Origin of the sequence: Mycolicibacterium houstonense (assembly GCF_900078665.2) — a bacterium.
GTDB lineage: Bacteria > Actinomycetota > Actinomycetes > Mycobacteriales > Mycobacteriaceae > Mycobacterium > Mycobacterium houstonense.
On sequence record NZ_LT546207.1, the window covers coordinates 1263630 to 1310546 of the forward strand.

General features: G+C 68.1%; 50 protein-coding genes, 1 tRNA gene and 5 pseudogenes. 19 read left to right on the forward strand and 37 right to left on the reverse strand.

From position 1 onward, the window contains the following. Both BN4332_RS34155 and BN4332_RS06315 read left to right on the forward strand, forming a co-directional pair. Positions 1-129, forward strand: a pseudogene (locus BN4332_RS34155) (SDR family oxidoreductase); the annotation flags it as partial. 35 nt (positions 130-164) lie between these two features. Then, a complete protein-coding gene (locus BN4332_RS06315; protein WP_066897721.1) occupies positions 165-1454 on the forward strand; it encodes a spinster family MFS transporter in 1290 nt (429 codons plus the stop codon). Here BN4332_RS06315 and BN4332_RS06320 read toward each other — a convergent pair. Further along, positions 1451-1846 (reverse strand): DUF4267 domain-containing protein, encoded by a 396-nt coding sequence (locus BN4332_RS06320; protein ID WP_066897681.1) that lies wholly within the window; start codon positions 1844-1846, stop codon positions 1451-1453. The two genes, BN4332_RS06315 and BN4332_RS06320, sit on opposite strands and share 4 nt — an antisense overlap. A 120-nt stretch (positions 1847-1966) precedes the next feature. On the opposite strand from BN4332_RS06320, the gene aceA reads away from it, so the two are divergent. After that, positions 1967-4249: an isocitrate lyase ICL2 gene (gene aceA, locus BN4332_RS06325; RefSeq protein ID WP_066897682.1), complete on the forward strand. Its 2283-nt coding sequence runs from the start codon at positions 1967-1969 to the stop codon at positions 4247-4249. 3 nt (positions 4250-4252) lie between these two features. Here aceA and BN4332_RS06330 read toward each other — a convergent pair whose 3' ends face one another. Next, positions 4253-5560, reverse strand: coding sequence for an acyltransferase family protein (locus tag BN4332_RS06330; protein ID WP_066897683.1), 1308 nt, complete (start codon positions 5558-5560; stop codon positions 4253-4255). Positions 5561-5621: 61 nt separating this feature from the next. Next, a complete protein-coding gene (locus BN4332_RS06335) occupies positions 5622-5831 on the reverse strand; it encodes a three-helix bundle dimerization domain-containing protein (protein WP_066897684.1) in 210 nt (69 codons plus the stop codon). A gap of 84 nt (positions 5832-5915) precedes the next feature. On the opposite strand from BN4332_RS06335, the gene BN4332_RS06340 reads away from it, so the two are divergent. The 3 genes from BN4332_RS06340 (at position 5916) to BN4332_RS06350 (ending at position 7459) form a co-directional block, all read left to right on the forward strand. Next, positions 5916-6170 carry a hypothetical protein gene (locus tag BN4332_RS06340; protein ID WP_066897685.1) on the forward strand — a complete coding sequence of 85 codons (255 nt, stop codon included), beginning with the start codon at positions 5916-5918 and terminating at the stop codon, positions 6168-6170. A gap of 85 nt (positions 6171-6255) precedes the next feature. After that, positions 6256-6903, forward strand: a complete 648-nt coding sequence (locus BN4332_RS06345; protein ID WP_235654245.1) for a VldE C-terminal domain-containing protein — start codon at positions 6256-6258, stop codon at positions 6901-6903. A gap of 157 nt (positions 6904-7060) precedes the next feature. Then, positions 7061-7459, forward strand: coding sequence for a hypothetical protein (locus BN4332_RS06350; RefSeq protein WP_066897687.1), 399 nt, complete (start codon positions 7061-7063; stop codon positions 7457-7459). 18 nt (positions 7460-7477) lie between these two features. On the opposite strand, the gene BN4332_RS06355 is transcribed toward BN4332_RS06350, so the two are convergent. Further along, positions 7478-8692: an oxygenase MpaB family protein gene (locus BN4332_RS06355; protein WP_066897688.1), complete on the reverse strand. Its 1215-nt coding sequence runs from the start codon at positions 8690-8692 to the stop codon at positions 7478-7480. Positions 8693-8762: 70 nt separating this feature from the next. Between BN4332_RS06355 and BN4332_RS06360 the strand changes: the two genes are divergently transcribed. Together BN4332_RS06360 and BN4332_RS33655 are read left to right on the forward strand one after the other, a co-directional pair. Further along, positions 8763-9401 carry a TetR/AcrR family transcriptional regulator gene (locus BN4332_RS06360; RefSeq protein WP_066897689.1) on the forward strand — a complete coding sequence of 213 codons (639 nt, stop codon included), beginning with the start codon at positions 8763-8765 and terminating at the stop codon, positions 9399-9401. 81 nt (positions 9402-9482) lie between these two features. Continuing rightward, the gene (locus BN4332_RS33655; protein WP_096866841.1) at positions 9483-9653 is read left to right on the forward strand and encodes a hypothetical protein; all 171 of its coding nucleotides are present in this window, start codon (positions 9483-9485) and stop codon (positions 9651-9653) included. Between the two features lie 10 nt (positions 9654-9663). Here the strand turns inward: BN4332_RS33655 and BN4332_RS06370 are convergent, their stop codons facing one another. From BN4332_RS06370 to BN4332_RS06385, 4 genes are all read right to left on the reverse strand, one after another. Further along, complete coding sequence (locus BN4332_RS06370) at positions 9664-11028, reverse strand: flavin monoamine oxidase family protein (RefSeq protein WP_066897690.1); 1365 nt, start codon at positions 11026-11028, stop codon at positions 9664-9666. 113 nt (positions 11029-11141) lie between these two features. Further along, positions 11142-13133 carry a serine/threonine-protein kinase gene (locus BN4332_RS06375; protein ID WP_066897691.1) on the reverse strand — a complete coding sequence of 664 codons (1992 nt, stop codon included), beginning with the start codon at positions 13131-13133 and terminating at the stop codon, positions 11142-11144. Between the two features lies 1 nt (position 13134). Continuing rightward, positions 13135-14076, reverse strand: a complete 942-nt coding sequence (locus BN4332_RS06380; RefSeq protein WP_066897692.1) for a glutamate ABC transporter substrate-binding protein — start codon at positions 14074-14076, stop codon at positions 13135-13137. Next, a complete protein-coding gene (locus BN4332_RS06385) occupies positions 14076-15383 on the reverse strand; it encodes a GlnX family signal transduction membrane protein (RefSeq protein ID WP_066897693.1) in 1308 nt (435 codons plus the stop codon). The genes BN4332_RS06380 and BN4332_RS06385 overlap by 1 nt, the downstream gene beginning before the upstream one ends. A 460-nt stretch (positions 15384-15843) precedes the next feature. On the opposite strand from BN4332_RS06385, the gene BN4332_RS06390 reads away from it, so the two are divergent. From BN4332_RS06390 to BN4332_RS06400, 3 genes are all read left to right on the forward strand, one after another. Then, positions 15844-16254: a VldE C-terminal domain-containing protein gene (locus tag BN4332_RS06390; RefSeq protein WP_200820267.1), complete on the forward strand. Its 411-nt coding sequence runs from the start codon at positions 15844-15846 to the stop codon at positions 16252-16254. Positions 16255-16536: 282 nt separating this feature from the next. Continuing rightward, entirely contained in the window at positions 16537-17166 is a 630-nt protein-coding gene (locus BN4332_RS06395) for a hypothetical protein (protein WP_235654033.1), read from the forward strand. Continuing rightward, entirely contained in the window at positions 17163-17525 is a 363-nt protein-coding gene (locus tag BN4332_RS06400; protein WP_066897695.1) for a hypothetical protein, read from the forward strand. Before BN4332_RS06395 ends, BN4332_RS06400 begins: the two co-directional genes overlap by 4 nt. Here the strand turns inward: BN4332_RS06400 and BN4332_RS06405 are convergent. Then, positions 17522-17881, reverse strand: coding sequence for a putative quinol monooxygenase (locus tag BN4332_RS06405; protein ID WP_200820268.1), 360 nt, complete (start codon positions 17879-17881; stop codon positions 17522-17524). The two genes, BN4332_RS06400 and BN4332_RS06405, sit on opposite strands and share 4 nt — an antisense overlap. A 263-nt stretch (positions 17882-18144) precedes the next feature. Between BN4332_RS06405 and BN4332_RS06415 the strand changes: the two genes are divergently transcribed. The 3 genes from BN4332_RS06415 (at position 18145) to BN4332_RS06425 (ending at position 20727) form a co-directional block, all read left to right on the forward strand. Continuing rightward, positions 18145-19311: a hypothetical protein gene (locus tag BN4332_RS06415; RefSeq protein WP_160110814.1), complete on the forward strand. Its 1167-nt coding sequence runs from the start codon at positions 18145-18147 to the stop codon at positions 19309-19311. Beyond that, complete coding sequence (locus BN4332_RS06420; RefSeq protein WP_066897698.1) at positions 19304-19774, forward strand: hypothetical protein; 471 nt, start codon at positions 19304-19306, stop codon at positions 19772-19774. Before BN4332_RS06415 ends, BN4332_RS06420 begins: the two co-directional genes overlap by 8 nt. 665 nt (positions 19775-20439) lie before the next feature. Continuing rightward, positions 20440-20727, forward strand: a complete 288-nt coding sequence (locus BN4332_RS06425; RefSeq protein ID WP_066897699.1) for a hypothetical protein — start codon at positions 20440-20442, stop codon at positions 20725-20727. 88 nt (positions 20728-20815) lie between these two features. Here the strand turns inward: BN4332_RS06425 and BN4332_RS33660 are convergent, their stop codons facing one another. The 3 genes from BN4332_RS33660 to BN4332_RS06435 form a co-directional block, all read right to left on the reverse strand. Further along, positions 20816-20971 (reverse strand): hypothetical protein, encoded by a 156-nt coding sequence (locus BN4332_RS33660; RefSeq protein WP_200820269.1) that lies wholly within the window; start codon positions 20969-20971, stop codon positions 20816-20818. 40 nt (positions 20972-21011) lie between these two features. Further along, the gene (locus BN4332_RS06430) at positions 21012-21623 is read right to left on the reverse strand and encodes a hypothetical protein (RefSeq protein ID WP_066897700.1); all 612 of its coding nucleotides are present in this window, start codon (positions 21621-21623) and stop codon (positions 21012-21014) included. Between the two features lie 75 nt (positions 21624-21698). Next, complete coding sequence (locus tag BN4332_RS06435; RefSeq protein WP_160110815.1) at positions 21699-22190, reverse strand: hypothetical protein; 492 nt, start codon at positions 22188-22190, stop codon at positions 21699-21701. Positions 22191-22243: 53 nt separating this feature from the next. On the opposite strand from BN4332_RS06435, the gene BN4332_RS06440 reads away from it, so the two are divergent. Beyond that, on the forward strand, positions 22244-22591 hold the full coding sequence (locus BN4332_RS06440) for a DUF2200 domain-containing protein (protein WP_066897702.1): 348 nt from the start codon (positions 22244-22246) through the stop codon (positions 22589-22591). 99 nt (positions 22592-22690) lie between these two features. Here the strand turns inward: BN4332_RS06440 and BN4332_RS06445 are convergent. The 3 genes from BN4332_RS06445 to BN4332_RS06455 form a co-directional block, all read right to left on the reverse strand. Then, positions 22691-22767 (reverse strand) — tRNA-Pro (locus BN4332_RS06445). Positions 22768-22858: 91 nt separating this feature from the next. Then, complete coding sequence (locus BN4332_RS06450; protein WP_066897703.1) at positions 22859-24235, reverse strand: APC family permease; 1377 nt, start codon at positions 24233-24235, stop codon at positions 22859-22861. Positions 24236-24246: 11 nt separating this feature from the next. Beyond that, entirely contained in the window at positions 24247-25137 is an 891-nt protein-coding gene (locus tag BN4332_RS06455) for a carbon-nitrogen hydrolase family protein (protein ID WP_074132993.1), read from the reverse strand. A gap of 97 nt (positions 25138-25234) precedes the next feature. Here BN4332_RS06455 and BN4332_RS06460 point away from each other — a divergent pair, with 97 nt between their 5' ends. Then, a complete protein-coding gene (locus BN4332_RS06460) occupies positions 25235-25996 on the forward strand; it encodes a FadR/GntR family transcriptional regulator (RefSeq protein WP_066897704.1) in 762 nt (253 codons plus the stop codon). Here BN4332_RS06460 and BN4332_RS06465 read toward each other — a convergent pair. The 8 genes from BN4332_RS06465 to BN4332_RS06505 form a co-directional block, all read right to left on the reverse strand. Next, positions 25993-26910 (reverse strand): sulfite exporter TauE/SafE family protein, encoded by a 918-nt coding sequence (locus tag BN4332_RS06465; RefSeq protein ID WP_066897705.1) that lies wholly within the window; start codon positions 26908-26910, stop codon positions 25993-25995. The genes BN4332_RS06460 and BN4332_RS06465 overlap by 4 nt on opposite strands. A gap of 240 nt (positions 26911-27150) precedes the next feature. Further along, the gene (locus BN4332_RS06475; RefSeq protein ID WP_074132995.1) at positions 27151-27918 is read right to left on the reverse strand and encodes a sulfite exporter TauE/SafE family protein; all 768 of its coding nucleotides are present in this window, start codon (positions 27916-27918) and stop codon (positions 27151-27153) included. Positions 27919-28007: 89 nt separating this feature from the next. Further along, a complete protein-coding gene (der, locus tag BN4332_RS06480) occupies positions 28008-29426 on the reverse strand; it encodes a ribosome biogenesis GTPase Der (protein ID WP_066897707.1) in 1419 nt (472 codons plus the stop codon). Then, the gene (gene cmk / locus BN4332_RS06485) at positions 29423-30109 is read right to left on the reverse strand and encodes a (d)CMP kinase (RefSeq protein ID WP_066897708.1); all 687 of its coding nucleotides are present in this window, start codon (positions 30107-30109) and stop codon (positions 29423-29425) included. The genes der and cmk overlap by 4 nt, the downstream gene beginning before the upstream one ends. After that, positions 30106-30873 carry a pseudouridine synthase gene (locus tag BN4332_RS06490; RefSeq protein WP_066897709.1) on the reverse strand — a complete coding sequence of 256 codons (768 nt, stop codon included), beginning with the start codon at positions 30871-30873 and terminating at the stop codon, positions 30106-30108. Before BN4332_RS06490 ends, cmk begins: the two co-directional genes overlap by 4 nt. A 1-nt stretch (position 30874) precedes the next feature. After that, positions 30875-31612, reverse strand: coding sequence for an SMC-Scp complex subunit ScpB (scpB, locus tag BN4332_RS06495; protein ID WP_066897710.1), 738 nt, complete (start codon positions 31610-31612; stop codon positions 30875-30877). Between the two features lie 8 nt (positions 31613-31620). Then, positions 31621-32484 carry a segregation/condensation protein A gene (locus BN4332_RS06500; RefSeq protein WP_066897711.1) on the reverse strand — a complete coding sequence of 288 codons (864 nt, stop codon included), beginning with the start codon at positions 32482-32484 and terminating at the stop codon, positions 31621-31623. Further along, on the reverse strand, positions 32481-33365 hold the full coding sequence (locus BN4332_RS06505) for a ParA family protein (RefSeq protein ID WP_066897712.1): 885 nt from the start codon (positions 33363-33365) through the stop codon (positions 32481-32483). The genes BN4332_RS06500 and BN4332_RS06505 overlap by 4 nt, the downstream gene beginning before the upstream one ends. 147 nt (positions 33366-33512) lie before the next feature. On the opposite strand from BN4332_RS06505, the gene BN4332_RS06510 reads away from it, so the two are divergent. Then, the gene (locus BN4332_RS06510; RefSeq protein ID WP_066897724.1) at positions 33513-34265 is read left to right on the forward strand and encodes an O-methyltransferase; all 753 of its coding nucleotides are present in this window, start codon (positions 33513-33515) and stop codon (positions 34263-34265) included. Here BN4332_RS06510 and xerD read toward each other — a convergent pair. The 6 genes and pseudogenes from xerD to BN4332_RS06540 all read right to left on the reverse strand — a co-directional run bounded on the left by xerD (position 34262) and on the right by BN4332_RS06540 (position 40390). Beyond that, the gene (xerD, locus tag BN4332_RS06515; RefSeq protein WP_066897713.1) at positions 34262-35218 is read right to left on the reverse strand and encodes a site-specific tyrosine recombinase XerD; all 957 of its coding nucleotides are present in this window, start codon (positions 35216-35218) and stop codon (positions 34262-34264) included. The two genes, BN4332_RS06510 and xerD, sit on opposite strands and share 4 nt — an antisense overlap. Next, the gene (locus BN4332_RS06520; protein ID WP_066897714.1) at positions 35215-35835 is read right to left on the reverse strand and encodes an NUDIX domain-containing protein; all 621 of its coding nucleotides are present in this window, start codon (positions 35833-35835) and stop codon (positions 35215-35217) included. Before BN4332_RS06520 ends, xerD begins: the two co-directional genes overlap by 4 nt. Beyond that, positions 35828-37597: a CTP synthase gene (gene pyrG, locus BN4332_RS06525; RefSeq protein ID WP_066897725.1), complete on the reverse strand. Its 1770-nt coding sequence runs from the start codon at positions 37595-37597 to the stop codon at positions 35828-35830. The genes BN4332_RS06520 and pyrG overlap by 8 nt, the downstream gene beginning before the upstream one ends. 142 nt (positions 37598-37739) lie before the next feature. Further along, positions 37740-38569: pseudogene (locus BN4332_RS06530) on the reverse strand (copper transporter). A gap of 14 nt (positions 38570-38583) precedes the next feature. Continuing rightward, positions 38584-39768, reverse strand: a complete 1185-nt coding sequence (gene steA, locus BN4332_RS06535) for a putative cytokinetic ring protein SteA (protein WP_066897715.1) — start codon at positions 39766-39768, stop codon at positions 38584-38586. A 100-nt stretch (positions 39769-39868) separates the two neighbouring features. Beyond that, positions 39869-40390 (reverse strand): CGNR zinc finger domain-containing protein, encoded by a 522-nt coding sequence (locus tag BN4332_RS06540; protein ID WP_066897716.1) that lies wholly within the window; start codon positions 40388-40390, stop codon positions 39869-39871. A gap of 142 nt (positions 40391-40532) precedes the next feature. Here BN4332_RS06540 and BN4332_RS06545 point away from each other — a divergent pair, with 142 nt between their 5' ends. Together BN4332_RS06545 and BN4332_RS06550 are read left to right on the forward strand one after the other, a co-directional pair. Beyond that, entirely contained in the window at positions 40533-40994 is a 462-nt protein-coding gene (locus tag BN4332_RS06545) for a VOC family protein (RefSeq protein WP_066897717.1), read from the forward strand. Positions 40995-41009: 15 nt separating this feature from the next. Further along, complete coding sequence (locus tag BN4332_RS06550; protein ID WP_066897726.1) at positions 41010-41906, forward strand: pyridoxamine 5'-phosphate oxidase family protein; 897 nt, start codon at positions 41010-41012, stop codon at positions 41904-41906. Between the two features lie 6 nt (positions 41907-41912). Here the strand turns inward: BN4332_RS06550 and BN4332_RS34855 are convergent, their stop codons facing one another. From BN4332_RS34855 to BN4332_RS06585, 8 genes and pseudogenes are all read right to left on the reverse strand, one after another. Then, entirely contained in the window at positions 41913-42047 is a 135-nt protein-coding gene (locus BN4332_RS34855) for a hypothetical protein (RefSeq protein ID WP_268811507.1), read from the reverse strand. A gap of 8 nt (positions 42048-42055) precedes the next feature. Continuing rightward, positions 42056-42592 (reverse strand): annotated as a pseudogene (locus BN4332_RS06555) (AAA family ATPase); the annotation flags it as partial. Between the two features lie 6 nt (positions 42593-42598). After that, complete coding sequence (locus BN4332_RS06560) at positions 42599-43522, reverse strand: NAD kinase (protein ID WP_066897718.1); 924 nt, start codon at positions 43520-43522, stop codon at positions 42599-42601. Continuing rightward, the gene (locus tag BN4332_RS06565; RefSeq protein ID WP_066897719.1) at positions 43519-44328 is read right to left on the reverse strand and encodes a TlyA family RNA methyltransferase; all 810 of its coding nucleotides are present in this window, start codon (positions 44326-44328) and stop codon (positions 43519-43521) included. Before BN4332_RS06565 ends, BN4332_RS06560 begins: the two co-directional genes overlap by 4 nt. 6 nt (positions 44329-44334) lie before the next feature. Beyond that, positions 44335-44541, reverse strand: coding sequence for a hypothetical protein (locus tag BN4332_RS06570; RefSeq protein WP_066897720.1), 207 nt, complete (start codon positions 44539-44541; stop codon positions 44335-44337). 13 nt (positions 44542-44554) lie between these two features. Then, positions 44555-45568, reverse strand: a complete 1014-nt coding sequence (locus BN4332_RS06575) for an HAD-IIA family hydrolase (protein WP_066897727.1) — start codon at positions 45566-45568, stop codon at positions 44555-44557. Position 45569: 1 nt separating this feature from the next. Next, positions 45570-45818, reverse strand: a pseudogene (locus tag BN4332_RS34160) (hypothetical protein); the annotation flags it as partial. Between the two features lie 5 nt (positions 45819-45823). Beyond that, a pseudogene (locus tag BN4332_RS06585) lies at positions 45824-46917 on the reverse strand (DNA repair protein RecN); the annotation flags it as partial.

Below are 46917 nucleotides of genomic sequence, written 5' to 3' on the forward strand. Positions count from 1 at the left end.
TGCGGCAGTGTCGTTTTCGTCGACGGTGGATCCGACGCCTTCTTCCGGCCCAAGGATTGGCCGAGAACACCACCGTCGCACGGTCTTCCCCGATACCTGTGGCGGTTCGCCCGCGGCGTACGACACTGATCCCAGACCGGACCGCTTCGCGCCAGGAGATGCCGATGCCGCCACCGCTGACCACTGTGTCGTCGGAACCCACCGACGTTCACGGGCCCGGGCGCGCATGGGCCGCGGTGGCGTTGCTGACGCTGGTCGGCATGCTCAACTACGTCGACAGATTCCTGCCGTCGGTGTTGGCCGAACCCATCAAACACGAACTCGCCCTTTCGGACACCGCGATCGGGGTGATCAACGGGTTCGGGTTTCTGATCGTGTACGCGGTGCTCGGCATCGTGGTGGCCCGCGTCAGCGATCGCGGGGCATACGGCGCGGTGATCTCAGCCTGCCTGGCGCTGTGGGGCGCCATGACCATGCTGGGCGGCGCCGTGCAGTCCGGTTTGCAGCTCGCGCTCACCCGGGTGGGTGTCGCGGTGGGCGAGGCCGGCAGCACACCCGCCGCGCACGCCTACGTGGCCCGCAATTTCGCGCCGCAGCGCCGGGCGGCGCCGTTGGCGGTCATCACCTTCGCCATCCCACTGGCCAGCACCGCCAGCTTGATCGGCGGTGGGCTGTTGGCCGAGAACCTCGGCTGGCGAACGGCATTCGTGGTGATGGGCGCGATCAGCGTGCTCGTCGCGCCATTGGTCCTCATGGTCGTCGGGAGCCGGCAGTCACTGCCGGTGGCGGCGTCCGCCGAGCCGGGCGCGGCGATCAAGTGGTGGGCGCTGTTGCGCAAACCCAGCTTCCTGGCCGTGGTCGGCGGCACCGCGTGTATCGCGGCAGCGGGCTACTCGCTGACCACCTTCTCCCCCGCATTCCTCATGCGGACCCGCTCCATGTCCCTCAGCGAGGTGGGATGGGAGTACGGCCTGGCCACCGGTGTGAGCGGAGTGCTCGGGCTGCTGATCGTGGGCCGGCTGGCCGATCGGCTGGCGGTGCGCGACCCGCGCTGGCTGCTGTGGATCGTGGTGGCCACCACGGCACTGCTGCTGCCGACCTCCGTGCTGGCGTTCACCGTGGAAAGCCGGCTGGCGTGCGTGTGGTTCCTGGCGCTCAGCTACGTGATCGGCACCGCCTACATGGCCCCGTCGATCGCGGCCATCCACCGTCTGGTGTTGCCCGAGCAGCGCGCCACCGCATCGGCTATCTTCTTGTTCTTCAATGCCACCCTCGGGGCGGTCGGCCCGTTCGTCACCGGCCTGCTCAGTGATTGGCTGACCGCCGACCTCGGCGCTCATGCGCTCGGCCGGGCGCTGCTGATCCTGGTCCCGGCGCTGCAGCTGCTGGCCATGTGCTGCTATCTGGCGGCCGCCCGCTGGTACCGCCAGGACATCGTCGAGGTGGACGTCTAACCCGTCGCGGGCTCGGTTGCCCGGCCCCGGCGCCGGGTGGCGCCCCACAGCCCGACCGCGATACCGACCACCGCGCCTCCGAGGCCGATGACCTGCTGTGAACGCGGCATCTGATCGTGTACCGACAGTCCACCGAGCAGATCGGCGGCGTCGGCCCCGCCGGAGGCGAGGAACCAGCCACGGCTGTCCGTGCCGCGCAATCCCGATGCCAGCAGCAGCCCACCGATCAACGCGTCGCGGTATCCCATCGACCGCAACAACAACCGGGCCGTGGTGTCGGGTTCACCGCGGGCACCCCACAGCCGGTTGGCCCGCAGCGGGTCGATGAGAAACGAGACGCCCGATGCGAATCGAATGGCACCGGTGGCCAGTGCGGCCGGGTCGATCGACATGCCGTGCAGCCTAGGGGTTGTCCCCCGCATCACGCGGAACTCCTGAGAAAACTCCCAACCGGCTCCGGTGTCACGACTTGCCAGCAATGATTGGGGTACTGAGAGTTCAGGAGCGCAGCCATGGCAACCATCGAAGCCAACGCACAAACCAACTCGTCGTTCGAGCAGGATGTCGAGGCCACGCAGGCCTATATCGACAGCTCTCGATTCGAGGGCATCACCCGGCTGTATTCGGCGCGGCAGGTCGCCGAGCAGCGCGGCACCATCCCGTCGGACTATCCGGTGGCCCGTGAGGCTGCCACGGCCTTCTACCCCTACCTTCGGAAGCTGTTCGCCGAGAAGAAGAGCATCACGACATTCGGGCCGTACTCGCCGGGCCAGGCCGTGGTGATGAAAAGGATGGGCATCGGCGGGATCTACCTGGGCGGGTGGGCCACCTCGGCCAAAGGGTCGATCAGTGAGGATCCGGGACCCGACCTGGCCAGCTATCCGCTCAGCCAGGTGCCCGACGAGGCCGCCGGGCTGGTCCGGGCGCTACTGACCGCCGACCGCAACCAGCAATACCTGAGGCTGCGGATGACCCCGGAACAGCGGGCGGCGACGCCGGCCGTGGACTACCGGCCGTTCATCATCGCCGACGCCGACACCGGCCACGGTGGCGATCCGCATGTGCGCAACCTGATCCGCCGCTTCGTCGAGTCCGGGGTGCCGGGCTATCACATCGAGGATCAGCGTCCCGGCACCAAGAAGTGCGGGCACCAGGGCGGCAAGGTGCTGGTGCCCTCGGACGAACAGATCAAGCGGCTCAACACCGCCCGGTTCCAGCTGGACATCATGCGAGTGCCGGGCATCATCGTCGCGCGCACCGATGCCGAGGCGGCCAACCTGATCGACAGCCGCGCCGACGAGCGTGACCAACCGTTCCTGCTCGGGGCGACCAACCTGTCGGTGCCGACCTACAAGTCGTGTTTCCTGGCCATGGTGCGCCGGTTCTACGACCTGGGTGTCACCGAGCTCAACGGCCACCTGCTCTACGCACTGCCCGACGGTGAGTACGCGACCGCCGAGACCTGGCTGGAACGCCAAGGCCTGCTGGACACGATCGCCGAGGCCGCCAAGAGCCACCGGGCCGGCGACTCCGTGGATGCCCTGTTCGACAAGGTGGAGTCGGCGTTCGTGCAAGCCTGGCAGGACGATGCCGGCCTGAACACGTACGGCGAGGCGGTCGCCGAACTGCTGGAGTACCGGGAACGCGAGGGTGAACCGGTCGCGATGAGCGCGGCCGAGTGGCGCACGCTCGCGGCCCGGGCCTCGTTGTACACCGCACAGCAGAAGGCCCACGAGCTGGGCGCCGACGTGGCCTGGGACTGCGAGCGGGTCAAGACGCCCGAGGGCTATTACCAGGTCCGCGGCGGCATCCCCTATGCCATCGCGAAGTCGTTGGCGGCCGCGCCGTTTGCCGACATCCTGTGGATGGAGACCAAGACCGCCGATCTGGCCGACGCCAAACAGTTCGCCGATGCGATCCATGCCGAGTATCCCGACCAGATGCTGGCCTACAACCTCTCCCCGTCGTTCAACTGGGATACCACCGGGATGACCGACGACGAGATGCGGGCGTTCCCTGAGGAACTCGGCAAGATGGGCTTCGTCTTCAACTTCATCACCTACGGCGGCCATCAGGTCGACGGCGTGGCCTGCGAAGAGTTCGCCACGTCGCTGCAGCAAGAGGGCATGCTGGCACTGGCCCGGCTGCAACGCAAGATGCGGCTCGTCGAATCTCCTTACCGCACACCGCAAACCCTCGTCGGCGGACCACGCAGCGACGCGGCGCTGGCCGCATCGTCGGGCCGCACCGCCACCACCAAGGCGATGGGCGCCGGGTCCACGCAGCATCAGCATCTGGTGCAGACCGAGGTGCCCAAGAAGCTGCTCGAGGAGTGGCTGGCGATGTGGGCCGATCACTATCAGATCGGCGAGAAGCTGCACGTGCAGCTGCGGCCCCGCCGTGCCGGGTCCGATGTGCTCGACCTCGGCATCTACGGGGACGGTGAGGACCCGCTGGCCAATGTCGTCGTCGACCCGATCAAGGACCGGCACGGCCGCAACATCCTCACCGTGCGCGACCAGAACACCTTCGCCGAGCGGCTCCGCAAGAAGCGGCTGATGGATCTGATCCACGTCTGGCTGATCCACCGGTTCAAGCCGGAGATCGTCTACTACGTGACACCGACCGAGGACAACGTCTATCAGACCGAGAAGATGAAGGCACACGGTCTGTTCAGCGACGTGTACCAGGAGGTCGGCGAGATCATCGTCGCCGACGTGAACCAGCCCCGCATCGACGAGCTGCTGGCGCCCGATCGTGAGGCGCTGGGACGGTTGATCCGCAAGGAGGACTGAGGATTAGGCGCGGCAGCTACCGATAGCGCCCGCGCTGGCCCGGGCGGCCACGGCCGCGACGACGAATCCACCGAGCGCCGACCAGCCGAGCACACCGTCCAGTCCGTTCTTGGCCATCAGCGTCAGTGCCGCACCGGCGACGCAGAGCAGCACACCGGTCAAGACCGATCGAGGCCCGGTCACCGCGACCAGTCCGTCCCACCACGGCAGCGGCCGATGCTCCAGTGGTGACAGCAGCCGGAAGGCCACGGCCATCAGCACGGCGAAAACCGCTGCACGCAAAGTCAAGTGGGCCCAGAAGCCGGGAGCATGCGGGTCGAACGCGTCCAGCCCGACCGCATGCAGGCCAAAAGCGGCGACGGCGATCACCGGGATGTGCCACAGGTACAAGGTCATGGCTCCCCCGTTGCCGGTCGCGACCACGTGCCAGACCCGCGGGCGCGCGGCCCAGCGGCGGATCGGGTTGGCGGCAGCGACGAACAGGCATGACATCCAGGTGCAGTGCAGGGCCAGCAGCAGCGTCGGCGGCGACACGTTGGACACCCGTTCCGTGCCGGTGACCACCAGCGAGACGTCGTAGATGCCGGTGCGGGCGAGGATCACCTGCAGCGCGAAGGCGACGATCGCCGCTCCCAGCGCTGCCCGCGCGCAGATCAGCTGCCGCGCATAGCCCACCCCGATCACCACCGGGATCAGCCAGACGATGATCAGGTTCGCGGTACCGGCCTCGGGTGTGCCGACGGCGAAGCGGATCGCATCCACCGCCGCTGATGCCGCGATCAATCCGGCGACCACCAGGGCCACCAGCGGGCCGGTGCGCATGCGCATCAGCGCCGGGACGAACGCGAGGGCGATCAGATAGACGCCCAGGAACCACAACAGCGCCACGCACTCGCGCCCGAGCGCCGCCGCGGACTCGGCCCCCATCGTCGCGTGCACGCCGACGAGGACTACCGCCCACACGGCCAGATACCAGAACACCGGCCGGCACAACCGCTGGGCGCGGGTGAGCAGCCAGGCACCCCACGTTCTCCCCTCGTGCCAGCTGTAGGCACCCGCGGCCCCACCGGCCAGGAAGAACAGCGGCATGACCTGCAACACCCAGGTGATCGGGGCCAGGGCAGGCAGAGCGCCGAGAATGTTGCCGACCCGTACGCCGCCGGAATCGATGGTGGCCAGCAGTAGGGCACAGTGCCCGAACATGACCACGAGCAGTGCGCCCAACCGGGCCACGTCGACGGCGCGGTCACGATCCGGTTTGGTGGCGTTGGCGACGGTGTCGGCAGACGGCACAGCCTCATCGATTGGCATGGGATCAGTCTGCCGGGCCGCAAGCTATTCGCGGATGGGTAGTTCTACTCCGCTGTGAAAGCTAAACCGGGACGGCGACCGGCCCGGAGAGCTCAGCCCGCGCGCGCCGTTCCACGAGCAGCGGCACGAACTCGCGAATAGGACTGGATTCGAAGCGCTCCTGGGCGCGGCGGACGCATCCCGCGACGGCGTCGGCGGAGGTCTCCGGATAGGCCGCACTCAACCGGGCCAGCACTTCGTCCATCATCACTTCTTCGCTGATCCCGACCATGCGATAAGAATCCGCTGTACCCGACAGGCAGTCAAGGCCGCATAAAGTAAGCGGAAACAACACACAACTGGCACGATCCGTAAGGTGGCTCACTCCGCCGACATCGCGCAAGCTCAACTCCTCCTCACCGAGCTGTGGCGGCACGTCGAAGACGTATCGGCCGGCTTGGAGAAGGCGGAACGGCGAAAGCGTCGTTCGTCGGCCTGCGACCGACGCGAGATGAGCCGCTTGCGCGCCGATCTGTACGAGACGCACCGCCTGATCGACGCGATTCACCGCCGGTTTCCCGAGACCCGTCCACAGCGCGCACCGTCCGAGTCCGCGCTGGCCGAGCCCTGACCCGAAGCCTTTGTTCGTAGAACAAACGATCCGTTGCGTATCGATGGCGACGGTTCCCTGCCTACCGCCCTGGCGTTGGCAGTAGATTGCTGCCGTGGGTAAAAGGCTGTTAGCCGGCGGCAGGGGGCGGTTGCTGGCGCTGGCCGCCTCGGTCACGTTGGCGGCAGGGATGGTGTACGCGCAGAACACCGACTCGGACTGTTGCGCGGAAAGCCCGGCCACGAGCCCGCCCACCGGCGTGCAACCGGCGCCCGTACCCGCACAAGCCGAGTTGGTGGCGGCCAGCGCACCCGTGGTGGCACGGGACTTCCAGTTCTCTCTGCCCCAGGGCCCGGCCCCCGAAGGCGGGCTACAGGTCAAGACCATCTGGGTGGCCCGCGCGATCGCCGTGATGTTCCCCGAGATCACCACCATCGGCGGCTACCGCCAAGATCCGCTGAAGTGGCATCCCAACGGTCTGGCGATCGATGTGATGATCCCGAACTATCACTCCGAGGAAGGCATCGCCCTCGGCAACCAGATCGCCGGTTTCGCACTGGCCAATGCCGAACGATGGGGCGTTCTGCACGTGATCTGGCGGCAGGGCTTCTACCCCGGCATCGGCGCACCGAGCTGGACGGCGGACTACGGAAACGAGACCGCCAATCACTTCGACCACCTTCACATCGCCACCGACGGCGGCGGGTATCCGACCGGCGACGAGACGTACTTCCTGGGCTCGATGTCGTCATAGCGCGCGCTCCGGCGCCGCATCCCTGCCTCGCAACTCCGCCGAGAGTTTGGCTGCCCGACGAGCGGGTACGCACCCAAAACCGGGGGGTCGCGAGGTTTCCGGCGCAGCACCACCACGCCAGGGTTCCTTGATTGACGCCAAGGCAAGGAGTTTTCCGATGACGCTCAAGAACGCCGCAGCCGTCGCGGCGGCCGCATTGACGCTGGGCGGGGCCGGACTGGGCATGGGACCGGCACAGGCTGACCCGCCGGGGCCGTTTCCGCCGCCGCTGCCACCGATTCCCGGACCTGGCGTGAACGCCGGTGTGCCCGGCAACCCGCTGCCGCCCGGGCAGGGGTTCCTGCCGCCACCCGGGCACGGCGGCCCGATGCCGCAGGACCGGATCTCGTTCGCAGCCCCGCCGCCGTGGGTGCTGATGCCGGTGATGCCCCCGATGGGCACCCCGCCGGCGCCACCGTTGCCGGACTGGGCAGACGGATTACCGGTGTTCTGGAATCCCGACATCGGCGCCTGGGGCGTGTGGGACGCACAAGCCGGCGTGTTCGTCCGCATCTAGCTCACACGGACAGCTCAGTCAGGCGACGCGGCTCACAGGTACGGCTGACTCGCCGATGCTCGCGCCACCGTCACCGATGATGGTGTGCAGCAAGGCTTGTTGTTCCCGTGCGCCGCGGGCCACCGCGCGATCCATACCGCCCGGCACCGTCATCGCCGCGACACTGCGGACCAGATTCACGGGCATCCGCAGCACCGGATACCACGGGGGCATGTAGGCCGGAAGCCCGAGGACCCGCATCGCGCTGGGTCCGAGGAACGCGCTCGTGATCGACAGGTGCTGGGCCCATGACAACCGGCGGCGCAGTCCCCGAAGGCCGCGGTAGTGCCACGCCAGTGGATCCCGCGCCATCGGAATCGACAACTGCTGGGTGGTCTCGTCGGGCTTCGCCAGCGCCGTCGAGGTGTGGTACAGCACGCGGATGGTGTCCCGGAAGTTGCGGGGCAACCATTCGTCTTCGACGCCGATCAGCCAACCGACGTACCGGGTCAGGTGCGCGATGGCATCGAGTTCTCCTGGGGCAGGGACGATTCCCATCCCGAGCGACCCGACCGGTGGCGCGACGAGCGCTCCGACCAACGTCGCCGCCATGTCGGTCTGATTGACCGGCACCCCCCATTCGTCGGCTCGCCAGTCCGGCATGGCCGCCACGTGCCGGCGCACGAACGCGTGGATCAACCGAACGTGCAGGGTCGATCGGTAGCCGACGCCGAGCGGCTCCAGTCCGCCTTCGGAGATGACGTCGATCGCCCACTGCATCGTCTCGGCGAACCGCTTGTTCGAGCCCTTTTCCAGCGCGCCGGTGCGCAGCAGGGTCTTGTTGAATCCGGAGAACTGGTAGCCGCCGAGCAGAGACACGTCGCGGGCGATCGACATCCCGTCGGCGCCGCCCCGCCGCAACGCCCGCTGCCCCTTGCGTAGCTTGTCCCGGTCCACCCACCCCGGGAGCGCCTCCACACCGACGAAGAACTCGCGCAACGGTTCTGGCGCCTCGGGCACGTTGGCGATGCCCTCGAGCAGGGCACGCTCGAACAGAAGCTTCATCTCGGCCAGCCCGGCGGTCACCATCCAGTCGACAAGGCGATCCATCGGCTCGTCGCCGACGGTCAGCCGCTCGCCGAGCCGGCGCCACTGGTCGGCGTCCGGTTCACGGATGCCCATCATGGTGGCGAAGGTCCGGACCGCGACCGGGACCGGCAGCGGCCGCTCGGGATGGCGAGCCGGAATGTCCATCGGTGCAGCCTCCTGAACACAACTGACTACGTACGTAGTCAAAATCTAGGCTCCGGGTAGGCTGCTGTCAATGAAGGGCGCACAGGTGGTGCGCGGATACGGCGGCATGAGCGCGGCCGATCGCCGCACCGAACGACGAGGCAAGTTGCTCGCCGCGGGCCGCCACATCTGGGGCGAATCCGGCATCACCGAGGTGACAGTGCGTGCCGTGTGCACCGCGGCCGGGCTCACCTCCCGCTACTTCTACGAGCAGTTCCCGAGCCGGGATGCCTTGCTGTTCGCCATCTCCGACGACGTACGCGACCAGTTGCTGACCGCGCTCGTCAACGCCGGCGTCGGCGACCCCGGCACGCTCACCGACAAGCTCCGGTCGGCTCTGACGGCCTTCCTGGAGACCATCGCGGCCGATCCACACATCCACCGCATCGCCACCGGCGATGTCAGCAGCGTCCCCGGCCTGACCGAGCACCGCACCCACATTCTCGAAATGATCACCGCGCTGATCGTCGAGCACGCGCCGTCGGTCCTGCACGGCGAAACCCCGGATCCGGTCCAATTGCGGCGTGGCTCGCGGTTCATGGTCGGCGGCGTCAATCAGATGATCGAAGCGTGGCTCGAAGATCCGGCCGAAACCCCACAGGAGCTTGCGGCCGAATGCGCCGATCTCTGTGTGGCCGTGGTCCGCGGGGTCGCGCGCACCGGTGACTAGCCCCGCCGTCATCGGCGTTTGAGACCGAGCGTGCCGGCAACCCTGGGATCGTTGCGCACCACGAGCCAGGGAGGTCAGCAGATGAGCGAGCAGAAGTCGGACAAGGGCGAATCCGATGTGGAGCGGGACACCCATGTAGCCGCGTCCCGCGCCGGACGCGACACCGACGGCAGCTATGTGGGACGGGCGTCGTCCGAGGACGATTTCCACAGCGGCGAGAGTGGCGCCGAGGCCCGCGGTTCCGAGAAATGAGCGCGCCGAACTAGGCGGCCGCCACGCTGTCGGCGGCCAGTACCTCGGCCGCGGCGCGTTCACCGGACCGCACGGCGCCATCGATCCAGCCGCACATGACGGCCGAACTCTCCGAGCCGGCCCAGTGGATTCGGCCGCACGGCGCCCGCAGCGCGGGCCCGAATTCGGTCAGCACGCCGGGCGGGGCGTGACTGATCATCCCGCCGCCCGAATACCGGTCCACCGTCCAGTTCTGCTCGTGATAGCTCATCGGGGTTGCCGCCTTCGCGCCGAAACGGTCGATCAACTCGCCGATCACGACGGCCCGACGCTGGTCGGCATCGAGGAGCCCGAGCCGGCGGGCCACGGGGCCCTCGGCGATGACGCACATGATTCCCGGGTCGCCGGTGTCGGTGCAGGCGTCGATGGTCAACGTGGCTGGGCTGCCGGGGGCCGCAGACTGTCCGCTCAGCCCGTCCGCGCGCCAGAACGCGGTGTCGTACACCACGGAGATCTTGATGACGGCTCCGCTCGGCATCCGCTGATGAAGAAACGCTCGGTCCACCGGAAGCATTGGCTGATAGGCGATCTGACTCGCGACGGCCAGTGGCACCGCGACGATCACTTGCCGCGCCCGTACGGCCATGCCATCGGCGTGGACCGTCGCGCCGCAGTCGTCATGCGTGATGAGACGCACCGGCTGCGAAAGATGCAGTGCCGCACCCAGTTCGGCGGCCATCGGCCCGTAGATCGCTCCCATGCCGCCGCAGACGCGCGCGTCCTGGGCACCGCCCTTGTTGGAGATCACGAATACCGGCCCGCCGCCGGACCCCATCTGATGCAGTGCCCACAGCAGCGACACCTCCGAGGCGGCCGAGGTGTAGATGCCGGCGAACGCCATGTCGAACATCTCACGCGCCTGCCTGGATCGCAGATGACGATTGATCCACTCCCCCAAGCTGATCCGGTCCCAGTCGATCGCCTTCTTCGCCTCCCACGGAGCGTCGAACGGAATGGACCTGCACATGAGCTCTACTTCGAGTAGACCGGCGCCGAGATTGGCGATCGCCCACGGACTCATCGCCCAGGGCATCGTGCCCGAATAACGGTGCTGCTTGCCGTCGATGACCATCATGGCGTCGCCGTCGACGTACTCCTTGTATTCGGCCACACCGAATTCGGACATCAGCGCCTTGATGCGGTCCTGGCCCGGCCCGATCCAGGCTCCGCCACGATCGATCCAGGTCCCGTCATCGAGCACCTCGGTGAAGGTGCGCCCGCCGACCCGGTCACGTGCCTCGAGCAGGGCCACGGAGCAGCCCGCCTGCTTCAGGCGCAGCGCAGCGGTCAAGCCGGCGAATCCCGCACCCACCACGCAGCAATCAACGTCTGTCATGGGTCGCCCTCCCCACTCAATGGGCTCGCTTCGCTCAACCTACGCCGAACCGCGCCGTCAGAATCGCGATCAGCAAATAATGACGAGGGAGTCAGTCCAGAACGCTGACCACGTCAGAGCCAGCTCGGCGGTCTGATCGAATTGGCGACGTCGACGAGCGTGTACCGATGGCGGCGCCGTGGTGAATGCCGCGCCAGTTCACGAAGCGCCTCCTCGATGCCCAGGCGCAGACCGCGGTAGTCGAAGGGACGGTCGAAAATGGGATCACCGGTGCTCGGCACACCGCCTGCGCGGAGCCAATCGAGCGCGATACCGAGCACCAGTGCGCGGATCTGCAGAGCCCGCGGCTCGGTCTCGCTCAGGCGGCCGACCCGCTGCGCCGCGTCGCGCAGGTCCGCCTCGGTGATCTCGGCACTCGGGCGGCCGGCGAGCAGCATCACCACCGCGGTCAGGTGCGCCTCGCCGCAGTGCCGCGACGTCAGCGGAACCTGATCGAGCACGGCGATCGCGCCCGATCGATCGCCGCGGCCGGCCAGCAGACGCGCCAACCCGAACGCCGCACTGACCATGGCCGGGTCGGTGCGCCACAACGTTCGGTAGTACCGCTCGGCCAACGACCGGAGGCGTTCCGCGTCCGGCGGATCGTCGGCGTCGAGCAGGAGCTCAGCCGTCGCCGCAGCAGCGAGCTTCGGCGCAGCTTCACCGGGCAACATCGCGACCACCCGCTCGAAACTCGCCAGGGCCGCGGTGAGATCCCCGGTTTCCAGACCGGAGGTGCCGTCGTCCCAGTCCTCCCGCCAGTCCTCGCCGGATTCTCCGCCACTCAGCGGCGTCGGCAGGCAACGGGCGACATCTCGCGGGTCCAACCGGATGTCGCGTCGGCGGCCGTCGACGAATACATCGGTACGTCGCAACGCCAGATCGGCTCCGCACGTGGAACGGGGCGGGCTGAACAGCGTGGACGTCCTCGGGCTCGGCGAGCCGGTCTGCTCGGCGAGGACCTCGTGCAGCACCCCGCGACACTGGTCGGCCATCTCGTCGATCGACGAGAACCGTTGGGCTGGAAACGGGTTGGTGGCCCGGACCAGGAGCCGATAGAAGGACTCGTACCGCTCGAACAGCGCCGCTTCGCCCGGGCCGGGTAACGACTCGGCGTAGCGGTCGTCGGACAGGTCGACGGTCAGTTTGGCCAGCGTACGGCCGACGGTGTAGACGTCCGTGGCAACCGTCGGCCCGGTCCGCACGATCTCGGGGGCCTGAAAACCCTTGGTGCCGTATATGTATCCGAAGTCCCCGATGCCCGATACCGCACCCATGTCGATCAGCTCGATGTTGTCCTCGGTGAGCATGATGTTCTCGGGCTTGAGATCGTTGTAGACCAGTCCCAGCGAGTGCAGATAGGCCAGCGCCGGCATCACGTCGAGCAGGTAGCCGAGCGCTTGCTCGACCGGCATCATCTCCTTGGGTTCGCCGGCCGGCGCCTGCTGCTTGGCAAGAATGGCTTCCAGCGTGGTGCCGCCGATGTACTCCATCACGATGTAGCCGACCGGGCGCCCGTCGAAGCCGGGGTGTTCGACGAAGTTGTAGATCTTGACGATGCCGGGGTGGTTCACCATTGCCAGGAACTGACGTTCGGCGACGACGATCGCCTGGGCCTGCTGTCCGCCGGGCTGCAGTAGCCCCTTGAGCACCACCCATCGGTCGCTGACGTTGCGGTCGATCGCCAGATAGATCCAGCCGACACCACCGTGGGCGATGCAGCCCTGTACCTCGTACTGACCGGCCACCAGTTCGCCGGTCTCCAGTTGCGGTGAGAACGAGAACAGCGTGCCGCACTGCGGGCATACGCCTTCGCTGGGCGCAGGCCGGCCGGCGCTCCCCCGCCCGACCGGGTGGCCGCAGTTGCCGCATTCCCGTTTCGACTCGGCGACAACAGGATTGGTCAGAATGGCACTGGCCGGCTCGATGTCCTCCCGAACCGGGATCTCGACCAGGCCGTCGCCGATGCGCCGCCGCCCGGTGCGCAGCCGCGGACGGGTGCCCTCCACCTTGACCGGTGCGGATTCGGTCAACAGGACGGCTCGTGTTCCCTCGTCGCGCGTCATCTCAGTCCCGGTATTTCGGTTGCGGCGGTTGTGGCGGCGGGCCGAGAACGGTCAGCCACTTCCGGTACAGCGAGGACCAGGTGCCGTCGGCGCGGATCCGGTCCAGACTGGCATTGACCGCCCTGACCAGATCCTCGCGGGACCTGTTCACGCCGATGCCGTAGGGCTCGGCCTCCAGGCTGGGGCCGACCAGATGCAGGTTGGCGTCCTGCACCGCCATGCCGGCCAGGATCGAGTCGTCGGTGCTGACGGCATCCGCCTGCCCCTGCTGCAGCGCCACCAGGCAGTCGTCCCAGTTCTGCACGGCCAGTAGGGTTGCCGCCGGCGCCACCCGTGCGACGGTGGCCAACGACGTGGTGGCCACCTGCGAGCACACCCGCTTGCCCGCCAGGTCCGATGGACCACGAATCGGCGAGTCCTTCGGCACCAGCAGCCGCTGCCGGGCGTCGAAATACACGGTGGAGAAGGCGATCTGCTCCGCACGGGCGCAGGTGATCGTCATCGCCTTGACGACGATGTCGACGGTGCCGTCCTGTAGCGCGCTGATGCGTTCAGGCGAGGTCAGCAGGCGGAACTCCACCTTTGCCGGGTCGCCGAGGAGGTCGCGGGCCACCTCGCGGGCGATGTCGACGTCGAAACCCTGCAGTTCGCCCGATGCGGGATCCCGGAAACTGAAGAGGTTGGTGCTCTGGTCGATCCCCACGATCAGCCTGCCGTGTCGCCGGATCGCCTGGACGTTCGGGCCGTCGTCCGGCGTTGGACGCAAACTTGCTGTCGCATCACAACTTTCGACTGCCGCGCCGGGCACCTGCGATGCCACGGCGGCGCCGCTTGGTAGCGGCCGCGTGGTGAGGGATGCGGGCACCGAAACCAGCGGTTGCGCCGGCGAACACCCCGCCATCACGACCGCTGCCAGGCCCACGAGTGCGGTGACGGCACGCATCAGTGGTACTCGTTCAGTCTCGGCGCGGCACCCGCGGCGACGGCCAGTGCCGCCAGCACACTGATGGCCGCCGCGCCGGCCGGAAGCGCACTCAGCGCCACGTACGCGCGGGTGATCCCGTCGCGCTGCCGATCGCGGAGCACGGCGATGTCAGTGCCCACTGCCTGGTCCAGCCGGGCGAATTGGGCCGTCGAGCCCGGCACCCGGTCATCACGGGCGATTGCCACGGCACCGGGGTAATCGCCGCCGTCCAAGGTGCTGCGGATCTTGTCGTGGGCGCCCATCCAGCCACTCAGCGCGTCCTGCGCTCCGTCGACCGGGTGCCGCTCGAGCAACGCCCCGATCTGCTCCGTCCGCTGCTCGAACCTGGCGTCCGAGGCGGTGTCGGACCCCCGGTTGAGCAGTCCGAGAATCTCGTCGGCCCGGGCCTGCTGGACGAGGATCCGTGCAGTCACCGCCTCATGCAGTGGTTGCCCGCCTGCCGTGCGGGCCCGGTCGGCGGCGTGCGTCGACAACAGGCCGGCGACGGTCAGCCAGACGGCGAGCACCGTCATCAGTATCGACGCGAGGACCAGCCCGAGGTTGATCCGGCGGTGACTGTGCCGCGCCAAGACCACCTGCGCGATCACCAACAACGCCACCGCGAGCACGGCCCCGGCGATCACCGCGAGCGACGGAGCGACCGACCGTTCCGACTCGGTCACCGCATCGGCCTGGCTGCGATACAACTGCTCGGCGTCAGGCAGGATCGACTGCTGCATGAGAGTGGACGCGGCACTGAGATAGGCGGTGCCGATCGGGTGGCCGTCACGGTTGCTGGTCCGGGCGGTCGCCATCATCCCGGTGTACACCGCCAGCTGATTGGACAGGTCCGTGAGCAGTGTCAGCGACTCAATGTCGTTGGGCGACACCCCGTTCGACGCGGTGACCAGCCCGGCCGACGCCTGACCGATGGCCGCGTCGTAGCGATCTCGGACATCGTGCGGCTCGGCCCCACCGGACAGAAACGCGGTCGCCGCGGTGGTATTGGCCGACGACAGCGCCCCGTAGATCCGCTGTGCCGCGTCGGCCAGCGGCTCGGTGTGCGAGCGCAGCGTCTCCAGCCGCTGCTGCCGGTCGGAGACCGTCACCGTCGCCGCCACGCCCACGGTCAACACCACCACGACAAGGACGAGAGCCGTCATCGCCATGCGGCCCGGAGTGGAGCGCAGGAAGTCGACGACCGGACGGTCCGGCTCATCGAGGTCGACCAGCATCGACTCGTCGAGCGTGCGCGCCCGCCGGCGCTCCAATTCACCGCTGTGCACTCGACATCTCCTCGTCGCAGGCTGGGGCCCATAGCGGATGATTCGCACGGTAGCCCCTGTGCAGGTGTTGCGCGGGTGGTTGACGCACATGAGCCTCGACGCGCCGAACGCAGCCCAGAAGGCCCGATCAGTGAGACTTGTGGTAAAGGGCATAGATTTTGCCGGCGCGGCAGCAGATCACATCGAATGGGTGACGTGGGACACAACGGCGACCGCCGCCGCGAAGCGGCCGATGCATGGTCGGCCGCGGCCAGAAGATCGTAGCTGACCTGCTGGTTCACCGGCACCGGCGGGCCGCGCCGCCACCGGCGCCCGGCCACTCTACCGCGTCAAACCGAGGTTGACGCAGAGTGTCGTCCTGATTGCCATCAGCAGAACCAGACAACTTNAGAGGGGTATAAGAGACAGGATCAAGCCCGCCGGGCCGCCGCCGGCCCCGGAGCGCGCCGTTCGCCGGAACATGAGATTCCCACTGCCCGCCGGCCGGGCGCCCGAGAAGGGCCTGCAGGTCGAGACCATTCTGGTCGCCCGCGCGGTCAGCGCGCGTTTCCCCGAGATTCTCAACATCGGCGGGGTCCGGGCCGATTCGATGAAGTGGCATCCCAACGGGTTGGCCATCGACGTGATGATCCCGAATTATGCCACCGCGGAGGGCAAGGCTCTCGGCGACCGCATTGTCGCGTACGTGCTCGACAACGCCGAGCGGTTCGGGGTGAACCACGTGATCTTCCGGCAGCACATCCTCTACCACGGCAAGGCGCCCCGAAAGATGTCGGACCGCGGCGGAGATACCGCCAACCACTACGACCACGTGCACATCGCCACCAACGGCGGCGGCTTCCCCACCGGGCACGAAACGTATCTGACGTAAGTGGGTCAGTGGGAGTATCGCTGACCTCCTGCAGGCACCGGTTCCCCCGCGCCGGCGCCACGGCGCGTGAGTCGGCCCTGCCGGTCGCTCTTTGAGATTGCTGATCCTCGGCGTGCCGGACCCCGAATCGAGCACAAGCAGCGCGATGATGCAGATGTGGTTGTTGATGCGAATGTGACAAACGGTGCGCCGGAGCCCGAAACGCCCAGACCGGAAGCCGAACCGGTGCTGGTTGAGCCACCCTCGATTGCCGACGCGCAGCCGCAGCAGCGGGTATGGACCATGCCCGAGCCGGAGGCGACGCGAAAGAAAGCCGACGAGGTGGGCCGGATCGCGCTCAAGGCCGGCACGGCCACCACCGGGTTCATCGCGAACGTCGCTCGCCATGGCGCCCGCTCCGTCAAACAGCTGTCCCGCGCGATCGACGCGGTGCCACCGACCGTGCGCCTGCTGACCGCGATGAGCGTACTCATGCTCCTGGGCATCGTCGGCGCCATCGCACTGCAGAGCGTTCTCGGCCTGGTCTGCATCGTCGTGGTGGTCCCGGTGTGCTCGTTCGTCCTCGGCGCGCTCGGCCACCGCTGTTACAGCGGACTGGGCGGTCCGCCCATGCCCCGCGTGGAAAGCCCGGCCGCGGCGCCCTCGACGCCAGAGCTCCAGCGATCGGTCGAATATGTCGACAAGAAGCTCGCCGCCGCCTTCACCGCTTTCGGCGCCGAACGGCAGCAGCACGCGATGATCGCCCTGTTCCAGGCCAAGACGGCCGTCGAACTCACGCTCGGGACGGAGCAGGAGTCCGCGAACCACGTCGACGCCTTGCTGTCCGCCGAAGGCCACGACGCCCGCCCGCGTATTCGCGCCGGCTCCGCACCAAAATCCTTGCGGGAAAGCAACTCCCTGGCGGCGTCATGAACCACCGCCTCACCGGTCAGGTTGCGCTCATCGAGGATGACTACACCTTGGTGATCAATCGGGGCGCCGAGGCTGGGGTCGCACCTGGCATGGTCTTCGCCGTGCTCTGCGACTCAGATCAGGTGATCACCGATCCCGAATCCGGCCGGGAATTGGGCAGACTCACGCGCGAGAAGCTTCGGGTGCGGGTGTTCGACGTGCAGCCGCTGTACTCTCGCGCCCACACCTTCGCCAGGACCGACGACTTCTACGGCCTCTTTCAGGCGACGGCAGTGGTCACCGTCGACGTCGGCGACAGCCTCGAACTGGTGCGCGACGAAGCCGAGGGCCGGCGGACCGCTGCTGGAACATCTGCCTAGGCGAGCTGATCCATCAACATGGCGGTGCCGTCTTGCCGACGGTGCGCATCGATCTGCGGCACGAGTCTGCGGAAGTGCTCGGAGGCGCAGTGGGCATCGAGTGCATCGCGATCAGGCCAGGTCTCGATGTAGATGAAATGTCCGGCGTCCTCGCGGTCGACGAACAGGTCGTAGCTGATGCAAAGGGGCTCTTGCCGAGTCAGGCGAACCAACTCGTCGAGCAAGGGCCGCACCTTCTCCACCGCATCCAGCTCGATGAAGTCCTGCGCGATCACTTTCAACGTCACGACGACCACGGTAACTGCCGAGAGTTTTGCGCTCCGCCCTACGGGTTCGACCGCACGGCGTTGTTCCACGCGGCCACCGCTGAGATCTGACGCTCGTCCTGGCGGACCTGTCCCCCGCCGCGTCTACCGTCTGCGCCGTGGCGTGGGCAGAGGTGGAACCCGAGGAGCACCAGAATGACGAAGAGCGGGATCGCGACTGACTCCTGCGGGTCGCTCACACCGCCCCCAGGGCACGTGGCTGATCTGGGCCGAGGATGTGGTGCGGCGCGGCGCCGACGCCCGTCTGGTGTACTTCTGCGGTAGCGGTCGGGGGACCGCGGTGAGGGGGAACCGTGGCAAAGGGATCGCCGATCCTTCGGGCGTGGAACGACGCCTTTAAACCTTCGTGCCGCCGCCGTGGGATGCGGTTCATCACCGCGGCCGGGTTCGTGCTCGACGACGTCTACGTGACCGAGCTCTTCTATCCGCAGGTGTTCCATCCCGACAAGGACCCGGATCGGTTACGGATCAGCTGGACCGTGGACATCAAGCCGCTTGCCGTAGACGAGGTCCTCTGGGCCGCGTTCATGCCCGACGTGGTGATGGGCCGGCAGATGCGGATCAACCGCCGCATCAACGGCGCCTTCAGGGTCCAACCGCTGCGGATCGACAGCGGCCGCCTGGACTTCCCGGCAACCGACGAGCCGAACTGGGATCCGGTACTCGACGAATTCGACCGCGTCCGTGCCGAGTTCATCGCCACGCACGCCACCGCCGCCGACTACGCAGCGATGGTGGAGCAGCACCCAGACGGCATCGCCCCGTCGCGGACCTTGACCCGCACGGTCACCGCGCTAATCGCCGCTGGCCGCAACACCGACGCCGCCCGCATCGCCGATGAGGCGATCGCCCGCGGCGAGCGGGGTGGGATGTCCTCGACGGTGGACGTGCTCAAGTACCTCGCCGCATACGCGAAAGGCCCTGCGGCGTATGCGGAATTCACGGCGAGTCTGATCTCCACCCACGACTACACCGTGCTCTATGAGTCTCGATCGAGCAGCCCGACCGGGCTATGCCGCGAGCATCACCCCAGCAGCATGCGCCGGATGCTCGCCGAGATGAACGGCACCGATCCCTGGGCCATCGTCCTCAGCGTCCGCCCGTCGGCCGGTGCACCGGCCGACTTCTCGACGTCGCTGTACCTACAGGCCGCCGGCACCGCCGAGACGATGGTGATCGAATTCTGCCGACCCGGCGGCGCCGACATCGGAGCGGTGTCGGTGCGATCGGTCGTCGGCCACCCGCACACCGGCACCGCCGAGCTCGACGTCGACATCGTGCTGCCGCGTAGCGTCCAGACGCTCAGCCGCCACGAGGTATTCACTGCGGACGAGGCGGCCGAGATGTTCGAGAGGTTCTACCGGACCGACACGATCGGTGAGGGTTACGTACTGCGGCCCGTGGAGGGCTACACCGCCGACGGCGACCTGATCGACCTGCGAGGAGTCACAAGTGAATGAGGTCTTGGCGTACCAGCTCTTCGGTGAGTGGAGCAACCGCCACCAGGCCAGAGGCGCGTCCATCGAAGGCGACTACGCGCCTGAAGACGAGGCCGAAGAGTGGGTCGAGAAGTTGATAGGCGGCATGGTCGCGGCGATGGCCGACGCGGGCGTCGCCGTGCCACGCGGGCCGATCCGCGTCCACGGCGCGAAAGTGTTCGTCGAACTCGACGGGGACGACTTCATGGCCCGTGACATCGACGGCGAGGGCAGCCGGGCACCGGCCAGCCTGGAACGGATCCTGTCGAGGTTCGCGACGATCGCCGCACAACGCAGCTGCGCGCAACGCTGGTACTACTGGTACACCGGAGACCCGACCGGCATGGCGTACTTCGTGACACCCGAGGAGCTGATCACCTCCGCAGGGATCGATGTCCGCGAGCTGAACACCGGCGAGCAGTGGTACGAGGCGCAGCCGGACTGATGCACCCGGCTCAGATCATCTCGGCTGGTGCAGCATCACCACCACCTGCAGGACGTGCCCTGGTCAGATGATCCGCCACTGACGTGCTCGGCGATACAGCTGTGGCCGGTGTGTCGGAAGTGGTTCCGCCTCGCCGACCACGCGGCCGCGTCAGCACACTGCCCAACCCGAGTCCGCGTCTCCCCCGTTCCATTCGCGGACAACTCCACGAAGTTGAGCTCGGCGCATACCCCGACCGGAGCGGCGCGGCTGACGACGCTTGGGCCAGTGGCACATCCAGCAGCAACAGATCGCGGTTCCGGTAAAGATCCACTGCCAATAGCAACCGGAGCGGCGGTCGGCCCAGCCGGGAACTAATTCAGGAAGATCGCACACCTCGGGGGCGGCGCAGCGGTGGACGGGAACAACAGAGACTTCCCGGCGAACCACACGGACGTGGAAGGGCGCGTGGGCATCGGTACGAGACACGGTGGATCCTCGGAAATTAGGGCACCCCACCGTGTTCGCAGATCTGCTGCGGGGCGGGGCTACCGCGGTCTTCGAAGACCGCCGGCCGAGGTTGCTCGCATGTGTCGGGATGCTACTCGTCGGGGATGACACGTATATCGAGGAGAGGCCACAGCGCACCGCTACGCTCGATCGTCGCCCGACTCGAAGGGGAACCGATGCCGGACAACGCGTTCGAAGACGAGGGACTGAACGACTACATCGAGGTGTTGAAGGCCGTCATCGGCGGGCTGAACCTTCTGGTAGACACCCTGATGGGAAACTCCGTCGACGGGGTCGAGACCACTCCCGAGGAACAACGTCAGGCATGGGAAGACGGGAAGGAAGCCGGTCGCCGGAGAGTGACCGGACCGAACCCGTACCGGACAACCACGGCGGGCAGATACCTGCTCGCACAGCTGTGGCTCGCCGGCCGGCAAGGCGTCTGGGACGGTCACCTGAGTTGACCGCCGACTTCTCGCGCATGGCGCCGCCGCGACGGGATGAGTCCGTGGCGAATGCGGGAGGCCGAACTAGTCGCAGTTGACCGTCATCTCACCGCGACCAACCGCGAACGATGCGGTTGCCGATCTGGATCGCCCCTATGACGCCGTACGCGACCCACAACCACCACGGAACGCCGAGCGCCACGAACGCGGCCCCGGTACCGACGGTGGCGACCAGGTCGTAGTTGCGCCGCAGGAGATCCATCGTGGCGTTATCCCTTTCACGGCGGTGATGCGGTGGAAGACTAGACAACTCGCCGGCTCGGCTGCTGCCGGCAGACCGCGTGGTCGATGGACGTCCCCGACATGCCCTGTCCCCTTCGGTGCGACGTGCTTGCGGGCGCCGCGAAGCAGCCGTTCCAGACACCCCACTCGAACTGGAAGTCGTCGCCGATCAACATCACCGCCCGCATATCGCGTCGGCGGGCCGAATCGATGGCGACACGGAACACATCACGCACCAACGCCGGATCCCACTGTGCCTCAACGCCAACCACCACACGGTCAGCTTGCTGACGCGCGTGGCCGACCCTGCAGAGCAGCTGGCATGGATTCAGACCGCTGTACGTCTTGAACTCCACCAGCAGACCACTCACGGCGGCGTCGGGTGAGCGCAGACCTGCGAGATGTCGCGTGGGCAGTGCGATCACGTTGTGACCTTGGAGGGCAAGGCGGCGCGCAATCCAATACTCCTGGTGGTCGAAGGTCGCCAAGGATTCGTCGACGCAGCCGGTGGACCCACCTGTCCACGAGCCCTTCTCGTACGCCGCCAACGCGCCGGTGAACGCGGTCTGATCGCCGCCGGCGACCCACGCCGCGACATCGCGCACATAGGGGCTGTCGGCGATCGGCAACATGCGCGAATCCTGACAGCGGGGTCCGACAAACCGGCCGACGCCGCAGAAGTGCCCGCGGCCCGCAGGACCGCTCCGTCAGGCGATGAGGCCCTCGAGTGCGGGATCGGCGAACAGCGCGGTCGGGATCCCGAGAACCTGCTTGGGGCGGACTCGCAGCACGATCAGCGCACCGGCCGGGCGGACCGAGATGATGTTGCCGCGGTCGATGATCAGGGTGGTCGCCGGGGTGTCGATGCGGATGCGGGTGTCATCGCCGCCGGCGGCCCACCGCGATCCGGTGCGCAGGACTCGCCGGTTCGGGATGTAGGCGCACACCAGGCTGACCGCGACCGCGAACGCCGCGTACAGCACGGCCGCCCCGGCGAATATCACGAGCCCGACCAGCCACCCGCTGCCGTTGACGACGCATACCCCGGCGGCGATCGCGGCGACCACCGTCGTGAAGGTCAGCAGCCGTTTCCACAGCGCAGGTTGCCGCAGAATCGAAAGCGTTGCCCGGCGCGTGTCGCCGGGCTGGGCGGTCCACTCGGTGGTGGCCTTGGGGATCTGATCCACGCTGCCGGTCACGAACGCAGTCTGGCACGGCGGGCGGGGAGGCACCACGCCGTAGCCTCGACTTCATGGAGCACCGGATCTTCGGTACCGCCGTCGCCGCGGTGTACCCGCACTATTTCGCGAAGTTGCAGCGCAAGGGTCGCACACAGGCCGAACTCGACGAGGTGATCTGCTGGCTGACGGGATTCGACGAGACGACACTGCGGGGCCACCTCGACGACGAGACGACGTTCTCGGAGTTCTTCGCCGACGCCTCCCTGAACCCGAACGCCTCGCTCATCACCGGCGTGGTGTGCGGGGTCAAGGTGCAGGAGGTCGAGGACCCACTGATGAGAAAGATCCGCTACCTCGACAAGCTCGTCGACGAACTCGCGCGCGGCAAGCCGATGAACAAGGTGCTGCGCACGGCGTAGCCGTCGCCCGCGGCGGTGTCGGCCACCGCACACGCCGACCGCCGGACTCTCCCCAGAACCGAAGAGACCCCCTCCGATGCTGGTCGGAGAGGGTTTTTCTGGTCGGGCTGACAGGATTTGAACCTGCGACCACTTGACCCCCAGTCAAGTGCGCTACCAAGCTGCGCCACAGCCCGCTTGCTTCCGGCTTGCACCGGCAGCGAGTCGAAAGCTTACCGTAGCCTCCTGCCCTAGTTCTAATCCGCCCCACCGGTCACAGGTCGGTGCTCACTTCGCCGCGGTTTCGGCGACGGCCGCGTCGGATTCGTCGACGGCGATCTCCGGTGGCAGCTTCGTGAAACCGCGGCTCGTCACGGCCAGGACGACGACGCCGAGGCCCAGCCAGCACAGCCCCAGGACGATTGCGCGCGCGTCGAGCTGCAACAGCAGATACGACGTGACGACCGCACCGATCGCCGGGGCGACGACGTACAACAGCGGGTTGCGCGCCTCGCCGGTAGCCCGGTGGCGGAAGTAGTAGACGATCACCGACACGTTGACGAGGGTGAACGCGACGAACGCCCCGAAGTTGATGAACGACGTCGACGTCGCCACGTCGAGGAACATCGCCAACAGACCCACCACGCCCACGATCACCAGGTTGGCCGCCGGGGTGCGGAATTTGGCGCTCAGGGTGCCGAACACCGACCGGGGCAGGGTGCCGTCACGGCCCATCGCGAACAGCAGCCGCGACGCGGAGGCCTGCGCGGCGATGCCGGACGCGAACTGGGCCAGGATCAGGCCGGCGAGGAACACCGCCCCGAACAGGTTGCCGCCGATCTGCTTGGCGATCTCCAGTGCCGCCGACGACGAATCGGCGAATTCCCCACCGGGATGGACCAATTGGGTGGTGTAGGCGATGACCAGGAAGATGGAGCCGCCGATCAGCGCGATCAGCAAGATGGCCCGCGGCATGTTCTTGCGCGGCTCGACGGCTTCCTCGGTGAAGGTGGTGACGGCATCGAACCCGAGGAACGAGTAGGCCGCGATGGCCGCGCCGGCCGTCACTCCCCCGATGCCGGCGCCGACCCCTGTGAACGGGCTCGCACTGACCAGCCCGCCGGCACCGCTGCTGCGGACGACGGAGGCGATCGACAGCACCACGAACAACCCGATGACCAGTAGCTGGAACGCCATCAGCAGGTAGTTGGCCTTGTCGGCGACCTTGATGCCGACCACGTTGAGCGCGGTGGTGATCACGATGAACCCCAGCACCCACAGCCAGCCGGGCACTCCGGGGAACTGGGCGTCCAGATACGCCGCCCCGATCAGCCAGATGACCATCGGCAGAAACAGATAGTCCAGCAATACTGCCCAGCCGGTGAGGAATCCGGCCCGTGGATCGATGGTGCGGCGCACGTAGGTGTAGGCCGAACCCGATACCGGGTAGGCCGCCGCCATCCGGCCGTAACTGGACGCGGTGAACAGCATGGCCGCCAACGCGATCAGATAGGCCGACGCCGACGCTCCGGCGGTGGTGGACGCGACCACGCCGAAGATGCCGAGCACGATCAGCGGCGTCATGTAGGCCAGACCGAACAGCACCAACGAGGGCAACCCGAGGGCGCGCACCAGAGTCGGTTGCCCGGCGGATGGTGGTGTCATGGCGGTGCCTTTCAGTTGGCGTGGCGGTTCGATGGTGACCAGCGCTGTGGGTCGATGCGGCCGTCGTAGAGTGGCAGCGCGATCGGTCGGTCCGACGGCCCGAACTGGTCCCACATCCGGTTGGTACCGGCGGTTCCTCGCTCACGCACGGCAGCAACGGACGCGAGGTCGATGCGCTGGTAGAGCACTCCCGCGGCTTCGTCCGAGTTCTCTTGGAGCACAGTGCCTTCGGGGTCGACGATGATGCTGCGACCCTTGCCGACCGGCCCGGCGCAGTTGACACTCACCGTGAAGACCTGGTTCACAATCGAATTGGCGCGGGCGAGCACCAGTTCCTGACTCCGGTCCTCGGTGGTGGTCTTGACCACGTTGACGATCAGGTCGGCCCCCATCCAGGCCAGATGGCGGCTCACCTCGGGGAACCAGGCGTCATAGCAGATGGACAGGCCGAGACGGCCGACGTCAGGGATGTCGACGGTGACGAAACTGTCGCCGGGCGTGTACTTCTCGTACGGTCGCCAGGGGAAGATCTTGCGGTAGGACGCCATGAGCCCGCCGTCGGGAGCGAAAACCGGCGCGGTGTTGAAGAATTCACCGTTCTCGCCACGCTCACACACCGAGCCGGGAACCAGCCAGGCGTCGGCGGTGCGGGCCACCTCACCGAGTGCGGCGATCAAGGGACCGTCCAGAGGCTCGGCGGCAGCGGCGAGCACGTCGGCGTCCCCGGTACCGAACAAGTGGATCTCGGGATAGACGATGAGCGCCGGGCCGGTCACCGCCGACCGCACCCGCAGCACGTCGGCCGCGAACTCGGTGACGGTGTCCTGCCTGTCGAATACCGGCAGGCCCGCTACGTCGAGCGGTGCCGCCTGGACCGCAGCCACCGTGATCGACCCCGACACAGGACCTCCGAAGCGTTAATAACCCAGAATGAACGAATTTAGCGGAATATTAGTTCAGCATGAACAAATAAGGCAATAGCTCACGTACCCTGAGGCCATGACGTTGCAGGTCGGTGAGGCGCATCCGGCGCTGAGCGCCCCGGCCGTCGCCGGTATCACCCGGCTCAGCGCCGCCGACACGGTGCGGGCGCGCCTCGAGCTGGCCATCGAGCTGGGGCTCATGACCGACGGGGAACGGCTGCCCCCCGAACCCGACATCGCCGCCGCCCTCGACGTCAGCCTGGCCACCGTTCGCCGGGCCTTGCAGTCCATGGCCGACGAGGGCCTGGTGGTCCGCCGGCGCGGCCGGGCCGGCGGGACCTTCGTCGCCCGCAGTGGTGTCCGGGTCACGCCCGGACCCGATCGTCCGTCGGCCACGTTTCGCGCCGACGCCGCCGAGGTGCGCGGCCTCATCGACCTGCGCGCGCTGGCCGAGGATGCACTCAGTGCCGCGGCGGCGCAGGCCGCCACCGATGCGGAGCTCGACGCGCTGGCGGCCATCGTCGCCGAGGCCGCCGCGGCCACCGACTGGACCGGCTTCCACAGCGCCGATCAGCGTTTCCACGAATCCGTCGCCGCGGCAAGCGGTCTCGATTGGGCGATGCACACCTACTGCGATGTGCTGCACGGGCTGTACCGCTACTTCATTCCGTACCCGATCGATTACCTGCGCCAGTCCAACCGCGAGCATGCTCAGCTGGTGGAGGCGCTACGCCGCCGCGACAGCCGGGCAGCCTCCGAGATCGCCCGCAATCACGTTCTGACGTTGCACCAGACCATGTACGTCGGGTTGCCGCAGCCGGCGGACGAGCAAGGCTAGCTTCGCGCCGCCGGCTCTTCGACCGCGGTGACCACCGAATCGTCGACATCGCGCGGCGCCCGCGACGTCTGCCAGGCACGGACCACCAGAGCCGCCCACCCGGCCACGATCAGGGTGTAGATCCCCGTCGACCACGGCCAGTGCACGCCGAAGTAGTGCACCAGTTTCTGGCTGTTGGTCAGCAGGATGACCCCGCCGACAGCGGTACCGAGCAGCGCGGGATTGATCCGGCTGACCAACCAGGCGGCAATCGGCGCGGCGATCACGCCACCGGCCATGAGCCCGAGCACCACGGGCCAGTTCTCCAGAAACTCCTGGCGCAGCCCGACCAGGAAGCCGACGGACGCCGACACCGCGACCAGGAACTCCGAGGCGCTCACCGAACCGATGACGGTCCGCGGCGCGGTCTTGCCCTGCGACAGCAGCGTGCTGGTGGTCACCGGACCCCAGCCGCCGCCACCCGACGCATCGATGAAACCCCCGAACAGGCCGAGCGGGGCCAGGAACTTCGCGCTGTGGCTGGTGCCGTGCTGCCCGAGCGTCAGCGGGGTGCCCAGCGAGAACCGCAGCAACACGTACAGGCCGATGCCCAGCAGGATCGCCGCCATGAGCGGCGCCGCGGACTCCGTCGACAGTGAGGACAGCACCGTCGCACCGGCGAACGCACCTGCCGCGCCGGGGATCCCGAGCTTGGCCACCAGCGGCCAGTCGATGTTCTTGAACCGCCAATGCGACACCGCCGACGCCAGCGTCGTCCCCACCTCGGCCAAGTGCACCGCGGCGCTGGCCTGGGCCGAGGCCACCCCGCTGAGCACCAGCAGCGTTGAGGCGGTGACGCCGAAAGCCATTCCGAGCGCACCGTCGACCAATTGGGCACCGAGGCCGACGAGCGTGAAGATCAGTAGCGAACGCACAGGTTCGGCTGCTTTCGATTAGTGGTCGCGCGGCGACCAGATGGATTGACGGGCGCGGTTCAGCTGCGCGCGCGACACCATTCGTCGAAAGCCATCAACCGGCGGGAGGGCCAGAACGGCTCGAGAGCAGAAAGAGCAGACGGTGCGGTGCGGTATGCACGTTCGGCCACCGGTCGCCCCTCTCTCGAATCGGACAGATTAGTGGAGCTTACAAGACGCGCCGGCCACCGCTGCGCGACCCTACACGGACAACAGGCGATACAGCCCGATTAGTCCCACCAGCACGATGACGGCCCGCAGCGCGTTCGGCGACAGCCGGCGCCCGTAGTGCGCACCGAGGAAGCCGCCGATCAGGGAACCGATCGCGATCAACCCGGCCGCCAGCCAGCTGATCCGGTCGAACGCGACCAACGTGTAGGCGACGGCCGCCACGATGTTCACCAGAAGCGACAGCAAGTTCTTGGCGGCGTTCATGCGCTGCATCGACTCCGGCAGCAGCGCCCCCATCACCGCGATCAGCAGGATGCCCTGGGCGGCGGTGAAGTAGCCGCCGTAGACGCCGACGGCGAACGTGCCGAACACCAACACCGCCATGCGGCGCGGGCTCACATGGTCAGCAGATTGACCGGAGGCCTCGGCGCGTCGCCTGGCCCAGGCCTGGATCCGCGGGCCGATCACCACGAGGATCAGCGCCAGGATCAACAGCACCGGCACCACCGCGACGAAGACCTTCTCCGGCAGGTGCAGCAGCAGCCAGGCGCCGAGCCCGGCGCCGATCAGCGAGCCCGGGATCTGCCAGCGCAGCCGCTTCCACTGGCCCCGCAACTCGCGGCGGTAGCCCCAGGTGCCCGATACCCCGCCGGCGACCAGCCCGACGGCGTTGGACATCGTCGACGTGACAGGCGGAATCCCCAGCGCCACCAGCGTGGGAAAGGTGATCAGCGTGCCGGACCCGACGATGGCGTTGATGGCACCCGCGCCGACACCGGCCAGAGCGATCAGGATCATGTGGGTGACGGACACTCGGGCCACCCTACCGACGTGATTCGGGTGGGTTCAGCGGCGCCCACCGCCGCGGAACGCACCCAAATCGCGGGCTATCGGCGCTTCGGCGCGCCCCTCTTCTCGCGGACACGCACGTTGATCCGCACCGGGCTGCCCTCGAACCCGAATTGCTCACGCAGGCGGCGCTCCAGGAATCGGCGGTAGCCGGCCTCCAGGAACCCGGAGGTGAACAGCACGAAGGTCGGGGGCCGGGTGGCGGCCTGGGTGGCGAACAGGATCTTGGGTTGCTTGCCGCCGCGTACCGGCGGCGGTGTCGCGGCCACGACCTCTTTCAGGAAGGTGTTGAGCTGGCCGGTGGAGATCCGCTTGTCCCAGGACGCCAGCGACGTCTCCAGCGCGGGCACCAGCTTCTGCACCGCGCGGCCGGTCATGGCCGAGATGTTGATCCGCGGCGCCCACTGCACCTGCACCAGTTCCCGGTCGATCTCCTTGTCCAGCAGGTAGCGCCGGTCCTCGTCGACCAGGTCCCACTTGTTGAACGCGATGACCAGGGCGCGTCCTGCCTCGATCACCATCGACAGCACCCGCAGGTCCTGCTCGGTCAGCGGCTGGGAGGCATCGATCAGCATGATCGCCACCTCGGCCGCGTCGATCGCGCCGTGCGTGCGCACCGACGCGTAGAACTCGTGGCCGCTGGCCTGCCCGACCTTGCGGCGCAAACCGGCGGTGTCGACGAAACGCCAAGTCTTGCCGCCCAATTCGATCAGCGAGTCGACCGGATCAACCGTGGTGCCCGCGACATCGTGAACCACCGAGCGCTCGTCGCCGGCCAACCGGTTCAGTAGTGAGCTCTTGCCCACATTCGGCTTGCCGACCAGCGCCACGCGACGCGGACCGCCGCCACCGCTGCCGGCGACCTCCGACACCTCGGGCAGCTTTTCCATCACCAGGTCCAGCAGATCGGCCACGCCGCGGCCGTGCATGGCACTGATCGAGTGCGGCTCCCCTATGCCCAGCGACCACAGCGCCGCAGCATCGGCCTCACCCCGTTGGGTGTCAACCTTGTTGGCCGCCAAGAACACCGGCTTGCCGGACTTGCGGAGCAACCGGGCAGCGGCCTCGTCGGCCGAGGTCGCGCCGACGACGGCGTCGACCACCAGGATGATCGCGTCGGCGGTGCGCATCGCCACCAGCGCCTGGTCGGCGACCAGTTGCTGCAGGCCCTTGGCGTCGGGTTCCCATCCCCCGGTGTCCTGCACCATGAATCGGCGCCCGAGCCAGTTCGCGTCGTAGGACACCCGGTCGCGGGTCACCCCGGGGATGTCCTGGACGACGGCCTCGCGACGCCCCAGGATGCGGTTCACCAGAGTCGATTTGCCCACGTTGGGCCGGCCGACGACGGCAACCACCGGCGGCAGGGCGGCCGCCTCCTCCAGAACCTCGGCGACCTCGTCGCTGAGCTCCCAGTCGCTCTCGTCCGACCAGGTGCCGTCACCGTCAGAGACGCTCATCGCCGTACCCCCGCATGCTGGGTCACCAGGTCGAGAAGGTGTGCCACGACCTGTGTTTGGTCCATATCGCTGGTGTCGACCACGAGGGCATCATCGGCGGCCCGCAACGGCGACACGGCCCGGGTGGAATCCAGGTGGTCGCGGCGCTGCACGTCGGCCAGCACCGTGGCGTAGTCGTCGGGCAGACCGCTCGCGACGTTCTGCGCATTGCGCCGCCGGGCCCGCTCCTCGGCCGATGCGGTGAGGAAGATCTTGGCGTCGGCATTCGGCAGCACCACGGTGCCGATGTCGCGACCCTCGACCACCACACGTCCACCGGCCGAAGCCAACTCGCGCTGCAGGTCCACCAGTCGGGCGCGCACCGCGGGTACCGCCGAGACCGCCGAGACCGCGCGGGTCACCTCGTCGCCGCGGATCTCGGTCGAGACGTCCTCACCGGCCAGGTAGGCGCGGTCCTCAGCGGGGTCCGAGCCGACACCGATCACCGCATCGGACGCCGCCGCCGCGATGGCCTCGGCATCCTCCAGATCGACCCCGGCCCGCAGCACCGCCAGCGTGACGATGCGGTACATCGCACCGGTGTCCAGGTAGCTCGCCCCGAGCGCTTGAGCCAAACCCCTTGATACCGAAGACTTTCCGGTCCCGGCCGGTCCGTCGACCGCCACCACCAGAGATCCGCTCACATTCCCACCGCCTGATAGAGCTCGCCGATTTCCTTGCGGCTGAGCGCCCTGATACTGCCCGGCCGCTGGTCCCCCAGCGCCACCGAGCCGATGTCGGTGCGGACCAGCTCCTGCACCGGGAAATCCACCGCGGCCAGCATGCGCCGCACGATACGGTTACGGCCCTCGTGCAGCGTGACCTTCACCAGGGTCTTGCCGGGAACCGTGTCCACCACCGCGAAGTCGTCGACATGGGCCGGCCCGTCGTCCAGCTCCACACCGGCACGCAGCTTCTTGCCGAGCCCGCGCGGCACCGTGCCGATCACCGTCGCCACATAGGTTTTCGGTATCTCGTACGACGGGTGCATCAACCGGTGGGCGAGCTCCCCGTCGTTGGTCAGCAGCAGCAGGCCTTCGGTGTCGGCGTCGAGCCGCCCGACGTGAAACAGCTTCTTGTTGCCGCGGACCCGGTGTTCCACCAGGTCGCCCACGCATGGGCGGCCCCGCTCGTCGGACATTGTCGACAGCATGCCGCGCGGCTTGTTGATCGCCAGGTACACCAGGGTGTCGTCGAGCACCACGCGGGAGCCGTCGACCCGGATCTCGGAGACCGCCGGATCGACCCGGGTGCCCAGCTCGGTCACCACCTGGCCGTCCACCTCCACGCGGCCGTCGGTGATCATCCGTTCGGCCACCCGCCGAGAGGCAATCCCGGCCTGGGACAACACTTTTTGCAGTCGCACGCCTTCTTCCCGCACGCGAGGAGGACCAAAATCGTCAGCCATGTCAGTCCTTGTCCACGTCGAAGGCCGTCGGCTGGTCGCCACCAGACGAACCGCCGTTGAGTTTGGCGAAACGCGGCTCGTCACCGAGTGCTTCGCTCAGGTCGTCGATCACGTCGACATCGGGCAGCAACGGCGCGATGTCGGGCAGATCGGACAGCGAGGTCAGGCCCAGCCGCTCCAGGAACAACTCGGTGGTGGCGAACGTCGCGGCACCGGTATCGGAATCGGTGCCCGCCTCGGTGATCAGACCGCGCGCCACCAGAGTCCGCATCACCGCGTCCACGTTCACACCGCGCACCGCGCTCACCCGGGCGCGGGTCACCGGCTGCCGGTAGGCCACCACGGCCAGGGTCTCCAGGGCGGCCCGGGTCAGCTTCGACCGGGCGCCGTCGAGCAGCAGCCGCTCGACATACGGCGCATACCGGGCCCGGGTGTACATGCGCCAGCCACCGGCGGCCTCACGCAGGTCGATGCCGCTGTCCCGGGCGGCGTACTCCTCGGCCATCAGCCGCAGCTTGGCCATCACCCGGTAGGCCGGTTGCTCGGTCGCCGAGGCCAGCGCGTCCACCGTCACCGGCGTGTCCACTACCAGCAGCAATGCTTCCAGGACCGCGCCCAGTTCGCCGTCTTCGAGCTCGGGAACCGTCGCCACATCGACGCCCAGCTCGTCTCCGACCGGGATCGCATCACCCGGGGCATCATCGGACCGCTCTCCGGAATCGGAGATCTCGTCAGTCATTGTTCTCGCTATTCTTCCGCATCCGCGGTTGCCAGATGTTCGCTGGTCGGCCGGTCTCCGGTCCACGAAACCTGGAGCACTCCAAGCGGTTCTGGTTGCTCGAATGTTACCGCCCTGGCCCGGAACAGTTCGAGCAGCGCCAGGAAGCGCCCGACGATCTGGAGTCCGTCCGTGCACTCGGCCACCAGTTCGGCAAAGGTCGCCCATTCGCCGATACCGCGCTGTTCGAGCAGCTCGATGATCCGGTGCGCCTGTTCGGGCACCGACACCTTGGGCGCGTGGATGTGGTCGATGCCGACGGTCGGGACCGGGCGCGGGGTGAAGGCGGCGGCGGCGATCTCGGCGAATTTGCCGGCATCGACCCCGAGCATGACCTCGGGCAGCAGGTCTGAGTACCGGTCCTCCAGCGACACCACGCGCGGGTAGCTGCGCAGCGCGGCGGCCTCCAGTTCGGCGAACATCAGCGCGACGTGTTTGAACGCCCGGTACTGCAGCAGCCGCGCGAACAGCAGGTCGCGGACCTCGAGGAGGGCCAGATCCTCCTCGTCGTGCACCTCACCCGCGGGCAACAGCCGGGCCGCCTTCAGGTCGAGCAGGGTGGCGGCGATGACCAGGAACGCGGTGGTCTCGTCGAGCTCGAGGCGCGCCCCGATCTCCTTGGTGTAGGCGATGAAATCATCGGTGACCTGGTGCAATGCCACCTCGGTGACATCGAGGCGGTGCGCGAAGATCAGCTGCAGCAGCAGGTCGAACGGACCCTCGAAGTTGGTGAGCCGAACCTGGAATCGGTTCTGCTGATCACCGGTGGGCTCACCGCCCGCGGCAGCTGGTTCGGCACCATCGGTGGTCGGGGTGTTCAGGACATCGTTCACGCGCCGAACCGGTCGATGACTTCGCGCGCCAGCGAGCGGTAGGCGACGGCACCGCCGGATTTCGGCGCCCAGGTGGTGATCGGTTCGCCGGCCACGCTGGTCTCCGGGAAGCGCACGGTGCGGGTGATGACAGTGTCGAACACCAGGTCGCCGAACCGTTCCACCACGCGGGCCATGACCTCGCGCGCGTTCACGGTGCGCGGGTCGTAGCGCGTCACCAGGATGCCGCTGATCGACAGCTTCGGGTTGAGCCGGTCGTGCACCTTGTCCACGGTGTCGGTCAGCAGCGCCAGGCCGCGCAGCGAGAAGTACTCGCACTCGGTCGGGATGATCACGCCGTCGGCGCAGGCCAGTCCGTTGACCGTGAGCAGGCCCAGCGACGGCTGGCAGTCGATCAACACGTAGTCGTAGCGGTCCAGCACCGGATACAGGGCGCGGGCCAGGGACTGCTCCCGGCCCACCTCATTGACCAACTGGATCTCGGCCGCCGACAGGTCGATGTTGCTGGGCACCAGGTCCATGCCGCTGACCCGGGTCTTGATCACCACGTCATCGATCGACACCCGCGGTTCGACCAGCAGGTTGTGCACCGTGTGCTCGAGTTCGTAGTGCGGCACGCCGAGCCCCGCCGACAACGCGCCCTGCGGATCCAGGTCAACCAGCAGCACCCGCCGGCCGTACTCAGCCAGGCTGGCGCCCAGGTTGATGGTCGAGGTGGTCTTGCCGACGCCACCCTTCTGGTTGCACATCGCGATGACCTTGGCCGGACCGTGGACCGACTTGGGTTGCGGCTCGGGGATGTCGCGCGGCGGGCGACCGGTCAGGCCGAGTTCGGGTCCGCTGTGCTCGAACAGGCCGTCGTGTCCGCCGTCGTCGTTCACGTCGGCTCCTCACGGAGGCGCTCCACGCCTGTACCGCCCCTGGTCAGGCATCCCGCAGTCTCGGCGCACATATCCCGGCAAGTTTAACGTCGGCATCCTGCCAGGACGGGCAGACCCGCGGGCAATCCGCCGCATATGGTGTGCGTCATGAGTCTGAAACAGCGGCTGCCGCTGTTGCGGTGGTCATTCATCCGGATGGGGCTCGGCGCCAGACACTTCGCCCGCACCGGACAGTGGGGCGACGGACGGGAGGCTGCGGCCGCTGAATATGTCGTGGCCAACGCCCGTGCGGGCGATCTGGACGACGTGCTCGCCACCATCGACAAGTTCGCCTACGAGAAGTCGTTTCTCATCAACGTCGGCGATGAGAAGGGTGCGTTGCTGGACGCCGCGGTGATCCGCGCCAACCCGCGGCTGGCCCTGGAGCTGGGCACCTATTGCGGGTACGGGGCGATGCGCATCGCACGGGCGGCACCGGTGGCCCGGGTGTTCTCGGTCGAGTTCTCCCCCACCAACGCCGACATCGCCCGACGGATCTGGACCCATGCGGGCGTCGCCGACCGGATCACCTGCGTGGTCGGGACCATCGGCGACGGTGGCCGCACCCTCGACGCGCTCGCCGGCAGCGGTTTCGGCAGCGGCGCGCTGGACTTCGTGTTCCTCGACCACGACAAGAACGCCTATCTCTCGGATCTGCAGAGCCTGCTGGACCGGCAGTGGCTGCACCGGGGCTCGATCGTGGTCGCCGACAACGTGAAGCTGCCCGGTGCGCCGAAGTACCTGGCCTACATAAACGAGCACCAGGGCACGCTCTGGGATACCAGGCATCACAAGACGCATGCCGAGTACCAGACCCTGCTTCCCGATCTGGTGCTGGAGTCGGAGTACCTCGGCGGCTAACGCGCCCGCGGGTGAGCGCCCGCCCACACCTCGCGCAGCGTGTGCACCGTGACCATGGTGTAGATCTGCGTGGTGGTCACCGAGGCGTGGCCCAAGAGTTCCTGCACGACGCGCACGTCTGCGCCGCCGTCGAGCAGGTGAGTCGCGAACGAGTGCCGCAACGTGTGCGGGGAAACCGTCGCGGTGATGCCGGCGCGGGCGGCCGCATTCTGCAGCACCTGCCACGCACTCTGCCGCGACAACCGCCCGCCCCGGGCGTTGAGGAAGATTCCGGGAGTACCTCGGCCACGGCGGGCCAGATCCGGACGGCCACGGACCAGATAGGCGTCCAGCGCACTGACCGCCGGCCGGCCGATCGGCACCAGCCGCTGCTTGCCGCCCTTACCGTGCAGCAGCACCGAACGCGCCTGGGTGTCGATGTCGTCGAGGTCGAGCCCGACAGCTTCGGAGATACGTGCGCCGGTGGAATACAGCAGCTCCAGCAGTGCCCGGTTGCGCAGCGTCAGCGGACCGTCGGCCTCACTCTCCCCGCCCGCGGCCTCGAGCAACGCCAGCACCTCGTCGAGGGTGAGGCTCTTGGGCAACCGCCGGCTCGGCGTCGGAGGCTTGACGCCGCGGGCGACATCGAGCGCGGTGATGCCCTCCGCGGTGGCGAACCGGTGCAACCCGCGGACAGCGACCACCGCCCGGGCCGCCGAAACCGCCGACAACGCAGCCACTCCGGAGTCCGGATCGCCCCGGCGCAGCGCGATCAGGAAGTCGCTGACGTCCGATTCGTTCACCTTCGCCAAGTCGTCGATACCGCGAGAAGTGAGGTGCTCGGCGTAGCGGCGCAGATCTCGCCGGTATGAGCTCAAGGTGTTCGCCGCCACTCCCCGCTCGATCGTCAGGTGATCGAGGTAGCCCTGGAGTTGGTCGTCGAGAGCCGATCGGAGAGGGGCGGGAACCGTCATAGCAGGCCTTTGCGCCGCCTGAATGCCGTCGGCCGATCCACCCACTCGGCGTCGACGGGCCGTAGCGCCTCGGCGTCGGGCATCGCATGCGCGGCCAGAATGCCCGCCACCGCAATCGAATTCACGATGTCACCGGAGAACACCCGGCGCACCGCCTCCTCCAGCGGCACGCGTTGGATCACCATGTCGGCTTCCTCGTGCTCGCCGTCGGGGCGGCCGATGTCGGTCAGCCCGGTGGCAAGATAGACCCGCACGCTCTCGTCGGTGAACCCCGGCGTGGAATCCAGATCCACCAGCACCCGCCAGTGCGCTGCCGCCAGGCCGGTCTCCTCGGACAGTTCGCGCGCGGCGGTCACTTCCGGCGGCTCACCGCCGAGATCGAGCAGGCCGGCCGGCAGCTCCCAGAGCCGACGGCCCAGCGGGTGGCGGTATTGGTGGACCAGCACCACGTTGCGGTCCTCGTCGAGGGCCACCACCGCCACGGCACCGTAGTGCTCGACAACTTCACGGCGGGCCGAACCGCCGCCGGGCATGCTGACCTCATCCGCGCGCAGCGCGAAAATGTTTCCGACGTAGACGGTTTCGCTGGCCAGGGTGGCGAAATCGTGTTCAGCCAAGAGAAGCGGCTTCGGATTCGTCGACCGGACTGTCGCCGGCTTCTGCCTCCCCGGCCTCCTCGTCGAACTGTTCGGGAAGATCCATGCCGGGCAACCGCTCCTCGGCCTTGTAGGCCAGCGCCGCCCCGATGAAGGCCGCGAACAACGGGTGCGGCCGGGTCGGCCGGCTCTTGAGCTCGGGGTGCGCCTGGGTTCCGACGAGGAACGGATGCAGCTTCGAGTCGTACTCCACGAACTCGACCAGGTGTCCGTCCGGCGAGGTGCCGGAGAATCGCAGCCCACTCTCGGCGATCCGGTCCCGGTAGGCGTTGTTGACCTCGTACCGGTGACGGTGCCGCTCGGATACCTCGGTGGCCTGATAGGCCTCGGCCACAATCGATCCGGCCTCCAGCACGGCGGGATAGGCACCCAACCGCATGGTGCCGCCCAGATCCGCCTCGCCCGCCACGGCGTCCTCCTGGTCGGCCATCGTGGAGATCACCGGATCCGGCGTCTTCGGATCGAACTCGGCCGAGTTGGCGCCGGTGATTCCCACCGACCGCGCCGCCTCGATCACGATGCACTGCAGGCCCAGACACAACCCGAGCACCGGCAGTCCGCGCTTGCGGGCGAAGCCGATGGCGCCGAGCTTGCCCTCGATTCCGCGGATGCCGAACCCGCCGGGAATCAGCACCCCGTCGACGTCGGAGAGTGCGCCCGCCGCTCCGGCGTCGGTCTCGCAGTCGTCGGAGGCCACCCACCGGATCTCCACCTTGGCGCGGTGCTTGAAACCGCCTGCGCGCAACGCCTCGGCGACCGACAGGTAGGCGTCGGAGAGGTCGATGTACTTGCCCACCAACGCGATCCGGACGGTTTCCTGCGGCTCGTGCACCCGGCGCAGCAGGTCGTCCCATTCCGACCAGTCGACGTCACGGAACGGCAGGTTCAACCTGCGCACCACGTACGCGTCGAGTTCCTCGCGGTGCAGCACCTTGGGGATGTCGTAGATCGACGGTGCGTCCGGGGTGGAGATCACCCCGTCGACGTCGACGTCGCACATCAGCGCGATCTTGTTCTTGAGCGGCTCGGGGACATCGCGGTCACACCGCAGGATCAGCGCGTCGGGGGTGATACCGATGCTGCGCAACGCCGCCACCGAGTGCTGCGTCGGCTTGGTCTTGAGCTCCCCGGAGGGGGCCAGGTACGGCACCAGCGACACGTGCAGGAAGAAGCAGTTCTCGCGGCCCACTTCGTGGCGGACCTGACGGGCCGCCTCCAGGAACGGCAGCGACTCGATATCGCCGACGGTGCCGCCGATTTCGGTGATCACCACATCCGGGCGGACCCCGGCGGCGTCGGGCTCGGCCATCGCCAGGATGCGGCTCTTGATCTCGTCGGTGATGTGCGGGATCACCTGCACGGTGTCACCCAGGTACTCGCCGCGACGTTCCTTGGCGATCACCGAGGAGTACACCTGCCCGGTGGTCACGTTGGCCGACTGCGACAGATCGCGGTCCAGGAAGCGTTCGTAGTGGCCGACGTCCAGATCGGTCTCGGCGCCGTCCTCGGTGACGAACACCTCACCGTGCTGGAACGGGTTCATGGTGCCCGGATCGACGTTCAGGTAGGGGTCGAGTTTCTGCATCGTCACCTGCAGCCCCCGCGCGGTCAGCAACTGACCGAGGCTCGAGGCGGTCAGCCCCTTGCCCAGAGAAGAAACCACGCCACCGGTGACGAAGAGGTGTTTGGTGGCGGTTTGCGGGTGCTTGCGTAAGGCGGGCAAAAGCATCCTCCGTGACGACGGGCAGGGAATCGATAACCAGCTGTGGCCTGCCGACCCACGGAAGTTCACCTTAACACTGACGCCGACAAGCCGTCGCTGGCACGCCGCGCACGCGAGGAGCAAAACACCCCGCCCGGACCCGCTACTGCGGGACGGTCACCGATGTCGCACCCTGCCCCGTGCCGTACTTACCCGGCTTCGCCCCACCGGCCAGGTCGCCCAAGGCCAGGACCGCGGTGNGGCCAGCACCGTCCCGGTGCCGTGCGGCGCCAGTCCGGCGGCAAAACGCGCCATGGTCGCGCCGCGGTTGCCGCCGTCCTCACCGAGCGGACCGCCGGTCACGATCAGCGCGGTGTTGGCCGCCCCGATGTGCTCATCGTCATACGTGAGGAATCCGGTGTCGCGCAGCGCGGCGAGTACCGTCGCGCGCTGGGTGTCGTCCACCGGCGCCGCGGCCGGGTTGCGGTCGATCAGCAGCGTGATGCCCAGCAGGTCACCGGCCTGGGATCCCTGGTCGACGGCCGCGGTGCTGAGTTGCTTGCCGGCGGGCACGATCGGCGAGTTGACCACCGACAGCAGTTTGTCCGCCGAGTTGGCCTCGACGAACTCGCTGGTGAGCGAGATCGTCCCGGTCACCCGTCCACCGGCCTGGCCGACGAAACGTGACACCGCCTCGACGTCGCCGTCGACGGCGTCGGGGGTGCGGAACAGCACGACCGACTTGTCCTTCAAGGTGTCGCGGACCATTCGTGGCGCCATCTGGGCATCGAATTCACTTGCCGCATTGAGCTTTTCGTTCAGCGCATTCTTACCGTCGGTGAGAGTGTCGATCTGGTGCTGCAATTCCTTCTTGTCGTCACGAAGGCCCGACAGCACGGTGTTGGACAGCAGACCCGAACCGAGAGCGACTCCGATGGCCAGCGCCAGGAATACCGACGCCAGCGAAATCGCATGTGCGCGTAGCGTGATCACAGCTCACCAGCCATTCAGCTGACCAGCCCCTGCACCCACAGCGTGAAGCGGTTCCAGTAGTCGACGACCCAGTCGATCACCGCGGCATCGGCGCGTGACACCCACAGCGCGACGACCACGGCCACCAGCATCGCCAGCACCAGCAGTGCGATCGCCCCACCGGACACCCGGCTGCGGTACAGGGTCGCCACGGCCTTGGCGTCGACGAGCTTCTCCCCGACCTTCAACCGGGTCAGGAAGGTCGACGGGTTGCTCCGCTGGCGCGAGCGATCGAAGAACTCCTCGATCGACGCCGTGTGGCCCGCGGTGACGATCAGCGATGCTCCGTGGTGGTCGCACAGCAGGAGTGCCAGGTCGGCGGCCGAGCCGGCGGCCGGGAAGGTCATCGCACCGACGCCGAGGTCCTGGATGCGTTCGAGGCCGGCGGCATGCCCGTCGGCGTCGGCGGGCAGCACCACCTGGGCGCCGCAGCGCAGCACCTCGACGCTCATCTTGTCCGGGTCACCGACGATCAGCGCGGGGCGGTATCCGGCCTTGCGCAGCACGTCCGCGCCGACCCCGACGCCGACCAGCACGGGCTGGTACTCCTTGATGAACGGCTTGAGGGCCCGCAGGTCCTCGGCGGCGTTGGGTTCCTCGGCAACGATCACCACGTGCCGCCGGTGCAGGTCCACGTCGATGTTCGGGATTCCGATGCCGTCGATCAGCAGCGGGCTCTCACTGCGGATGAACTCGATGGTGTTGCCCGCGAACGCTTCCAGGTGTGCCACCAGGCCGCTCTTGGCGTCGTGCATCAACTCGTGGATCTCTTGGTCGTTGCGCTCGGTGCCCAGCGCGATGCGCCGGTCTCCCGAGTAGACGCCGCCGTTGTGCAGGCGGACGCGGGCACCGTCCTTGATCTTCTTGAAAACTTCCGGCCCGGCCTCGTCGATCAGCACGACGCCGTTGGCGACGAGCACCTCGGGGCCGAGGTTCGGGTAGCGCCCGGAGATGGACGGCGATGCGTTGACCACACCGGCGATGTTCGCCTCGACCAACGCGTCGGCGGTGATCCGATCCAGATCCTGAGCATCGAGGACGACGATGTCGCCGGGGCCGACGCGTCGCAGCAGCCGGTCGATATCGCGGTCCACTCGAGCAGCGCCGGTCACTCCCGGTCGAGAAGAGGCATTGCGGGTGAGCAGCGTCGACATCTTCATGCGCCGATTCTGTCGGGCATCGACCGGCTGAGGGCGGAGGCGCGCCGTAACACCAGCCTCACAAGTTGGCTTTAGTCACATCAGTAACAGCAGAACGGTCTCAATCCCGCGTCGCCGCGTAGTGCCGCGCCGCCTTGGCCCGGTTGCCACAGGTGGCCATCGAATGCCAGCGCCGGGCCCCGTTCTTCGAGGTGTCGTGGAACCACAGGATGCAGTTCGGGTGAGCGCACTGCTTGATCCGGTCGGGAGCCTCGGCCAGCAACCTCAACAGGTCGGCCGCCGCCAGCCAACCGGCGAGCCATTCCGGCTGCGCCACCTCGACGGCCTCGGCCGGCCCAGACTCGGTGAGCATGCGCCGGATGCGGCCGTGTTCGAGCACGTCGTTGAGTGACTCGGCGGCGCCGTCCTGCAGCGTTCGCAGAATGGCGTCGCGTGCCGAGGCGAGCGCGACCCTGGTCTTCTCATCGGCCGTGCAGCGGTCGGCCAGATCGTTGGCCAGCAACCAGATACGCAGTCCGGCGGTGTCCGCGAGAAGATCCTGCGGGCCGTCCGGAGAGGCCCACCGGGTGTTCAGCAGATCCAGCGCAAGCGGTTCGCCGACGTGGGGGCGCGGATCGGTCATACCTGAGGGTAACCACGGCGCGCGGACACCTGGACACACCTCGCACCTAACCGCTGAAATCCAATTAGATGGTTGACGCCACTACACCCGCCGTCCTAACCTGCTTAAGCATCAACATTGGTTAGCCATTCAGGAGGACTGCATGACCGAGACCACAACGCCCCAGCTCGCCACCGGACACGTCGGCATCAACGTCACCGATCTGGACCGCTCCGTGGCCTTCTATCGGAACGCGCTCGGGTTCGAACCGCTGGCCATCGACAACGACGGCGAACACCGGTACGCCTTCCTCGGCATCGGCGGGGCGCTGCGGCTCACCCTCTGGCAGCAGAGCAACGGCCGGTTCTCCACGGAAACACCCGGTCTGCACCATCTTTCATTCGAGGCGGCCAGCATCGACGAGGTGCGGACCGTCGAGGCCGCATTGAAGGCGCTGGGCACCGAGTTCGCGCACGACGGGGTCGTCGCGCACGGCGAGGGCACCGCCTCGGGCGGCATCTTCTTCACCGACCCCGACGGAACCCGGCTCGAGGTCTACGCGCCGACCGGGGCGCAGACGGCCCCTGCCCCCAACGGCGCGGCCCCTACCTGCGGATTCTTCTGAGCCGAGCAGGTGACCATGTATCACTCGGGTGAATTGGCGGTGCAGCGGCGGTTGGGACAGGAGGCCATCGCCACGCGCGTCGGCCGCATGATCCGCACGGAAGTCCCCACCGCTGCCGCGACGTTCCTCGCCGAACAGCCGATGATCGTGATCGCCGCGGCCGACGACGAGGGTCGGGTGTGGGCCGGCTTGATCGCTGGCCCGCCCGGCTTCGTCCACGCCGACGATCCGGGCACGATCATGATCGAGGCGCTGCCGGCGGTCGGCGATCCACTCCACGATGTGCTGCGCGGCGGACTGCAGATCGGAATGATCGCCATCGAGCCGCAGACCCGGCGCCGGATGCGGGTCAACGGCTCGGCCGAGCCGGCCGGGCCCGGCCTGCGGATCGATCCCGATCAGGTGTACTCGAACTGCCCGAAGTACATCTCACGCCGGGACATCGCCGAAATCAGGTTCGCCACGGACGCGCCCGAGGTGCACCGTGGCCACGCACTCACCGACCGACAGCGGCAGCTCATCGTCGAAGCCGATGCATTCTTCATCGGTTCGGCGGATCCGCTGGGCAATGCCGACGCATCGCACCGCGGCGGCAACCCCGGGTTTCTGCAGGTGCTCTCGCCCCGGCGGCTACGTTGGCCGGACTACCGAGGGAATTCGATGTTCATGACGCTGGGCAACATCGAGGCGAATCCGCGCTGCGGGCTGTTGGTGATCGACTGGTCGTCGGGGTCGACCGTCCAGGTCACCGGGACGGCCGAAATCAACTGGGAGGAAGCCGATTCCAGTGCCGGCGCGCAGTGCGCGATCGACTTCACGATCGACGAGGTGGTGGAGCTGACCCAGGCCAGCCCGCTGCGCTGGACCGCGCCCGAGTTGTCACCGGCCAACCCGGCCTTCGGCTGCGGCTAGGTACAGCTAGGGCGCGTTGCGCTCCTGTTGTGCGGCCTCGAGCAGCTCCCTGGCGTGGGCGCGTCCGCTGTCGGACTCCCCCAGGCCGGCGAGCATGCGGGCCAACTCGGCGACCCGATCCTCGTCCTCGATCCGTTTCACGCCGCNAGATCGCGACGCGCCGTCAGCCATTCGTCGCGCGCCCGCCGGTAACGCGTCAAGGGCTTGTCCACCTCGGCGAACCGATCCAGCGCCGCCCGCTGCTCGTCGGGCCGCATCAACCGCAGCTGGTCGTTCTGGCCGTGCAACGTCAGCACCTGAGCGGTGAAGTTGCTCAAGGATTTCGCGGGCACACTGCGCCCGCCCAGGTACGCCCGCGACGGCCCGGCCCGGCTGACCGAGCGAGCCGCGATCACGCTGCCGTCGTCGTCGCGCTCGGCGCCGGAGGATTCCAGGATCTCCTCGACCCGCCCCGACACGTCCTCGCCGAGTTCGATTGTGCTGAACCGGCCTTCCACCACGGCGCGTTCCGAGCCCGACCGCACCCGGTTGGCATCCGCGCGGGCGCCGCCGAGCAGGTGCAGGCTGGTCACCACCATCGTCTTACCGGTCCCGGTCTCGCCGGTCAGCACGGTCAGCCCGCGGTCGAACTCCGCGGTGGCGGAACTGATCGCGCCCAACGACTCGATTCGTATCTCCGACAGCACAGGTATCTACTGTCCCCGCCATCCGGTGACCGGCAACCGGAACTTGCGCACCAAGCGGTCGGTGAAGGGCGCCGAGTCCAGCCGCACCCATTTCAGCGGGGTACCGCAGCGGGTCACCTCCAGCCGGCCCCCCGCCGGGACCACCATCTCGCGTCGCCCGTCGCAGAACACCAGGGCATCATTGCCGCTCGCCTCGATCTCGATCGCGATGCTGGCCGCCGGGCTGGTCACCATGGGACGGGCGAAGAGCGCGTGGGCATTGTTGGGCACCACCAGAATGGCTTCCAGATCCGGCCACAGCACCGGGCCGCCCGCCGAAAACGCGTAAGCGGTCGAACCCGTCGGCGTCGCCACCAGCACGCCGTCGCACCCGAACGACGACACCGGCCTGCCGTCCACCTCCAACACGACGCCGAGCACGCCGAGGCGGGGGCCCTTCTCCAGGCTGGCCTCGTTGAGCGCCCAGCCCCGGTTCACCACATCGGTACCGGCCCGCACCACGATGTCGAGCGTCATGCGCTCCTCGATGCGGTAGTCCCGCTCGATGACCCGCTCGAGCACGTGGTCGATCGCCTCGGCCTCGGCCTCGGCGAGGAAGCCGATGCGGCCGAGATTGACCCCGAGCACCGGGATCTCGACGTTGCGCGCGAGTTCGGCGGCCCGCAGGAACGTCCCGTCGCCGCCGAGCACCAGCACCAGCTCACAACCTTCGGCTGCGCGCTCGTCGGCGTCCACCACCTCGATGTCGACGCCGAGGGCGCGCATATCGTCGGGGGCCAGGTGCAGAGGGCCGCGGTCCACCGCCTCGGCGGACAGCACCTTGAGACCAATGCCGTTGTCGCCGAGCACCTTTTCCACTCGGCGGGCGACCTCGGTCGCCTCATCCCGGCCGGTGTGTACGACCAGCAGGATCGTGCGTTCAGACGTCATTGCGGCCCCTCCTCGACCGCCCGCCGCACCGCTTGGTCGAGCGATTCGCCCTCCAGTGCGCGGTCGGTCTCGGTACGCAGATGCAAGAAGTACTCGACATTGCCCGATGGTCCCGGGAGCGGGCTGGCCGTCACATCGACAGCATGCCACTGCAACGCGGCCGCCTTGCGCGCGACCGTGCACACCGCGTCGATGCGCAGCTCCGGATCGGACACCACGCCACCCGCGCCGACCCGCTCCTTACCGACCTCGAACTGGGGCTTCACCATCGGAACGATATCGGCGTCGGCCGACGCGCAGGCGGTGAGCGCGGGAAGGACGGTGGCCAGCGAGATGAAAGACAGGTCGGCCACGATCAACTGCACCGGGCCGCCGATCGCCTCGGCCGTCAGCTCCCGCACGTTCGTGCGTTCCAGCACGTCAACGCGCTCGTCCGACCGCAGCGACCAGGCGAGCTGGCCGTAACCGACGTCGGCGGCCACCACCTGCGCGGCACCCCGGTCGAGGAGCACCTCGGTGAAGCCGCCGGTGGATGCGCCCGCGTCGAGACAGCGCCGGCCCTCGACGGTGACGTCGAACGCGTCCAGCGCACCGATCAGCTTGTGCGCACCCCGCGAAACCCAGGAGCGCTCCTTGGATGCGATCACGGTGATGTTGGTGTCCGCCGCGACCGCGGTGGCCGGTTTTGCGGCGGGCATGCCGTCGATGCGCACCCGTCCGGCCTCGATCAGCTCTGCCGCCTGCTGTCGTGACCGGGCCAGCCCCCGCCGCACCAGCTCGGCATCAACGCGAGCGCGCCGCGCCACCGGCGCTCACCTTCCGGTCGCCTGCGGTCCGCCCGGTTGACCCCTGTCGACGGATTCGAGGGCGTGCACCAGCAGATCGTGGGCCTGCTCCAGCCGCGTAGCCACCACGTCGATGTCGATGCCCTCGAGTGCGGACGGGTCCTCTGCGGGATCCGGCACTTCGGCCAGCGCTGCGGCGACCTGCGCCCGCAGTTGGTCTGGATCGATACTCATAGCGGTACTCACGCTAGTCGATGGGAGCCGACAGCAACGACCATCGCTGCAACGCCCGGCGCGCTGTGTCGTCTCCGGCCGAGACCGCGAACTCGTGGTCCAGGCCCGCACTCCACACCGCATCCGCGGTGGCCCGGACCACCGACAGGTCGTCCTGCGGATCCGCACCCGTGGCATGCACGGTGACGGTGTTGGGGCCCAGCTCCATGCGCCAGGCCGGGTGCGGCCCGATGCGCAGCACATCGGCGTCGGCGTGCAGCCCCCGAAGATCCGCCGAGAGGTATCCGGGCCGTTCGGCGGCCACGGCACGCACCGCCTCCACCGCGGTGCTGACGCCGGTGAGCACCATCAGGCTCGGCAACCCGGCCGAGACCGCGCCGGCGATGTCGGTGTCGAGTCGATCGCCGACGACCAGCGGAGCCGAGAATGTCCCCCGGCTCAACGCGTCGTTCATCAGCGTCGGTTGGGGCTTGCCGGCAACCAGCGGATCCTGCCCGGTCGCCGCGCGCAACGCGGCCACCATCGATCCATTGCCCGGAAGCAGTCCACGTTCCGACGGGAGGGTGAGGTCGACATTCGCGGCCACCCACAGCGCCCCGGCCCGGATCGCCAAGGCGGCCTCGGCGAGATCGGGCCACGAGGTGGTCGTCGAGTGTCCCTGCACCACCGCGACCGGCCCCTCGTCGAATGCGCGCACGGTCCGCAGCCCGACATTGCGCACCTCGGCAGCCAGGGCCTCGGTGCCCACGACGAGGACCGCCGAGCCCCCAGCGACGTGGGCGGCCAGTAGATGCGCCGCACTCTGCGCACTGGTCACCACGTCGTCGGTTTCGGCGGCGAACCCGAGAGCGCGCAGATGCTCGGCGACCTCGGCCGGTGCACGGGAGGCGTTGTTGGTGACATAGAGCGCCCGGGACTCGACTGCGGCCAGGCTCTCGATCGCGCCGACGGTGGGTTCGTGACCGCGAAACACCGTGCCGTCGAGATCGAGCAGCAGACAATCGTGCTGCCGCGCAAGCGTGGTCACGTCAGGACAGCTCCGTGATCCGGTCTTCCGCGTCGGTGATCCCGTCGACGTCAGCGGCCGCGGCGTGCATGAACCACTGCAGCGCCTCGTCACCACGGTCGAGCGCCAGCAGGGTGTCGGCGTAGACATAGAACAGCCGCGCCGAGGTCGGCCCCACGTTGGTCGGGTCCAGCGGCGGCGTGGCCAGGATGGCCAAGGCCTGCTCGAACTGGCCCAGGTCCGACCGAGCGCCGGCCGTGACGATGCGCAGNTCGATTTCGCCCGTCCGTCACCGCTGTCGACCACGAGATGCGCGTCGGCGTACGCCGCCACCTGAGGCAGGTGGGTCACCACGATCACCTGGTGGGTGCGCGCCAGCCGGGCCAGCCGCCGGCCGATCTGCACTGCGGCCCGGCCGCCCACCCCGGCGTCGACCTCGTCGAACACCATCGTGGTGCCCGCCGTCGAGGCCGACAGCACCACTTCCAGGGCCAGCATGACCCGCGAAAGCTCGCCGCCGGACGCACTCTTGGCGAGCGGCAGCACGTCGGCACCACGATGCGCGGTGAACCCGAATTCGACCGCATCGACACCGTCGTGGCCGGCGTGCAGAACCGAGCCGTCGGGCATGGTCACCGGCGCCGCGTCATCGGCTCGGGCCGGCATCGGGGTGACACCGATGGTGAACATCGCGTTGGCCATCGCCAGGCCGGCCAGCTCCGCGGTCACGGCCTTGGCCAGCCCCTTGGCCGCCTTGGACCGGGACTTGGTCAGTTCACCCGCAGCGGTGACCACCTGAGCTTCCAGCTCGGCGACCTTGCGGTCCAGGGCGGCCAGGCTCTCCTCGGAAACATCGAGCTGCGCCAACCGTTCCGCGGCGTCCCGGGACCAGTCCAGCACCCCGTCGATATCGGCGGCGTACTTGCGGGTCAGCGTCCGCAGCTCCGCCTGTCGCGCCAGTTTGGTCTCCAAAGTGCTGGCATCGCTGGGCAGTTCGGAGAGGTAATGCCCGAGCTCGCCGGAAACATCGCCGATCACGGCCATCGCCTCGGCCAATCGGGCCGCCAGCGCCTGCAACGTCGAGTCGTCGGTGGACTCCAGCGCCGCCTGCGCCTGCCCGACACCGTCGGCGGCCGAGACGGAATCCGGGGTGGGTTCGTCCAGCTCACCGGACAGCGCGAGGCGGGCGGTCTGTGCGGCCTCGCGCAGCGCGTCCAGTTCCGAGAGGCGGCGGATATCGGCGATGATCGCCTCGTCCTCACCGGGTTGCGGTGCGACGGCATCGATCTCATGGATCCCGAAGCTGAGCCGGTCGGCTTCCTGGGCCAGCTCGCGGGCGCGCCGCCGCCGGTCGGCCAGATCGCGACGCG

Excerpts from the sequence above, each read along its gene's own strand:
- BN4332_RS06315 (WP_066897721.1), top strand. The coding sequence starts at position 165 with ATGCCGCCACCGCTGACCACTGTGTCGTCGGAACCCACCGACGTTCAC.
- BN4332_RS06320 (WP_066897681.1), bottom strand. The coding sequence starts at position 1,846 with ATGTCGATCGACCCGGCCGCACTGGCCACCGGTGCCATTCGATTCGCA.
- aceA (WP_066897682.1), top strand. The coding sequence starts at position 1,967 with ATGGCAACCATCGAAGCCAACGCACAAACCAACTCGTCGTTCGAGCAG.
- BN4332_RS06330 (WP_066897683.1), bottom strand. The coding sequence starts at position 5,560 with ATGCCAATCGATGAGGCTGTGCCGTCTGCCGACACCGTCGCCAACGCC.
- BN4332_RS06335 (WP_066897684.1), bottom strand. The coding sequence starts at position 5,831 with ATGGTCGGGATCAGCGAAGAAGTGATGATGGACGAAGTGCTGGCCCGG.
- BN4332_RS06350 (WP_066897687.1), top strand. The coding sequence starts at position 7,061 with ATGACGCTCAAGAACGCCGCAGCCGTCGCGGCGGCCGCATTGACGCTG.
- BN4332_RS06355 (WP_066897688.1), bottom strand. The coding sequence starts at position 8,692 with ATGGACATTCCGGCTCGCCATCCCGAGCGGCCGCTGCCGGTCCCGGTC.
- BN4332_RS06360 (WP_066897689.1), top strand. The coding sequence starts at position 8,763 with ATGAAGGGCGCACAGGTGGTGCGCGGATACGGCGGCATGAGCGCGGCC.
- BN4332_RS33655 (WP_096866841.1), top strand. The coding sequence starts at position 9,483 with ATGAGCGAGCAGAAGTCGGACAAGGGCGAATCCGATGTGGAGCGGGAC.
- BN4332_RS06370 (WP_066897690.1), bottom strand. The coding sequence starts at position 11,028 with ATGACAGACGTTGATTGCTGCGTGGTGGGTGCGGGATTCGCCGGCTTG.
- BN4332_RS06375 (WP_066897691.1), bottom strand. The coding sequence starts at position 13,133 with ATGACGCGCGACGAGGGAACACGAGCCGTCCTGTTGACCGAATCCGCA.
- BN4332_RS06380 (WP_066897692.1), bottom strand. The coding sequence starts at position 14,076 with ATGCGTGCCGTCACCGCACTCGTGGGCCTGGCAGCGGTCGTGATGGCG.
- BN4332_RS06390 (WP_200820267.1), top strand. The coding sequence starts at position 15,844 with ATGAGATTCCCACTGCCCGCCGGCCGGGCGCCCGAGAAGGGCCTGCAG.
- BN4332_RS06395 (WP_235654033.1), top strand. The coding sequence starts at position 16,537 with ATGCCCGAGCCGGAGGCGACGCGAAAGAAAGCCGACGAGGTGGGCCGG.
- BN4332_RS06400 (WP_066897695.1), top strand. The coding sequence starts at position 17,163 with ATGAACCACCGCCTCACCGGTCAGGTTGCGCTCATCGAGGATGACTAC.
- BN4332_RS06425 (WP_066897699.1), top strand. The coding sequence starts at position 20,440 with ATGCCGGACAACGCGTTCGAAGACGAGGGACTGAACGACTACATCGAG.
- BN4332_RS33660 (WP_200820269.1), bottom strand. The coding sequence starts at position 20,971 with ATGGATCTCCTGCGGCGCAACTACGACCTGGTCGCCACCGTCGGTACC.
- BN4332_RS06430 (WP_066897700.1), bottom strand. The coding sequence starts at position 21,623 with ATGTTGCCGATCGCCGACAGCCCCTATGTGCGCGATGTCGCGGCGTGG.
- BN4332_RS06440 (WP_066897702.1), top strand. The coding sequence starts at position 22,244 with ATGGAGCACCGGATCTTCGGTACCGCCGTCGCCGCGGTGTACCCGCAC.
- BN4332_RS06450 (WP_066897703.1), bottom strand. The coding sequence starts at position 24,235 with ATGACACCACCATCCGCCGGGCAACCGACTCTGGTGCGCGCCCTCGGG.
- BN4332_RS06460 (WP_066897704.1), top strand. The coding sequence starts at position 25,235 with ATGACGTTGCAGGTCGGTGAGGCGCATCCGGCGCTGAGCGCCCCGGCC.
- BN4332_RS06475 (WP_074132995.1), bottom strand. The coding sequence starts at position 27,918 with ATGATCCTGATCGCTCTGGCCGGTGTCGGCGCGGGTGCCATCAACGCC.
- der (WP_066897707.1), bottom strand. The coding sequence starts at position 29,426 with ATGAGCGTCTCTGACGGTGACGGCACCTGGTCGGACGAGAGCGACTGG.
- BN4332_RS06490 (WP_066897709.1), bottom strand. The coding sequence starts at position 30,873 with ATGGCTGACGATTTTGGTCCTCCTCGCGTGCGGGAAGAAGGCGTGCGA.
- scpB (WP_066897710.1), bottom strand. The coding sequence starts at position 31,612 with ATGACTGACGAGATCTCCGATTCCGGAGAGCGGTCCGATGATGCCCCG.
- BN4332_RS06510 (WP_066897724.1), top strand. The coding sequence starts at position 33,513 with ATGAGTCTGAAACAGCGGCTGCCGCTGTTGCGGTGGTCATTCATCCGG.
- xerD (WP_066897713.1), bottom strand. The coding sequence starts at position 35,218 with ATGACGGTTCCCGCCCCTCTCCGATCGGCTCTCGACGACCAACTCCAG.
- steA (WP_066897715.1), bottom strand. The coding sequence starts at position 39,768 with ATGAAGATGTCGACGCTGCTCACCCGCAATGCCTCTTCTCGACCGGGA.
- BN4332_RS06540 (WP_066897716.1), bottom strand. The coding sequence starts at position 40,390 with ATGACCGATCCGCGCCCCCACGTCGGCGAACCGCTTGCGCTGGATCTG.
- BN4332_RS06545 (WP_066897717.1), top strand. The coding sequence starts at position 40,533 with ATGACCGAGACCACAACGCCCCAGCTCGCCACCGGACACGTCGGCATC.
- BN4332_RS06550 (WP_066897726.1), top strand. The coding sequence starts at position 41,010 with ATGTATCACTCGGGTGAATTGGCGGTGCAGCGGCGGTTGGGACAGGAG.
- BN4332_RS06560 (WP_066897718.1), bottom strand. The coding sequence starts at position 43,522 with ATGACGTCTGAACGCACGATCCTGCTGGTCGTACACACCGGCCGGGAT.
- BN4332_RS06570 (WP_066897720.1), bottom strand. The coding sequence starts at position 44,541 with ATGAGTATCGATCCAGACCAACTGCGGGCGCAGGTCGCCGCAGCGCTG.